The sequence below is a fragment of the Pseudoalteromonas sp. THAF3 genome (assembly GCF_009363775.1).
GTDB lineage: Bacteria > Pseudomonadota > Gammaproteobacteria > Enterobacterales > Alteromonadaceae > Pseudoalteromonas > Pseudoalteromonas ruthenica.
In genome coordinates this window covers 230001-287671 of sequence record NZ_CP045418.1, presented here as the reverse complement: position 1 = coordinate 287671, position 57671 = coordinate 230001, and the positions used below count along the sequence as shown (strand labels likewise).

The window sequence follows — 57671 nt, the reverse complement described above, 5'->3', positions numbered from 1 at the left end:
AAGGCTTGGTAGTGTTGATGGACATACGTCATCCCCTAAAAGATCTCGACCGTCAACTTATCGAGTGGGCCAGCTCCAGCGACATTCCTGTGTTGGCGCTACTGACTAAGGCTGATAAGTTCAAGCAAGGCAAACGTAAGTCTGAGGTGCTAAAGGTGCGCCGCGAGCTTGCTGAGGTAGCAGAAAACATCACTGTACACGCATTCTCGTCGCTTAAAGGTACCGGCTTGAATGAGTTAAGAAAGCAGCTAGATGAGTGGTTTTTAGGGCCGGTTGTCACTCAGCCGCCGAGTGAAAACGACTCTCCTGCCGAATAGATTATAAACTCCTCACCCTGGGGCTGAGCGAGCTGCTCGGCCCACGCATAATACACCGTACGCGCTAATTTCGCTTGCACCCCATAAGGCAGCTGCAGATAAGGCAGCTTCTGCCCTTGCGGATCGGCATGTATAAGCAGCGGATGCTGTGCGCCGAGCACAAATTCACGGCCAATATTATCGATACAAATAACCGCTGGATGCGCTGCGTTTTGCGCTGTAGCTAGACGCCAATCAACAATTAATAGCGGCGCATCGTCCACCCTGATAGCCATCTGTTCAACAGGGGTTTTTAGGTAATACTGCCCTTGCTCACGCCACAACACCGAAGCAAACAACTTAACTAAACGAGCACGTTTAATTTCGGTGCCGTGATGGAACCAACGACCATCTGCAGTAATATGAATGTCGATGGTGCCGCATTGCTGCGGCGACCATTGATCTAAAGGCGCAATTTGCCCCTCAAGTTGCTGCGACAGAGCCGCTAGCGCTTGCTCATTACTGCTCATTTAAGGTCAGTACAAAAGAGACAGGAACGGCGCGAGTTATAGAGTCTAACCCGGCTAATGACTTCAACTTGTCGATCCCCGATTGCAACGCAAAGTCAGCAGGACTTACTAATACAGGCATCATAGAACTAACCACCAGGTCACCGGCACGACTTGCCACCACGCTCACAGCTATTTGCTGAGCTTTAGTTTTACCGTGTAACGCGAGCTGTGCTTGAACAGTTCCTTGAGCCACGCCGGTATCTTTCGCTTGTGCGATTAACTCACTGACATTCGCAGTAACTTCCATCGCGGGGAACTCGACGGTGTTAAAGAGAAATTTCTGCATGCGCTCGTTACGAATCGGGATCTGCGTCTCAACACTGTTGAGATCGATCGCTAGCTTAAACATGCCGCTCTCATCAACGCTGCCTGAAACGTCTTTGAAGAAGTGGTTCTCCGCAATAGCGTTATTCTTTACTGAGACAAAATTTACGCGGCTGTGATTATTATCTACCTGCCACGCAGCTAATGCACTGGTACTGCCAACAAGCAGCGCACCACACATTAAAGTACGAACAAAACTATTAAACATTACGCTTTCCTTCGATAAGAATGATTATCACCATGCTAGCAATAAAGTATCTACAGGTGAACTAACTACTCAGGGATACTTAAAAAAATGAGTAAGGGATCAGCCAGTGGAATGCTAGGAAAGAGAATAAAAAACATAACAGAGAAGGAGTAGAAAAAGCCGGCCTACCAAAACGGTAAGCCGGTATAGCAATCTGGGGAGAAGCTATCAATACGCTGTACCATCGCAAAGCGAGTGGCACATCATCAACAGGATGTCCTACAGGATGAGGACGCGCGGACTGTAGCAAATCAATATCGAGAAATAAACGCAAAGCGCGCGCAACAGCGCTTATTTAATCCTATATAAACCAAATAAAACTATTTCTTATACTCTTTTACAGGGTTTTAACTAAGTGCTGCTTGATGCTAGTGTGCCTGCTGCCAATTATCTCCGCTATCCGCCTCGGCGATTAACGGCACATCTAAACTAGCGGCTTTGGCCATAAGATTGCAGATTTCTTTGGTGTAGGCATCAACATGTTGCTCAGCAATTTCAAACACCAACTCATCGTGTACCTGCATCAATAGTTTGACCGTGCCTTGTGGTTGTTGTTGCACCCATTGGTGTACGGTGATCATCGCTTTTTTGATAATATCCGCAGCAGTTCCCTGCATCGGTGCATTAATTGCGGCCCGCTCTGCGGCCTTACGCCGTGCTCCATTGCGAGCATTGATCTCCGGTAAATGTAAACGGCGACCAAATAGCGTTTCGACATAGCCTTTATCTGCGGCTCCTTCGCGAGTGCGTTCCATATATTCTAAAACGCCAGGGAAGCGTTCAAAGTATTTATCCATATAATGCTGGGCCTCATGGCGCGGAATATCGAGTTGCCGCGAGAGGCCAAATGCCGACATACCATAGATCAAACCAAAGTTAACGGCTTTGGCTTTACGGCGCATATCACTGGTCACTTCCTCCAATGGCACAGAGAAAACCTCGCTGGCAGTGGCACTGTGCACATCTAAGCCGTCAGCGAAGGCGCTGAGCAGGCCCTTATCCTGTGAAAGATGAGCCATGATGCGCAGCTCTATCTGACTGTAATCGGCAGCGACAATTTTATAGCCAGAAGCGGCAACAAAGGCCTCACGGATGCGGCGACCTTCTTCTGAACGAATAGGAATATTCTGCAGGTTAGGATCGGTCGAGCTTAAACGTCCGGTGGCGGTGACCGCTTGATGATAAGAGGTGTGCACACGTTGAGTTTTCTCGTTCACCATCAGCGGTAGCTTGTCGGTGTAAGTTGACTTCAGTTTAGCCAGCCCTCGGTGCTCAATAATGACTTTAGGCAGTGGATAATCATGCGCCAACTCTTGCAAGACTTCTTCTGCGGTTGAAGGAGCTCCCTTAGGAGTCTTTTTGATCACCGGCAGTTCTAGCTTCTCAAACAAAATCGCTTGTAGCTGTTTTGGCGAGCCTAGATTAAACTCCTCGCCAGCTATGTCGAAGGCTTCTTTTTCCAACTCCTGCAAACGCTCACCAAGGCGTTGCGAGTGCTTTGCCAGCATCGTTGAATCAATGGCAACGCCAGTGCGTTCAATATCAGAGAGCACATTAACCAAAGGCAGTTCTATATCGCTAAACACGGTTTTTAAACTGCTATCCGCCTCAACTTTTGGCCACAAATGCTGGTGCAAACGCAGGGTAATATCAGCATCTTCGGCAGCATAAGGAGCCGCCTTTTCTAACTCAATCTGATTGAAGGTCAGCTGCTTTTTACCCTTGCCGGCAATATCCTCAAAACTAATGGTTTTATGGCCCAGATATTTCAATGCGAGGGAATCCATGTCATGGCGAGTACCCACGCTATTAAACACATAGGACTCGAGCATGGTATCGAAGGCAATACCATTAAACTCGATACCAGCATTGGCTAACACACTTTTATCGTATTTAAGGTTTTGTCCTACTTTCGCCTTGTTAGCGTCGGCCAAAATCGGCCCAATTTTTGCCAATACAAGGTCTAGCGGCAGTTGCTCCGGTGCTCCAGGGTAGTCATGGGTAAGCGGCAGATAAGCAGCCTCACCTATGGTCACAGCAAAGCTCATACCGACTAGCTGCGCTTCCATGTAGTTCACGCTTGTGGTTTCAGTATCAAAGGCAATGAGCTCAGCTTGATTAAGCTTATCCACCCAAGTATCCAGCTGCTGCTCGGTTAAAATGGTTTCGTAATGAGCATCGCGGGTTGGCACTTCTTGAGTATCGGTGGGGGCATCAAGATGGGTGTCGGTGTTGCTGCCTTTATCCAGCACTTCGGCCAACCAACGACGGAACTCACACTCACCATAGAGCTCAATCAGGGCATCGGTATCAGGTTGCTGCAGTTTTAACTGCTCCAAATCGCTGTCGAGTTCAACATCAAGCTTGATCGTTGCTAATTCATAGCTCAGTGGCAGGTGCTCCACGGCATTGCGCAATTTGTCGCCTATTTTGCCCTTTACTTCATCGGCATGGGCAATCACTTCATCGAGAGAGCCGTACTTGTCGAGCCACTTAACTGCGGTTTTAGGACCACATCCCTCTACACCTGGGATATTGTCGACTTTATCACCCATCAAGGCTAAATAATCGATGATACGATCGGGCCCTACGCCGAACTTTTCTTTTACACTATCGGGATCGGAAATACTGCCCGTCATGGTATTGATCAAGGTCACGTGTTCGTTGACCAACTGCGCCATATCTTTATCGCCTGTGGATATCAAAACGTGACGCTGCTGCTCACTGGCAATACGTGCATAGGTGCCAATCACATCATCCGCTTCCACCCCTTCAATACTAATCAAAGGAAAACCCATGGCACGAATAATGTTATGCAACGGCTCTACCTGAGTACGTAAGTCATCCGGCATGGGTGGGCGATTAGCCTTGTACTCACTGTACATATCGTTGCGAAAGGTTTTTCCTTTGGCATCAAAAATCACCACCATGTGCGTAGGGTCATACTGCTTGACCAGGCTTTTCAGCATGTTGACTACGCCATAAATAGCCCCCGTAGCTTCCCCTTTAGAATTAGTTAGGTGTGGTGGCGCATGATATGCACGGAATAAATAAGAGGAACCATCAACGAGGATAAGCGGATTTTCTGCGATCTGCGCCATTTTTCAACACTCAAACATGTCAGTTTTTTAATAACGCAAGGATGCCATAAGGCGCTTAAGAAAACGAGTTGCAATTGCTGTTAAGCGCTGTAAATAGAGTAAAAGTAATGAACTAAAAACCTGTGGATAACTTTGTAGATAAAAACCATGACTTACCCTCCAGGTTCATTTTTCGAATCCAGATAGGTTTATAACTCATTGTTTTAGTTAGAAAAAGAAAAGACTGCGTAATTCGGTTTTCTTTTTTATTTTATTTATCCGATGTGGAAAGTGGCTTTCTAAGGGGCGCTAAGAATGCGTGTACAACGTCCTTTTCGATAACCAGCTACGCATTCTAGCATAAAGGATCAAAGATCCTAGTGATCCTTTATAACTTTTTTCTCTTAGTGGCATGAGAGCTGAGCATAAATCAGCGTTGACGGGAGCTACCTAGGATCGTTACCTTACTAGGGCAGAGAATATTATCTTTCATCTGATCAAGGAGCAAAACAATGGCGAATGTGGCGATAATTTTAAGTGGCTGTGGGGTCTTTGATGGCGCCGAAATTCATGAATCAGTACTGACTTTACTTTATCTTGAGCAAGCGGGCGCGCAGTATCAATGTTTTGCCCCCAATATAGACCAGCACCATGTGATTAATCACTTAACTGGGGAAGAGCAGCAGCAAACACGCAATGTATTGGAAGAAGCGGCGCGTATTGCCCGAGGGGAGATTCTTGATCTCAAAGAGCTTAATGTTAGCGACTACGACGCCCTTATTTTGCCTGGAGGCTTTGGCGCCGCAAAAAATTTATGCGACTTCGCTCTAAAAGGTGCCGATAGCTCATTAAATTCAGAGGTAGAGCGGGTCTGTAAAAGCTTTGCCGAACAAGGCAAGCCAGCGGCTTATTTATGTATCGCGCCAGCAATGATTGCGCACATCTACCCACAAGGCACAAAAGCGACCATAGGCAACGACAACGATACTGCCTCAGCGATGAATGCACTTGGCGCCGAGCATGTGGACTGTGCCGTTGATGACATCGTCGCTGATGAAAAAGCGAAGGTCGTTTCCACGCCTGCATACATGCTTGCGGGTTCCGTCAAAGAGGCAGCCAGCGGTATCGAAAAAGCCGTGAATAAGCTGTTGAGCTGGGTTTAACGCGATGTGCAACGGCGAGAATATTTTGCGCTAGCGCATAAAATGGCTACTTTTTAACGCATTAATGAAATCTAGGCATTTTATAAATCGCTCGCTGCGGTTATAATTTGCCGATATTTCGTCACCAGGTCGTATAGACCGTTAGCACCCGAATGAGCAAAGAAACATGAAGAAACTATCAGCTGCACTGTTACTGTTATCCACTGCTGTTTACGCGCAACCTTACGACAACTCACTCACCGAGGAAGCTATCAAAAAGCGCCTGCAACCTGTTGGTGATGTTTACCTTGCCGGTGAAACTGCTGCTGCCGATGCGGCGCCAAGCGGCCCTCGCAGTGGCGAACAAGTATATCAAGCGGCCTGTTTCGCATGTCATGGTTCAGGTGCACTCGGCGCTCCAAAAACAGCAGCTGACTGGGAACCTCGCCTAGCAAAAGGCATGGATACATTGCTTGATCACGCGATTAATGGTTTCAATGCAATGCCTCCGCGCGGTACTTGTATGGATTGTTCGGATGAGGAAATCCAAGCTGCTATCGACTTTATGGTTAAGCAGTAACAACGACTTGTTAAAGAGTTAAAAAAGGGAGGCAATAGCCTCCCTTTTTCGTTCCTAGTATAGAGGTCGATACTCCTTGACCTGAACCAAAAAAGATGGAATATTTGGCGGTTAATAAATAAACAAAAATAACAAATGGCACGTTCAGTGGATGAGTGGTCCCCGCAAGAGCTCAATAAGCTCCAGAAAAAGAATAAACGCCTGAAGGCGTTGCTGCAAAAATACAAGCAGCAACACCACCTCCAACATGCCCTTATTTTACTGTCAGAACAAGCCAGTACCATTCCTGAGCTGTGCTCTTTTTACCCTGCAATTCAACGTCTGCTAGCCGATTACGTACCGAGTAAAAATTTTTATGTGGTCCTGCGTAACCCAGATACAGGGCTACTGGAGCTTTCCTACTTCGTTGATCAGAAAGACGGAATACAAACTCCCTTAGTCACCGATCAGCATTTTGAGCAAGGTGTGACTGGCTACGTATTTCGTTCACGGGCAACCGCCTACTTCACTCGTGAAACCATGACGGCAGCGCAGCAACAAGGCAAGTTCAAAATTTTAGGGGCGCAAGCCGAACATTGGCTTGGTGTGCCTATTTATCAAGATACCGATGTGATTGGTGTCATGGTGTCGCAAAGCTATGATGCCAAACAAGGCTATAGCCAAGAGCAAATTGAGCTATTTGAGGTCATCGCGCTGTATCTAGCAACGGCCATTGAGCGGGTGAAAAAACGCGAATTACTTGAAAGCCAAGTAAAGCAACGTACTCAAGCATTAACGCTTAGCAACCAAGCGCTTAATGACGAAATTAGCCAACGTAAAAAAGCTTTAGAACGACAGCAAACGTTATTCCAAATATCGGAACTGGCGAGCCAGTCGATCAATATTGATGATGTCTACTACCATGTTCACCAGATCATGAAGTCCATCACCTATGCGGAAAACCTTTATATTGCGCTGTATGATAAAGACAATAATTGGCTTACCTTCCCTTACGCCGTCGATGAGTGCAGCGAAGACTTTGGTCCGCGACCCTTTGCAAAAGGCTTTAGTGAGTTAGTACTAACATCCAAGCAGTGCCAATTAATAGATAGGGCTCGCAGCGAGCAGTTGATTGCCGAGGGCATCATTGAGCGCCAAGGTAAATTAGACCCAAGCTGTCGCTGTACTAGCTGGCTAGGAGCTCCCCTAAAAACAGCGCAAGGAGTGATTGGACTCATTGTTTGCCAGGCATACAACAACAAGTACGACTTCGTGCAAGAGGATGTTGAGCTCATCGCTTACGTCTCCAACCAAATTGCCAACGTGCTGCAAAACCATTTATCGCAGCAAGCGCTGCGACAGAGCCACCAAGAATTAGAGTTACGTGTGGCTGAAAAAACGCGGGAGCTACGTCAAGCCAACTTACATTTACAACTACAAATTGACGAGCGCCGTAAAATAGAGCAGCAGCTTTATCATGATGCTCATCATGACTCACTAACAGGGTTACCCAATCGCAGTTTGTTCTTATCTCAGCTTGAGCGCACATTGGGGCAATATCAGCGCTTTCCTGAAAAAGACTTTGCCGTATTGTTCATCGACCTGGATAAGTTTAAAGATATCAATGATAAGCTGGGTCATCAGTGTGGCGACCAATTCCTCATTGAAGTGGCGGATAAGCTTAAGCAATGTATTCGCGATCATGATTTGATCGCCCGCCTTGGTGGCGACGAATTTGTCATTCTGCTCACCCAACTCAACGAGCGTCAACAAGCCGAAGATGTTGCCAAGCGCATTATTGCAGTGATGCAGCAACCCTTCTGCAACCAAGGGATTTGTATTCAAAGCGGTGCCAGTATTGGCATTACTTACAGTAAACGCGACTACAGCCATACCGATGAAATCATTCGTGATGCCGATGCCGCCATGTATTATGCCAAACAAACTGGCAAAGGCCGCTTTGAGTTTTATCACCCGCTGCTAGGCTATGGCAACGATCAGCAAGAGCCACATCAACGTCATCATCTAATGGATTTGCACACCCATTTTCGTGCTAGCGACATCGTAAACTTCGACCAGCAGCAGCCTCACGCGCAATTACTCGATGCTTATGGCGAGCATCCGGTGCTCGGGAGTACCAGTTTTGAACAACTTAAGCGTTTTGCCAGTGATAATTACGAGCTCGCTAAGGTAGAGCTCAAACTGCTCAAATATGGCTTTAATCAACACCAGAGCGACATTATGAGTTTACTCAATTGCTCAAGTTTGTTGCTGGATGATAAACACTTTGAGGGGCTTAGTCATTGGGTCGGTCAACTGACGAATAAAGATAAACTTTGCCTGTTATTCAGTGAAGCCGAGCTGCGCTTTTGTAGCGCTAACCAAATGAAAAATTTAGACAAGCTCTACCAGCAGGGATTGCATATTGGGCTCAATGAGTTTGGTAAAGATCGCTGCGAGTTAAGCTTACTGACCCAGCTGCCTTACTTCTGTGTATTACTCAATGCCACCTTTAGCCGTCGAGTATTACAGGACCCACGTTACGATCATATGCTGCAAGGCGTGTTGGCAGTCACACAACTAAATGACTGCATGGTGATCGCTAAAGGGCCCTGTATTCTTAATTATCGCTCGCTGCTTGAGCATCACGGTGTACACCACTTTATTGGTCAGCAACACGCTATTGCCGAGCAACAACCTCTGCACGCTATTCCTTCTTAAGCATGGCCCTTAAATTAGCCACTCGGGCCTGCCCTTGCTCCATGCGTTGTTGCTGATTTTGTGGGGCTTTTCGTGCTTCGAAAGCCAAATCTTGCTGCGGGAGTTCTTCCACAAAACGGCTAATTTCTGGGGTTATGGTTTCACCAAATTGACGACGGCTCTTGGCATACGTCATCACTAACTCTTGTTGCGCTCGGGTGATCCCCACATAGGCCAAGCGACGCTCCTCTTCAACATTGTCCTCATCAATACTGGTTTGGTGTGGCAACAGCCCCTCTTCCATACCTACCATAAATACATAAGGGTACTCCAAGCCCTTAGAGGCATGCAGTGTCAGTAGTTGCACTGCATCACTGTCATCTTCCTCTTCATTACGCTCCATCATATCGCGCAGGGTGAGCTTCATCACCACCTCAGGTAGGGTGAGGGCTGGATTGTCAGCATCACCAGTGAGCATGTCAGTGATCCAACGATATAACTCAGAGACATTCTTCATGCGCATCTCAGCGGCTTTAGCGCTAGTCGAAGTCTCATATAAATAGGCTTCATAATTAATTTGTCGCACTAAATCTTTCACCGCCTCAAGGGTGTCACTACGTTGGCAGTTATCGGCTAACTCCACGACCCACCGAGCAAACCCCATTAACGCGTTAAAACCTCGCCCTTGTAAACGCTGTGCAAGCTCGGGCTCAAAACATGCAGCAAATAAGCTAATGTGCTTGTCATTCGCCAACGAACCCAGCTTCTCCAAGGTCATAGGACCAATTTCACGCTTGGGAGTGTTTACGATGCGCAAAAACGCATTATCGTCATCTTGGTTTACCAGCAATCGCAGGTAAGCCATCATGTCCTTGATCTCAGCACGCGCAAAGAAGGACATCCCACCACTGATTTTATAGGGTATACGGTTACTCATCAGCGCCTTTTCAAACACTCGCGCTTGGTGATTACCGCGATATAAAATAGCGTAGTCGCGGTAGCTGGTGCGCTTGGTAAACTTATGAGAAATAATCTCTGCTACCACACGTTCGGCTTCGTGCTCCTCATCGCGAGTACCAATGACTTTAATCTGATCACCAAAGCCCAGCTCACTAAACAGTTTTTTATCAAAAACATGCGGATTATTGGCAATGAGAATATTAGCCGCTTTAAGAATGCGTCCAGCACTACGGTAATTTTGCTCTAGCTTGATAAGACGCAGATGCGGGTAGTCTTTACTCAATTGTACGAGGTTTTGTGGCTTTGCCCCGCGCCACGAATAAATAGATTGGTCATCATCACCTACAACAGTAAAGCGCGCCCGCTGCCCGACCAATAGCTTAACCAATTGGTATTGGCTGGTATTGGTATCTTGATATTCATCCACCAGCATATAACGAAAGCGATTTTGCCAACGCTCACGCACCTCGGCATGACTATTAAGCAATAACGTCGGGATCATAATCAGATCGTCAAAGTCGAGCGCATTGTAAGCACGCAACTGGGTTTGATAGCGGGCATAAAGTTGTGCAAAAAGGGCTTTTTGCTGCTCTCGAGCAGCCGCAATAGCCTGTTGTGGCAAGATCAGCTCGTTTTTCCAGTCGCTGATTTGCATTTTCAACAACTTAAGTAAGTCTTTGTCACCATCGAGCTCGTCTGCGGTCAGCTCATTGAGAAGCTGATTCGTATCTTGGTCGTCAAAGAGTGAAAAGCCTGCTTTGAAACCTAAGGTTTTCAACTCTTTTTTAATTATCTCTAAGCCGAGGGTATGAAAGGTGGATACCCACAGCCCTTTGGCCTCTTGCTTACCTAAAGTTTGCGCAACGCGCTCACGCATTTCCTTGGCAGCCTTGTTGGTGAAGGTAACCGCCGCGATGTTACGGGCCCGATACTCACACTGCTGAACCAAATAAGCTATCTTATTAGTGATCACGCGGGTTTTACCAGAGCCCGCACCAGCGAGGACGAGACAAGGCCCGCTAATGTATTTCACTGCTTCGTTTTGTTGAGGGTTGAGCTTCATAAAACCTAATCTGAGTATCCGTGGGCTACGTATTTTATCTTATTAGCGCAAGTGATACAGCCGCGATATTAGGGCCGTGAGAAATAAATAAGTATGCACTAACGCAAACTGTATTGTGACTTGGGTTAGATACAGCGTATATAAACGCTGCCCTAAGGCAAACAAGTTGTTATTTGTGCTTGAGGTTAGTTACACTTAAGTATGTGAGAAAAGGAGCTGTGCAATGATAAACCCTGCAAAAATTGAAGAAATTGCTCGCCAGATTGGCAGTAACATGCCTAAAGGCATGCGCGATATGGCCGAAAACTTTGAAAGTAAGACTAAACAAGTACTGCAAAATAAACTCTCAGAGATGGACTTCGTGAGCCGCGAAGAGTTCGATATTCAAAGCCAAGTGCTAGTAAGAACACGTGAAAAGCTGACGGCACTAGAGCAAAAAGTGGCGCTTTTAGAAGCGCAAATTCAGGGTAACCAAGAAAACCAAGACGAAGGTTAATTCGAGGCTAGATTGGCTGCCCAACTATTCGTCATTGCGCATTAGCTCTCACGCGCAATGCAACGTTGTGCAGCGCCTCTCTGTAGCTGCTGTGTAGCTCTTGATGACAGCGAACCACGGCATCGAGGTCATGTAAACGGCCGTTTTCAAGCCCATACACCCAACCATGCACCGTCAACGGCTGCTCTCTAGCCCATGCATCTTGTACTATGTTGGTACGGCAAACATTACGTACTTGTTCAATCACATTAAGCTCAATTAAGCGAGCCAGACGCTGAGCCTCAGGTGCGCTATTTAACAGTGATAAATGCTGGGCTTTAACGTCATCAACATGGCGTAACCAATTATCAATTAACCCCAGCTTGGCCTCATCGAGCACTGCCTTAACGCCGCCACAGCCATAATGACCCACCACCATAATATGCTGAACTTTCAAAACTTCTACTGCATATTGCATCACCGACAAACAGTTATGATCAGTGTGCACCACAACGTTCGCGACGTTGCGATGAACAAATAACTCGCCGGGCATAAGATCTACTATTTGGTTTGCAGGGACGCGAGAATCTGAACAACCAATCCACAAATATTTAGGGCTTTGCTGCTGCGATAACTTTTGAAAAAATTCCGGGTCATGGTCCGTAGTTCGTTCAGCCCATTGCCTATTACTTTCAAAAAGGTGACCTAGATTCTTCATTGCATCTCACTGTTTATGCTGGCTTCAATTAAGATATTACGAGGTGTGATTTCAGTTTCGCAAAACTCACTGAGGTCCACCTGATAATTGTGTTGCTGCAAATATAAAGCACGATCTAAAACCAGCCAAACTTCTATTGCCCTTCTAAAGAGATGTCTTACCAGTTCGATTCGCTCCGTCATGCGCTTCCTTTGCTCTGCGAGCTTCAAATAGCGAGTAAAATCGCACTTTTCTGGCAGAGTTAAGCCCTTTTCTCGTGCCGCCCACAAGCAAAAATCTGAGAATTCACCGCTGAATATTTGCTTACCAACCGAAGGCACGGGCGTGTACTGTGAGCGCTTAAATTGCTCACGCACCAACTGATCAAACCCGAGTCGCCATAACACCTCTTTTTGCCGCACACGCCGCACTCGCTGTGGTGCTGTCACAGTTTGTTGCAGCGCAAGTTTTAGATCACTGCTGGTCAACCGCAATGAGCTTGCCTGTGCAGCTGCGCTCATTGGTTGGTAATAGTCGCCATCGATAAACAGATGATAGCAACAGGGAGAAATTGAAATACGAGGTGTTTGCTGCTGACAGGCCTGACGTAACAAGGATTGATGCAAGCCTCCGCAAGCATGCAGAGCAACAGCGTGATCACACTGCTCAATTAGGGCACTAAAATCATCTGTCAGTACATTGCCTTGGTGAAAGTGAATCGGTAAGTTTAGCTTATCCGCTAGCTGTTCACCTTGCTCACATAGGTGCTGCTGAATTTCCACACTGTGCACGGGCACCTGATGTTGGTGCGCGAGGAGGCGCCCGAGATGACCTTTACCCGCACACCACTCTAAGACAGTACTGCCTTCCTGCGCAGGAGCAAGTCCATCAACAAAGCACTGTAGCTGGGTCAATTTACGGCCTTTAATACCATTACTTAGCCAAAATGGTAGCGCTTGAGGCTGTGCTTGTGTGCTGGTAGGCAAATCGGTTAATTCTGGCAACTGCGAAAGCTGGTCAATATGAGCACTGAAGTAGTCTATTAACTGTGATGGCTGAGCATCAAGCTCAGCCACTTGCTCATCGCTGAGATTCTCCAGCACCGTTGTCAGTTCAGGCCAAGGGTAGTGCTCGCATGAAAATGCCACACATTGCCAGTAATCTCGAGTGTCATTAAGCAATTGGTCTAGGCGTTGAAAGTGCGATGTTAACGATGGCATGAGAAAGACTAACGGACTGCAATTGTTAGATTATATCAAATCGCTTGGCTCAAGCGCAGAAAACTTTATCTCGCCACTATACTATTTAGATTTTCGCGCTTGCACCACGAGTCGAACATAAGTCGGGACGGCAACTAAGATGATGGCAATAGCCAAAATGAACATCCACGACATGCGCATACCACTTTGTTGCATTGGCTGATACATAAAACCGCGAAAGTGCTCCTGCATAGGCTTATCATCCAGTGCATAAAGCTCTGCAATCAGTCGCCATCGCGCATCAGACATTGCACCTAGCGTACTGCCAGTTCGCATCATCAAAGGTTTGAGTTGGTCTGCTTCAAAAGCCAGCTCTTGTAGGCTTTTATCAACGGCATAATGACGCTTAGTGAGGGCAATACTGTGCTGTAGGTTGAGTAACGCGTAACGCCAACCGCGCATGCTCGCTTGATAAAAACGCGCTACCACTTCAGGCTGAGCATCAAGGAAGGTCTGTGATGTAAACAACACGTCACCATATACATTGAAGCCATGTTGCTTTGGGCATACGAGACGATAATCAATACCTTGCTGCGCCAAGGTATAGGGCTCGTTGGTAATGTACACCTGAATAGCATCGAGGCGCCCTTCAATCCATGCAGCTAATGGCTCCTGAGCACCAATATCAACAACCTTTGGCTGTATGCCTTCATTGGCAAGCATAGTGATAAGCTCAGCATTCTCACTAGCGCTAAGCGAGCTGATTTTCTTACTATCGAAATCTTGCGGAGCGAATATTGGTGAGTGTTTCTTTACTAGCCAGCAATAGGGGGAGGATTGCATCAGTGCGGCCATTGCGACTACAGGCTGACCCTGCAGACGATGCTTAAGCAAACCGGAGTGACTGATACCAAACTGAGCATGATTATCGAGCACCTTGGCCACGCTGTCAGTGTCGTTACCAACAGCCTCGACAATGTCGACCTCTAAGCCCAGATCACTGTAATAACCCAGCTCTTTGGCAACATAATAACCTGCAAATTGAAATTGATGTCGCCATTTTAACTGTAAGGTCACTTTAGTAGGGCTGGCCATTACTAAAAAAGGGCCACAAAGCAAAAATAAACTCAGTAGGCCCTTTTTCCATTCCATGCGCTGCTTCACTGTACTTCCTTGTGCTAATGCTGTTAATACTATATTAAAGCTTAGGCTTAAATACCAGCTTGTTGGGCAATTTTACCCTCCTCTTCGCGGCCGTTGTGTGCGAGAAACTGCTGATAACATGAGTTACCTGTTTCTTCTACAAACCCATATCCAAGGCGTTTCAAGTGCTCATCAAAGGCATTGTAATCTTGCCTGGGTACTTCAAATGCCGCCAACACATTACCCAGCGCAGCCCCATGATTACGATAGTGGAATAAGCTAATATTCCATTTGCTCCCCAAAGTATCGAGAAACCGCGCTAGCGCACCAGGGTATTCGGGAAATTCAAAGCGCAGTACCCGCTCTTGTAGCTGCTGTGTTGGCTTGCCGCCAACCATATAACGCACATGTAATTTAGCAAGCTCGTTGTCAGACATATCAACATAGTGATAGCCCTGATGTTCAAGCTCACCGAGTAGTTCTTCAAGCTCACTAACACCTTGACGCAACCCGATACCGACAAAGATTTGTGCTTCACCTGGGCCGGCATAACGGTAATTAAACTCAGTGATCGCACGCCCGCCTAAACATTGGCAAAAGCGCTTAAAGCTGCCTTTCTCTTCTTTAATGGTCACCGCCAATAACGCCTCGTTCTTCTCACCGAGCGCTGTTCTCTCGGCGATGTGACGAAGACGGTCAAAATTTAAGTTCGCCCCGGAGAGCACCGCCGCTAAATTAGCTCCTTGCTGAGCCTGTGTTGTCGCCCATTTTTTTAGCCCTGCCAAAGACAGCGCGCCAGAGGGCTCCGCTACAGCCCGCGTGCTGACAAAAATATCTTGTACCGCAGCACAAATTTCATCACCACTGACGGTCACGACTTCGTCGCAAAACTGCTGCGCCAGACGAAAGGTTTCACTGCCGATGGTCTTCACCGCGACGCCATCGGCAAAACTGCCCACCCGCTCTAACTCCACAGGTTTGCCGGCTGCCATAGCTGCTTGCAAACAGGCGCTTTCCTCGGCCTCTACAGCAATGATGCGGATATCAGGGCGCAGCGATTTAATATACACCGCCATACCGGCTAACAAACCGCCGCCGCCAACCGGGACAAACACCGCATCCAATTGCGGTAGTTGTTGCATGAGCTCACGGGCAATCGTGCCTTGGCCAATGATCACATCGGGATCGTCGAATGGCGGCACAAATACCGCCTGCAGTTGCTCGGCCAGTTTTAAGGCATGGGCTTTTGCAGCATCAAAGTGATGGCCGTGTAAAATCACCTCACCGCCGAAGCCACGTACTGCATTGACCTTGATCTGCGGTGTGGTAAGGGGCATCACGATAATTGCCTGATGCCCTAGCTCGGTGGCACTTAACGCCACTCCTTGCGCGTGATTACCGGCTGACGCGGTGATCACCTTGCTGCCTTTTTCCAGCTGCCTTAACTTGTTATAAGCGCCCCGCAACTTAAAGGAGTAAACGGGTTGTTGGTCCTCACGCTTAAGCCACACCTTGCACCCTAGTTTTTGCTCTAACGCAGTCAGTTCACTGACCTCTGTGAACTTAACCAAAGGCTCCATATTGGCTTGGATAATTGCGCGAAAATAGTCAAGCTCGGAGGCGGCCATCAGCTTAGCTCCTCAAGCTTTTCAAGGTCGCGAACAGCGCCTTTATCCGCACTGGTTGCCAACAGCGCATACGCCTTGAGCGCGGCTGTTACAGGACGATTACGGTTGAGTGGCTTATATGCATCTTTGCCACGTTGCTGCTGTTTTTGCGCCCGCGCCTCAAGCTGCTGCTGCGATAAACTCAGATTGATACCCCGATTGGGGATATCGAGTACCACTTCATCCCCATCTTCGACTAAAGCAATCGCACCGCCACTGGCAGCCTCAGGAGAAACATGACCCACAGAAAAGCCCGATGTACCACCGGAAAAGCGGCCATCGGTAATAAGCGCACAGTCCTTGTCTAAAGCCATGGATTTTAGATAACTAGTCGGGTACAGCATTTCCTGCATGCCTGGGCCGCCCTTGGGACCCTCATAGCGGATCACCACCACATCGCCTTTTTGTACTTGGCCGCCTAAAATGCCTTCCACTGCATCGTCTTGTGATTCAAACACTCTAGCAGTGCCTTTAAACACTAACATGTCATCACTGACCCCCGCGCTTTTCACAATACAGCCGTTGGGAGCCAAGTTGCCATAAAGCACCGCCAGCCCACCATCTTGGCGAAAGGCATGTTCGACACTACGAATACAGCCCTGCTCACGGTCCAAGTCCATCTCTTGCCAACGGTAATCCTGACTCATAGCTTTGGTAGTGCGGATGCCAGCAGGACCAGCACGGTAAAATGTGCGCGCCGCCGTGTTCTCTTCTTTGCTGGCATCATAGCGAGCGATCACCTCGCCAAGGTTGGCCCCCCCGACGTGGCCAACGGATAAATCCAGCTTATCCGCTTTCGCCAATTCGTTGAGAATAGCCATAATCCCGCCAGCGCGATGCACATCCTCAATATGGTATTGCTGCGTCGCAGGAGCGACTTTACATAAAAATGGGGTGCTGCGTGAAAGCCTATCAATGTCATTCATATCAAAATCCACCCCTGCCTCTTGGGCGGCGGCTAATAAATGCAGCACCGTATTGGATGAACCGCCCATGGCGATATCCAACGTCATCGAGTTCATAAAGGCAGCCTGATTGGCGATATTACGCGGCAGCACCGAATCGTCTTCTTGGCCATAGTAACGCTGACATAAATCAACGATGCGTTGACCGGCTTCAACATATAGCTGCATCCGATCCTTATGCGTTGCTAAGGTGGTGCCGTTTCCTGGAAGAGCCAAGCCTAGGGCTTCCAATAAACAATTCATCGAGTTGGCGGTAAACATACCCGAGCATGAGCCGCAGGTTGGACACGCAGAGCGCTCTACTTGTTCTGAGTCTTCATCGCTGACGCTAGGGTCGGCGCCTTTGACCATGGCATCAACCAAATCTAATTTAATGTCGATATCCGCAAGGCGAGTTTTGCCCGCTTCCATCGGCCCGCCAGAAACGAAGATCACCGGAATATTTAATCGCAATGCAGCTAACATCATCCCTGGGGTGATTTTGTCACAGTTAGAGATACATACCATGGCATCGGCACAGTGAGCATTAACCATATACTCCACCGAATCGGCAATGAGGTCTCGTGACGGCAGAGAATACAGCATGCCGCCGTGACCCATGGCGATACCGTCATCAATGGCGATGGTATTAAATTCACGTGGCACCCCACCGGCATCACGAATGGTGTGTGCCATTAGCTCGCTGAGCTGGTTCAAATGCACGTGCCCCGGCACGAACTGAGTGTATGAATTAACCACCGCGATAATCGGTTTTTTAAAATCGCTGTCGTTCATGCCGGTCGCTCGCCAAAGCGCCCGAGCCCCTGCTCTTTTGCGTCCTTCGGTGGTTGTTGCGCTGCGCAGTTTTGCCATGTTTACCTCTATATATTTGCAAGCGCAGCCGTGGCTGCCTTGACTTACCTCATTCCCAAAATAGTGGTGCTAGTGGCACCTCGTCGTTAGTCGTTTACGTACTCTAGCCAGCCGCGCGGGTCTTCACTGCGCCCTTTGACCAAATCAAAATAGGCGGTTTGCAGCTCTTCGGTGATAGCGCCACGCTGACCTTCGCCAACCTGAATTTGGTCGACACTGCGCACCGGAACGACCTCGGCGGCCGTACCGGTCATAAAGAATTCGTCGGCAAGGTACAATGCCTCACGGGCTATTGACTCTTCACGCACTTCATAACCGCGCTCTTTGGCAAGCGTCATAATGGTGTCGCGGGTCAGGCCAGGTAAAATACAGGCGGTGGTCGGTGGCGTGTATAGCACACCATTTTTAATCACAAAGAGGTTTTCGCCTGCTCCTTCACTCAAACACCCATTGGTGTCTAAGGCAATGCCTTCAACATAGCCGTTACGCTTGGCTTCACCAGATATAAGCTGCGAAGACAAATAGTTGCCGCCCGCTTTTGCCGCCGTGGGCATGGTATTAGGCGCCAGGCGATTCCATGAAGAGATACATACATCAACGCCTTGAGCGAGACTGTCCTCACCGAGATAGGCGCCCCATTCCATGGCCGCTACGGTGACATCGGCTAGGTGTGATTTGGGGTTTAACCCCAAGCCAACGTGACCTAAAAAGGCAAACGGGCGCAGATAAGCATCGCTAAAGCCATTTTGTTTCACCGCTTCTTTACACGCCTGATTTAACTCTTCCAGTGAAAACGGGATTTCCATGCGGTAGATTTTTGCCGAATCAAAGAGCCGCTTCATATGGTCAGTTAAACGAAAAATAGCCGGCCCATTAGCGGTGTCATAGGCACGGATCCCCTCAAATACCGAGCTACCATAATGTAAGGCATGGCTTAATACGTGCGTGGTGGCTTGCTGGTAAGGGATCATCTCACCGTTGTGCCAGATTAATTCGGATGTTTGTGTCATGTGTTAATACCTTCTTATAAATCCGTGTTGCTGTGCGCCTTGCTGGTCGCAGCGCTAAATCGCTTGTTGTTGTAGTTGTTGCAAAGTCACGCTTTGCACATCTACCAGCTTATTCAGTTGTTGCGTTAAAAGATAGATGGGTTTGTCGCTGTCGACAGTCATATTGATAGCATAATGCTCTTCACTGCTGGCTAATTCCAACGCCGTTAACTTGAAACCACGGTGGCGAGCAACTCGTAAAAAGCGTTCAACGGCGACGGTTTGATTGGCAAGATGTAAGGTTAAGCGATGTTTCATGGTTGCCCCTGTTGGTTTGTTTGCGTCAGCATTTGATCGTTCGCGGCACCTGGCGGTACCAATGGCCAGACGTTATCGGCATCGTCAATGCACACATGCAGCAAATACGGGCCGTCACTGCTATGCAACTCGCTAAGCGCAGCCTGTACTTGCTCCTGAGAAGTGATGCAGCGCCCTGCGATGCCAAAAACGCGCGCTAAGGCGACAAAATCTGGATTGTCAGAAAGGGTCGTTTCACTGTAGCGTTCAGCGAAAAATAGCTGCTGCCATTGGCGCACCATACCCAACCTTTGGTTATCAATAACCACGATTTTGATATCTAAATTATTACGGCGGATGGTGGCCAGCTCTTGAATATTCATCATGATGGAGCCATCACCAGAGACCACCACCACGGTATCTTCGGGGCGGGCGATTTTCGCGCCAATGGCAGCAGGTAAACCAAACCCCATGGTCCCAGCGCCGCCGCTACTTAAATGGTTGCTCGGGTGGCTAAATTGCATGTGCTGCGCGACCCACATTTGGTGCTGACCAACGTCACAACATACCACTGCATCGGCACTTAGCTGCTGCGACAGTTGATTAAGTAAAGCTGGTGCATACACAGTTTCACCGGGGTAGTCGTAGCGCCACGCATGCTCTTGGTTTAGCTTCTCAACATAGTTACACCACTGCGGCTCGCTGACAAAACATTGCAATTGCGGCAGTGATATTTTTAAATCCGCCACCAGCGATGCATCTGTAGGCTTTCGCTTGCCAACTTCAGCAGCATCGATATCAAGGTGCACAACTTTCGCGTTCGCCGCGAACTTAGTTAGGTTGCCGGTCACGCGATCGTCAAAACGGGCACCAATACACAACAGCAGGTCACATTCTTGTACCGCCAAGTTAGCGGCCTTCGTGCCATGCATACCTAACATGCCCAAATTAAGTGGATAATCCGGTGTGACGCTACCTAACGCCTTAAGTGTTTGTACCGCTGGCATATTGGTCTTGTATAGAAACTGCATGAGTTGTTGCTGGGCTCCAGCACTTTGAACCCCACCACCGATATAGGCCACTGGCCGCTGAGCTTCGCTTAGCAACTGATTAGCCAATTGTACTTGTTGCTGGCAAGGTTGCGACGTCGGCTCTGATTCGGCTAGCCAAGGCTGGTAATGCGCCTCATTCATTTGAATATCTTTTGGAATATCAACAAGCACTGGGCCTGGACGACCACTTTGAGCTAAGTGGATGGCTTGTTGCAGGGTATGCGCTAAATCTTCACTGCGCTCAACCATAAAGCTATGTTTAGTGCATGAAAGAGACATTCCCAAGACGTCAACTTCTTGGAATGCATCCGAGCCGATTGCCGCTGTGGGTACCTGCCCGGTGATGGCTAATAACGGCACGGAGTCCATCATGGCATCGGCAAGGGCGGTGATCAGGTTTGTGGCTCCCGGCCCACTAGTGGCCATGCACACACCCAGTTTGCCACTACTGCGTGCATAACCCACAGCGGCGAAGCCAGCTCCTTGCTCATGGCGAGTTAAGTAATGAGTGACTGGAGATTCATAAAGGGCATCGTAAATGGGCATGATGGCCCCACCAGGGTAACCAAATACCTCGTTTATGCCCTCTTTGGCTAATATGTCGATCACTAATTCTGCGCCAGTCATTTTTCCTCATTCCTCAATGTGTTGGCCCATAAACGAAGAAGCCCCCCGAACTTTTCAGTGCGGGGGGCTTCTTTGCGAAATTACTTTTTTAACGCACTACAAAGCCCCCGTGGTAATAATAATCACCACGACGTTAATCACTAGGACTAGGCTAAGTTGCGTATTCAACATGTACTTTTCGCTTCGCTTTTTTAAGTTTGTTACCGCATTTCTGCGCTCTTTTTCTATTAGTACCTTGGCAGCCCTCCTAAGTCAACCATAAAAACAATGCGAAACAACTAAAAATGACGACACTAATCACATAAAAAAACCTCGAAAGCCAGTTAAGTGAAAAATAATTCCAACTTTTTCATTGCGACATTAAAACGTATTTAACATAGCGTGCTGTAACAGCTGAATATTTTTAGTAAAAACGGTCAGCCAATAGGCTAAATTACCGAACTCAGTTACACTGGCTAAAAACAACTACCTCTGGATACCATTATGAAAAAAACCTTCTGGTCACTGCTGTACATTTGTTTTGCATTTTTCACTCAGCTCTGCCTCGCAAACACCACTCCGGCACTGTGGCAAGTGGAGAAAAATGGCGTTACTTCCTATTTGTTTGGCACTGTGCATGTTGGTGATGAAGCAATGAAAGGCCTCCCCTCTTATGTTGAGCAAGCAATTAGCCGCAGTGATAAAGTGGTCGTTGAAGTAGATATTAGCGCGCTCTCACCTATGCAAATTCAACAACGCTCCATGCCGCTAATGATGCTGCGTAACGGCCGCACGCTAGAAACTGAACTGAGCAGTAAAAATTATCAACGCCTCAGTGACTATTTTGCACAAAAGAGTATTAATATTGCCATGTTCTCGGGCTTAAAGCCTTGGGCCGTTTTACTCACTATGGTGCAAATCGAGTATCAAAATGCAGGCTATTCAGAGCAAAACGGAATCGACAAGCAAGTGTTAGCTAAGGCAAACGCAATAGGTAAGCCGATAATGGAACTCGAGTCGCTAGAGCAGCAACTAGAAATGTTCAGCGCCTTAGATAATTACGCTGATGAAATGGTCAACGATACTTTTCGCCAACTCAAAGACCTCGACCACTATTTTGCTCGATTGATCAGCGCGTGGAAGCAAGGAGATACTGACATACTGAGGCAGTACTACCACGATGCTTTTGATGACTCTGAATTCGGCCAACTTAACGAGCATATTTTACTTATTGAGCGTAATCAAAACTGGGTCGCACAACTTAACCAGCCAATGCAGCAGCAGTCACTGTTTATCGCCGTAGGTGCGCTCCATTTACCGGAAAAAAATGGGCTCGTTAACCTACTGCGCGAACAAGGATTCACGGTTACGAAAAGGCAGCCCTCTCAATAACGTGTTTTTTCAATAACGCGCTCAACTGCTGAGTATTGACCGGCTTGTTAAGTACGGCATTGGCGCCGACAGTGATACTCTGCGCGATGCGATGCTCATCTTGACTGGCAGTCACCAAAAAAATAGGCACGCTGAGCGCTAAGCGCTCACGAATCTCAATAATGGTACTTATGCCGTCTTTGTTTGGCATATTTAAATCCATTAATACACATTGATAGTGATGTTCTAGTAATTTATTGAGTGCTTGCTCACCATCATCAACAATGGTGGTGTTAAAGCCTATTTGCTGAGCTTGTTTAGCAAGCACTAACTGATTTATTGGGTTATCTTCAACAATCAGAATATCGCCATGCTGGCTGCTTGGCTCTAACCGGGCTTTGTCGATAGTAAGTACGGGCCAAGTTAGCTTGGCCTCAGTGCCTGTTGTGGTACTACGAATCGTAAGGCTTCCACCCACCTCTTGAGCCAACGCATACACGAGGCTGAGACCTAATTTCGCGCCCTGAAAGTGCTGTACCTGCTCGGTGTTGTAATACACAGCATGTTGCTGAGCAGCCTCAATATAAGCAGTAGCAATGCCATCGCCGTTATCTTTAACGACAACACTCAGCAGCCCAGCTGGTTCATGGTATTCAAATTGCACATGCACCGCAGCGCGCGTATGTATAAAGGCGTTGCTCAATAGCTGATTAACTGCTTGGATTAAATGCAGATGATCAGTTTGTGCTTGAACAGGTAGGCTATCTTCACCCTCGACACTCAATCGCTGCAGGGTTTCAGACTTAAGCTGCCAAGGCGCCAATATTGCACTCACCGTTTGCTTTAATGACTGTTCGGTCACTAAAGTAGTAAACGCTCCCGACTTAAGCTTCTGTAATTCCAGCATTTCTTGCACTAATGCCTGCAAATGTCGGGCGCAGCCCAATGCCGTTTGCTGTTCTTCGCGACCAGCCGCAGTATGAGAGTCCAATAGGCCAATAATCCCCGTAATTGGCGTCATTAGCTCATGACTCATATTAGCTAAAAAGTCAGATTTTACCCGATGCGCATGCGCGGCTTGACGCCGTTGGTAACGAAGCCGATAAAGAATGGCTGACACTCGACGTGTCAAAGGATTAAAGATGAGCCACCACTCACATAAAATAGTAGCAATGGCTGCCAGCGTTAAAAGGGGAATAACAAGCTGTAAATGTTCTATTTTTTGCTTAGATTTTGACTCTAATACGGTGACAACAGCATCTAAGTCCTGCAATAACGACAGCAGTTTTTGACCCTGAAAAGCACTTAAAGGTGCATCGCTGCGACTCGCTAACTGCACATACTGGCGCACCCGACCATCCAAGCCCTGCTGGTGATAAAGCGCCAGCACCTGAGGGCTTTGCTGCACCAACTGTGAGCCTAATAAAAACTCATGGTTATTGTAAAAGCGCATAGTGGCACGAGCGAGTTGCTGCTGCTCAAAACTTACAGCACGGTCATTGACGGCCAATTTATGCAATGCAATCTTCTGCGAAAGCATCCGCTGCATACCTGCAATATTTATTACTTTTGCGTCATTTCGCTGCATATTGATACTTTTCATCACATAAACCGTAGAGCTAAGTATGACAACAACAAGCACACTGGCTGCCCAGAAATAACGTTTTTGTAAGTGTTTGGTAAGACGTTGCATAAGAGGGGCCTTTGCAATAACCCCTTAATACTGACACAAAATCAGCCTTTGTAAAATTTGTTCTCGCTTTAGCGTTGACAGCGTTAAGCATAAAGTGATTGAATAAAAAGGCACCCTTATTGAGTCGGCCGCATGTGCTGTGGTCGCAAGGGCTAGAAGAGGAGCGTCATTCAGGTAGTTATGGGAAGGAGAGCAAACTCCAAAGCACCATAACGAGGGGAATGTACGCCGAGAGACCAGTAAAGTTTGCTACTTACTGTCTCGGGCGCATGGGTTGAATCCCAGCGACTGTCACCATTAGCGCTTAGCGCTATGTTTTTGGTGGAGAGCTTCTGGTCTTAGTAACGCTGGGCCCATTTGGCTCTGTGTTTTAAGCCCATTCGCTCTTCGAATTTAACCAGTTCGATGCGAGGCGGGCAACCCCTTCCTAATTCAATCGAACTCGCACTAAGTTCGTGAGAGATGACTACAACTCATTCTTTAGCAGATACCATTGTCTGGACAGCATTGATCACTCCGATGCATGCTGACGGCAGTATTGATTTTAACACCTTAACCCTACTTGTGCGCGAGCAAGAGCAAGCGGGAAATGGCATTCTTATTCTTGGCTCTACTGGTGAAGCTCTGGCTCTCAGTATAGATGAGCAACAAGCCGTAGTTCGTCACGTTACGGCGCTCACCTTGCGTGTGCCACTGATGGTTGGCGTGGGGGGTTTTAATCTTAGCCAGCAACTACAATGGCTTAGTTTTTGTAACCAACACCCCATAGATGCCTACCTTCTGGGAGCGCCCCTATATGCTAAACCGGGTATTCAAGGGCAGCTACATTGGTACTCGGCACTGCTGGATGCCAGCAAAAAGCCGTGCATGTTGTACAACGTGCCCGGACGCGCCGCAGTTAGTATTCCCCCCACAGTCTTAGCTCAGCTACAACAGCACCCACTGTGCTGGGCACTTAAAGAAGCCAGCGGTGATATTGCACAATTTGAGGCTTACCGCGAAGCCGCGCCTGAGTTAGCGATTTTCAGTGGCGACGACGCGCTGATGCCTTATTTTGCTCAGGCCGGTGCAGCGGGCCTTGTATCTGTGGCCGCCAACGTCTGGCCACAGCAGACACAGCACCTGGTACAACAATGCCTTCAAGGGCAAAGCGTCAATGCCTTTGTAACCTGGCGCAGTGCAATTGATGCGCTGTTCAGTGCAGCCAATCCAGTACCCGTTAAGTGCCTTTTGCATGCTCTTGAACGCCTCAACAGCCCGGTGTTACGACCACCATTAAGCCACCTTGAGCTTAATGACACACAACCACTTCTTAATGCCCATGAACGCATTGTTGCGTGGGCACATTGATAAAATTAGTTAACAAGGTACCTCAGTTATGAGTTGGTTAGACTTACTAAATGACCTCGAAAGCGGCCACGTACGCGCCGCAACACAAGACGAACACGGCCAATGGCACGCCAATATAGACGTAAAGAAAGGCATTCTCGAAGCCTTCAAAAATGGTAATAACACCGAGTTTGCGGGCGGCTTTGTTGATAAGCACAATCTAGCTCCTCGCGGTTTTAGCGCCCAAGATAATGTTCGCATGGTGCCTGGCGGTAGTGCTGTGCGTCGAGGTGCTTACGTTGCCCCTGGCACCATCATTATGCCACCCGCATATGTCAATATTGGTGCCTTCATTGATAGTGGAACTATGGTCGACAGTCATGCCTTGGTAGGGTCATGTGCGCAAGTGGGCAAAAACGTTCACCTTAGCGCCGCCGTGCAATTAGGTGGCGTGCTCGAGCCAATTGGCGCTAACCCTGTGGTGATTGAAGATGATGCCTTTATCGGCGCGGGCTGTGTCATTGTCGAAGGGGTGGTAGTTCGCCAAGGTGCGGTACTCGCCCCTGGTGTACGTTTAAGCGCCACTATCCCAGTATATGACTGCGTTAACGAGCGACAACTCGATAAGGGCGAAGCGATTCCGGCCAACGCCATTGTTATACCTGGCTCGCGCCCAAGCTCTAGCGCTTGGGGACGCGAACAAGGGCTCAGTATGAGCTGTGCGCTTATCGTAAAGTATCGCGATCAGCACAGCGATGCATCGCTGGAGTTAGAAGAGGTATTACGCTAATGCCTGTCTCTGGCGCATTGTTAAACGCTTTTGATACCCTCACTCAGGAGCGCCACGAGCCTTGCTTTGTCTACGATCTTGACAGTCTACGTAAGCACCTTGATGAGCTGATGGCGCAAGATGTGGTGAAGTTATGGTATGCGGTAAAAGCGAATCCTTTATCTGCGGTTATCGATACTCTGGCAGCTGCTGGCTTTGACTTTGATGTCGCCAGCAGCGGTGAGCTCAACCAGGTGCTTTCACAACCTGTTGGTGCACAACGCATCCTCAACACTGGGCCGGCAAAATCGCGCCAGCAGCTAGGCGAATTTTTAGACGCTGGGGTGCGTACCTTTGTGTTGGAGAGTATCAATCAAGTTCGCTGGCTTAATGAGCTGGCGTACAACCAAGGTATTGAAGTGGATGTGTTACTCAGAGTGCAGTTGCGCTGGCCAGAGGGTGAGCGCAATCCGCTCGGTGGCAATACCCTGACTCCGTTTGGCTTAGCGCCAGAGCAGTGGCAAGGGCTCTACTTAGCCGACTACCCTGCGCTGAATTGCATTGGCCTTCATATTTTTCAGTGGGGCAACATGCTTGATGCGGCCCAACTTCTTCACCTATGGCAAAGCATGTTGGCGCCATTACAAGCACTCTGTGAACGCCTTGGTTTTGCCATGCAAGTGCTGGATTTGGGTGGCGGTTTAGGCGTTCCTTATGACAGCGAAAGCAGCCCGCTAAAGTGGCATGATGTGCTCGGCGCACTGCGCGATATTAAGCGTCAAAGCGGCGTAAAAGAGTTGTGGATGGAGCTGGGCCGTTACGCCGTCGCACAATGTGGTTACTATTTAGACCCCGTCATTGAACAAAAAACAAATTATGGCGAGCGCCAACTGATCGTCGCAGGTGGTATTAACCACCTTTTACGCCCTGCAGTGGCAGGGCAAAACTTCCCCGCGCAGTTATTACGCCGAAGTACAGCCGAACAGGTAAACTATCGTATCCATGGACCTTTGTGTACGGCGCTGGATAGCCTAGGACAACACTCGCTGCCTGAGGATATTGATGAACATGATTGGCTCGTGTTTATGCAGGCCGGAGCCTATGGCTTCACCGAGAGTATGCCGTTTTTTCTGTGTCACTCATTGGCTGGTGAATACGTGTTTGAGCACGGCACTTTGCGCGTGATTCGTGAGCCACAACCGGCCAGTTTTTATCTGAGGTAAATATGCATCCTGTCAGTCAAGAAAACATTTATGTGGGTGAGGTAGCCAATGGCCTGCCGTTAACCATTCCAGTTTACCGTTTAAAGGGGAATGGCACAGGTAAAAGTGTGTATATTCAGGCCAATATGCATGGCGCAGAGGTGCAAGGCAATGCTGTCATTTACCAACTATTGGAGCAGTTACAGACCCTAGAGCTTAACGGCGACATCACCCTTGTCCCCTATGCGAACCCCATTGGTTGCAACCAAAAATCAGGCGAGTTCACGCTGGGTCGCTTTGACCCTATTACCGGTGTTAACTGGAATCGTATGTATCATTACGATAGCCAGTTGCCAAAGACAATGGCCGAGCAATGCGCACACCTGTCTAGCGGCGAAATTCGCGATACATTTCAGCACGCGCTAATTGCAAGTATCGACGCTCAACTTGAGGCCCCTGCGCACACGCTGTCAACGGGTAAGCGCATCGCTTTGCAACTTCAACAGCTCGCACATCAAGCCGATATCGTTTTAGATTTACACACCGGGCCGATATCTACTCAGCATTTGTATTGTCCTGAATATGCCCGTGCTAGCGCTAAGTATTTTAATATCGCTAACGTTTTACTTATACCCAATGAGTTCGACGGTGCCCTAGATGAAGCGGCGTTTTGCCCTTGGTGGCAACTTAAGGCTCAGCTCAATGCATTGGACTGTGCTTTTGATGTGCCTGTGGAAGCATTTACCGTTGAGCTTGGCTCACAAGAGCGTATCGACCTCAGTGCCGCCAAAGACGATGCCGACAATATTTTAACTTATCTTAACTACCAAGGCGTGTTGCAAGACGCACCCTTCTACCCAAAAGAAATGACGCGCTATGGTTGTATGCTCAGCGATTATAAAACCTATTATGCCCCGATGGGGGGAATGGTGGAATATTTAGCCCCACTGGGGGAGCCGATTGCAGCGGGAACTCCAATCGCCAACATATTGCGTATGGAGCGATATTTAAGTGAAACGCCGCTGCACACTTTATGTGCTGACAGCGATGCGATTGCCATTCTTCATTTTGCCTCTGCGAGTGTAAATCAGGGCACCGAACTCTATAAATTCTTTACCAACACCTTCGAGTTGTAAACCATTGCGTGAGAGTCAGTGAGTAAACTCACTGCCAGTGGGCGACTTTGTCGCCCACTTTTTCAGCCTAAATTCACCCGCTTGTTGCTAAAAAGGTGTACTATTGATTTCATCTTCTGTCCCTTTTATTCAGCACACGGATTTTTATGAATTGGCGATACACTTTATTGGCTTTGACCCTGAGCGGCCATGCGTGGGCGGATGAGCCTGCAACAAATGCAAATAACGAACAAGACAATGAGCTAAGTATTGTCAAACAGTGCATTCTTAATGAAGCGATTGCCGGTGACGGTGAACAAACCTTGGATGAGCTTCGTAAAAAGTGCTCTGATTTAGAAGAAAGTAAACAGCTTACAGCCATCGATAAGCGCAAGGCTCGTGAAGAGGTGACGGAGAAAAACCGCAACGTGATCACGCCGCACAAGCGCAACTATATTTTGCCCGTGACCTACATGAAGCACCCTAATGAAGAACCCTTTGGGGATATCAGTGCTTTAGGCGACACCAATACCGGCGAAAACTTAGATAATGTTGAGATTAAGTATCAGCTGTCGCTAAAAGTTCCGCTTTACGACAACTTCAGTGACGAGGACCAAGCCGTCTATTTCGGCTTTACCTTGCAATCTTATTGGCAGTATTACAACAAAGATATTTCTGCGCCATTTAGAGAAACCAATTATGAGCCGGAAATTTTTTGGATTAATTATCTAGACCCTGAAAACGTGCTTTGGGGCGACGAAATGGCCATTGCAGTGGGTGCTGTGCATCAATCCAACGGCCGTAGCCAACCTTACTCGCGTTCCTGGAACCGCTTATACGTCGACTTTATTTGGGAAAAAGACGGCTATGTATTTAGCTTTAAGCCGTGGTACCGCATCCCTGAAGATGAAAAAGAAGATCCTATGGTTGCCGATGGTGATGACAATCCAGATATTTATAAATACATGGGTTACTTTGAGCTCAAAGGCGTACGCCGTTTCGAAGAGCATGAGTTTAGCTTTATGCTGCGCAACAATCTAAACTCGGATAATCGCGGTGCCATTCAACTAGATTGGTCTTTCCCTGTGTGGGGCCGTCTTCGTGGCTATGCTCAGTACTTTAATGGTTATGGTGAAAGCTTGATTGACTACAACCAAGATACCGAGCGCTTTGGTGTCGGTATTCTACTCACCGACCTTCTATAGTATAAAAGAAAGCCCCGTCAGGGGCTTTTTTAATCTTACTCACTTTTAACGATAACAAAGCGGCCGGTAAACTCCCCGACCAAAATATCGCCATCATAAATGTGTACTGGCACCTGATAACGTGCTTTCCCTTGGGTTGTTAAATCGCCAACATTCCCCTCACACTGGGTTAAATCAACCTGGGCTCTAGGCTCTTTGTTGATAGGTTTAAGGTACTTTATCTGCGCATCAGCAAGCACAATGTCCCCCATAAGTTGGGACTCTTGAAGTGCCAAATAAGTTGCCCCCCACCCTGCCAGCGTTGCCATAGAATAAACAGAGCCAGCAAACATGGTGTTGTGCACATTAACATTAGCATCCAGATCAGCACTGACACTAAACTGCCAGTCAGTATACGTTTCTACTTTAATTCCCATCTTATCGCTGATAGGAATCGATTCGCGCCAAGTGTCTTGCAAGACCTGAGTCCAATCTGGATGACGAAACCAACCTGGCTCGCTAGGGCGTTGCTTTACCATTTTCCAATGCTGCACATCACCAAAGGCAAGATGCGCTTTTTCTTTAAGCTCGTAGCCATGGCGTTGATAAAACTTCAAAGCTCGCTCGCGAGCAAACAAAACCAGTTCACTCGCATCCTGATTCCAAGCTATTTTCTCCAGCTCATGTAATAGCCGGCTACCCAGATGTTGGCCTCGATGAGCGTCATCCACAGCCATATAACGCACTTGGGCTTGTTGCGAGTTATTAAAGTGCAAACGTGCCACGGCGATCACCTCACCGTCCTTATTCTTAATAAACCGATGCTCCGACTCTTGTTCTAAATCATCCTGCTCACTGCCTCTAGGCTGCTCCCAAGGTGCACGCAAAACTTGCCAACGTAAATGATAATAGGCCTGCCAATCATCGCTACTTTGCGGAATAGTTACTTCGAACATGCCAACTCCAGATAAAAAGTGATGCCTCACCTTACAAGATTTACCAACGGGATAAAATAAGACCAAAGCACTGCGGTTTCTCGCACCGTAAAATTTAGTGCACAATTAGGTAAAATGTCACAAGGTGTCTATGCTGTTGTTATGGAAACAGTAATCGAACATAGCGGAGCCGTCTCCGAGCACTTTGTTGCTGATTGTGCAAATATCGGCCAACTTTTGTATTGGCACAAATTCGGCTGCACAAGTATTCAGGTACGCCAACATAAACAGTTTCGCTGGTTGCTGATAAACCAAACACTGCAATCCATTATTGAGCGCAGTCGCCCTAACCACCTACTTTTTCCGCACCTACAAATTTTTGCTCAGTATTGGCACACCTTGCCCACCCCGGACAGAGTTCTGGAATTGGGGCTAGGAGGAGGGGCGATACGCAACTATGTACACCACAGCTACCCTGATACCGAGCTTATTTCCGTGGAGCAAAACCCCGATATTATTCATTGCTATAAACGCTACTTCGGTGGTCGCCATGACACCACTTTACGCTGTGCCGATGCCGAGCAAGTACTGAGTGAGCCAGGGTGTTACGACTGGATAATCATTGATTTATTCAGTGAGCTCGATGCTCCAATGTTCCTCTACAAACATCGGTTTTACGACAAAATACGCGCTGCGTTGAACCATGATGGGCACCTATTTATCAACTTCTTGGCCCACCATGAGTCACAGTTGCAGCAACTTAAACATTTGTTGATCACTTGTTTTGGCAAGCCACCCGATATGGTTAAAGTAAAAGGTTACTCCAATCATTTAGTGTTTTTGTCCCGTTAAACGGCTAAATTGAACGTCACCGGGCCATCATTGACTAATGATACTTGCATATCTGCAGCAAATTGTCCGGTCGCCACAGTGATGCCTAATGCTTTAGCTTTATCAACAAACAGGTCATATAGCTGTCTAGCTTGTTGTGGCGTTGCCGCACTGGAAAAGCTAGGACGCATTCCTTTGCGAGTATCGGCGGCAAGCGTGAACTGCGACACCACCAAAAGCTCACCACCGATGTCTTTTAGGCTTAAATTCATCTTACCTTGCTCATCGGTAAAAATACGATAGTTACTCACTTTATGGAGTAGTTTATCGACCTGTTGTTCACTATCGGCCTTTTCTACTCCCAATAACAGCACAATCCCTTGGTCTATTTTCCCTACTACATGCCCTTCAACTGTGACTTCGGCGCGACTAACGCGCTGTATTAATCCTTGCACTGCTGCCTCTTTAACTTCAAATACATATGGTCGGTTGCCCGACATTGGGCTTGGCAATATACCTCATCAGCCAAGCTGTGACCAAGGCCTTCAAAAATATCTAAATGTGCTTGTGCGGCCGTGGCAAATGCTTGGGCTCGCGCGTATGAACACACCAAGTCGTGGCGCCCGTGAACCATCCATACCGGCAGGCCTGCGAATTCCTTGGCATGGTCCATGAGCATATCGTCACGTAGAAAAAACTGGTGTTTGAAGTAGTGCAGCTGTAGCTGTGCTCGGTTGATAAGAGCAGCGGGTTCTAGCAGTTTAATACTTGGTGCCGTGCCGCAACACAAGGTTTCCTCCCAGGCCACCCATGCTTTGGCGGCTTTGAGCTGTGTGGGCTCGCTGTCACTAAAAAGTTGCTGATGGAAACCTTCGATCAATGCTGACGTTGGCTGGTTTTGCGGGTTAAATTGGCGATAATATTCAGGGTAAAATTGTGCTCCCGCGCCACTTTTCCCCAAACACCAGTCGTAATCCTGTTGGCTTGCAAAAAAGCTGGCCCAAAGCATCAAGGCGCTTACGTGCTCACGGTGTTGCAAAGCATACACCATCGCTAGGGTAGCCCCGAAAGACTCACCACACACAACCCAGCGGCCAACTCCCAAATGACGGCGAATGCATTCGAGGTCGCCAATCAAGTGTTCCAGGGTATTATGCTCGCAACTATGAGGGGTGGAATTACCACACCCTCGTTGACTGAAAAGTAAAATTCGGTAGTGCTCGGGATTAAAGTGTGCGCATTCAAAGCGACTGAGCCCTCCACCAGGTCCCCCGTGACAGACAATCACCGGCAAGCCATCCCCGCTGCCATGTTCCTCAATTTCTAGTTGGTGCCCTTGTCCGACCAAGACATGGTGGGTTTTCCGTGGCGCACTAACGGGGTAGCTCAATGCCATTGTTACTCCTTAAGTGCGCGTTTCTCCTCGGCGACAATATCATCGATAGGAGGCTTGCTCACACTGATACACACAGTGAACTCTGCACCGAGTAGTACCACAGCCCACGACAGATACACCCACACAAATAAAATAGGTACTGTCGCTAGCGCCCCATAAATCACTTCATATGAGGGGAAATGGCTGATGTACATAGCAAACCCCTTTTTTGTCAGCTCAAATAACAGTGCTGCAAAAATAGCCCCGGGAACCGCTGCTCTAAATGGAACTCGTGTATTTGGTACTAGAGTATAGAGCATCACAAAGCCAACAGTAGAAATAACGTAAGGAAGCGACTTTAAAACAAAACCACTAAAACCAGGAATGCCACCATCAGCAAAAGACACCAAAGACACAATGTAAGACGTGGCACCAATACTTAATCCAAGCAATACCGGCCCTAAACTCAGCACCATCCAATAAATAGCGAAAGAAATAACCGCAGGGCGTTTCTTTTTGATGCGCCAAATCCGGTTTAAGGTGAGATCGATGTTGCGTATTAAAAATAACGCCACAACAGCCAAGAAAGAGACCCCCACGGCGGTCATTTTATTCGCATTCCCTGTAAATGCGCCGATATGCTCTTTAATTACATCCGTTGAGGTGGGCACCATGTTATTAAAAATAAAGCTTTCGATAGCAATACGGGTATCTTCAAAGCCGGGGAAAGCAGAGAAAATGGCCACACCTACAGCAATTAAAGGCACTAAGGAAAGCAGGGTTACATAGGCTAGATAGCCTGCGTTAACAGTGATTTGATCTTCCATACACCGAGTAAAAAAATACCGCCACCAGCGCGGCTGTGCTTTTACCCAGATGGAGAGTTGCGCTTTGATTTTCTCACCGTTGAACTGCATGAGTTACCTAAAATATGAAAAACCTTTTGCTTATCATAGCAATCGACCACATAATTTACAGTATCAAGTATCCATACAAGGGTTGAAAATGATTAAAAAAATCGCGCTAGCCACTGCATTTATGACGCTCACAGCGTGTCAGTCCGCTTACTATTCGGCAATGGAATCAGTCGGCGTACATAAACGAGATATCCTTGTTGATCGCGTTGAGGAAACTAAAGAGTCACAGCAGGATTCACAACAGGAATTTCAGTCAGCATTGGAGCGTTTAAGTACGTTAATTAACTTCGATGGCGGTGATTTACAAGACGCTTATGAGCAGCTCAATGATGACTATGAGTCAAGTCTCGCGGCGGCTGATGAGGTCTCAACTAACATTGATAAAGTAGAAGATGTGGCAGAAGCTCTATTTGACGAATGGGCCGATGAACTAGAAGAGTACCAAAGCGCCGCTCTAAAACGCGAAAGCAGTAAAAAGCTGCGTGCCACTGAGCGCCAATTTGAGCAGCTCCTGCGCTCTATGCGCGCCAGCGAGGCGAAGATGCAACCCGTGTTAGAGTCTTTACAAGACAACGTGCTCTACCTTAAGCACAACCTCAACGCGCAAGCAATCGCCGCGATAAAAGGTGAATTCACGAATCTTAAGCGCGATATTCAAGTACTTATTGATGATATGAATCGTTCAATCGAAGACTCTAACCGCTTTATTGAGCAAATGAATCAAAGCTAACTCTCTTTGATAACCCACTGCCCGCTTGATAGCGGGCACGTTTTATTTGTTGTACTACAGTAAATTGCCCCACCCCACTATCTAACTTTTCAATAGTCATGGTGAATGGCCATGCCCCTTGGCCATCGACATGTGTTCACCGCATATCCAACACTAAATGTTCTTGCCTATCTAGAAAAAGAGTGAAATGAGCAAGACTTTATTCCAACGATTTCGCACAGGTAACAACACCCAGAGCATTTGCTTTAGGCATAAAAAAACCCGCAACACAGTGCGGGTTTTTCAAATTAAGGGCTAATTAGCTCTTCTTTGACTCACGAGATGCGCGCTTACGCTCGCTCTCAGTCAATAATTTCTTACGGATACGGATGCTTTCCGGAGTCACTTCTACCAGCTCATCATCATCAATGAACTCAAGCGCTTGCTCAAGAGTCATCTTGATAGGTGGCACAAGTGTTTGCGCTTCATCAGTACCTGAAGCACGCACGTTGGTTAACTGTTTACCTTTTAGGGCATTAACCGTAAGGTCATTGTCACGGCTGTGAATACCGATAACCATACCTTCGTATACTTCAACACCATGGCCGATAAATAGCTTACCACGCTCTTGCAGGTTAAATAACGCGTTAGTCAGCGCCTTACCTTGGGCATTCGCTATCAATACACCGTTCATACGCTGGCCGATCTTACCGCCTTTGTGTGGGCCGTAATGATCAAACGTGTGGTACATCAAACCAGAACCTGAGGTTAAGGTCATGAAATCAGTCTGGAAACCAATCAAGCCACGGCTTGGGATCATAAAGTCCATACGAATACGGCCTTTACCATCTGGAGACATATCAGTCATTTCTGCTTTACGTAAACCCAGCTGCTCCATGATAGAGCCTTGGTGCTCGTCTTCACAGTCGATAGTCACTGTTTCGTAAGGTTCTTGGATTTCACCATCAACTTCACGCAAGATAACTTCTGGACGAGACACGGCAAGTTCATAGCCTTCACGACGCATGTTTTCGATAAGTACGCCCAAGTGTAGTTCACCACGGCCTGATACACGGAAGCTATCAGGGTTATCGGTCTCTTCTACGCGTAATGCCACATTATGAACTAGCTCGGCTTGCAAACGTTCAAGGATATTACGTGAGGTGACGTATTTACCTTCTTGGCCAGCAAAAGGTGAGGTATTTACAGAGAACGTCATGGTAACAGTAGGCTCATCAACACTCAGTGCTGGTAACGCTTCAACCGTGTTGACATCACAAATGGTATCGGAGATTTTCAACTCGCCAAGGCCACTCACCGCGATGATGTCGCCGGCAGTTGCCTCTGTCGCATCATGACGGTCAAGACCTAAGTAAGTAAGCACTTGGCCCACTTTGCCGTTACGTTTACTGCCATCAGCACCGACAATAGTAACCTGCTGATTTACTTTCACAGTACCACGCTTAATACGGCCTACGCCGATAACGCCAACGTACGAGTTGTAATCAAGCTGTGAGATTTGCATTTGTAGCGGCCCTTCTGGATCCGCATCTGGTGCTTCAACTTCTTTCACGATGGCTTCAAACATTGGTTCCATGTTGTCAGAAGGCTCATCTAAATCGAGCGTTGCCCAACCATTAATCGCTGATGCATAAATAACTTTAAAGTCTAACTGTTCGTCAGTTGCACCTAAGTTATCGAACAAGTCAAATACTTGGTCCATAACCCAATCAGGGCGTGCACCCGGCTTATCAACCTTGTTAATAACAACGATTGGCTTCAACCCTTGCGCGAACGCTTTTTGCGTTACAAAGCGCGTCTGCGGCATTGGCCCTTCTTGTGCGTCAACAAGTAATAGTACGGAGTCAGCCATCGAAAGTACGCGCTCTACCTCGCCACCAAAGTCGGCGTGCCCAGGGGTATCGACGATATTGATATGGTAGTCTTTCCAGTTGATTGCCGTGTTTTTAGCTAGGATGGTAATACCACGTTCTTTTTCAAGATCGTTCGAGTCCATCACTCGCTCTTCGTTGCCACCACGGGTTTGTAGTGTGCCCGATTGCTCAAGCAATTTATCAACCAAAGTCGTTTTACCATGGTCAACGTGTGCGATAATCGCGATATTTCTTAACTTTTCGATGCTCATATATTTACTTAGAGGCTAACCCCATATTTCCTAAATGATCCACACCCAGCGGCGCGGGCCACCTGTGTCGAGTTTAAAAGGTCGCGTATTATCCCTTATAACGCCACTAGATGAAAGTTTATCCAGCTAATTAATTTACTTCCGTGCCTAACATAGCCTAGTCGCTTGACATAAAAATGACACCGAGACTGTGCTATCAGTGTTTTTTGGTGCGCTCACATCCTTATTTGAGTCATCCCTTGATACATGACAATGCAGCCTGAAAAATTTGCACTACAATGTAGCAAGTTCGCACCCTATTGGTGCAAAAAATAAGTTTGAGATTACCAAATAGAAAGTAACCCCCTACTAAACAGACACTTATACTTTTGGCATGGTTTAAGCTTACCCATGCACAAATGCAGTAAGTTGCAGCAAATAATAATCCATAGTTGGAGGACACATGTCACAATCGGTATTAGATTTTATTAAAGAGCACGACGTAAAATTCGTTGACCTTCGTTTCACCGACACCAAAGGTAAAGAGCAGCATGTCTCTATCCCTCATCACCAGGCTGATGAAGATTTCTTTGAAGACGGTAAAATGTTTGACGGCTCTTCAATTGCAGGCTGGAAAGGCATTAACGAGTCAGACATGGTGCTGATGCCTGATGCTGAAAGCGCTAAGCTTGATCCCTTCGCCGAAGAAACCACACTTATCGTACGTTGTGACGTTGTTGAACCTTCAACTCTTCAAGGCTATGAGCGCGATCCTCGCTCTGTGGCCAAGCGTGCTGAAGAATATATGCGCTCAACAGGTATTGCCGATACGATTCTGTTTGGCCCTGAACCAGAATTTTTCCTTTTTGACGATGTTAAGTACAAAACAGATATGTCTGGGTCAATGTATAAAATCGACGCTGAAGAAGCATGCTGGAATTCAGATAAAGATTACGAAGGCGGTAACACCGGTCACCGTCCTGGCGTCAAAGGTGGTTACTTCCCTGTTGCTCCAGTGGACTCATCACAAGATTGGCGTAGTGCCACTTGCATGGTGCTTGAAGAACTCGGCCAAGTCGTTGAAGCTCATCACCACGAAGTAGCAACAGCTGGCCAAAACGAAATCGCCACCCGCTTTAACACCATGGTTTTGAAAGCGGACGAAATTCAAGAGATGAAGTATGTTATTCACAACATGGCGCATCTATATGGTAAAACCGCTACTTTCATGCCTAAGCCTGTGGTTGGCGACAACGGTTCAGGCATGCATTGTCACCAATCTCTAGGTAAAGATGGTAAAAACATCTTTGCAGGCGACAAGTATGGTGGCCTATCAGAAGAAGCGCTTTACTACATCGGTGGTATCATCAAGCACGCCAAAGCTATTAACGCCTTTGCCAACGCTTCGACAAACTCATACAAGCGCCTTGTTCCGGGTTTCGAAGCACCTGTTATGCTTGCTTATTCTGCACGTAACCGCTCAGCGTCTATTCGTATCCCTGTAGTTCCATCAGAGAAAGCTCGCCGTATTGAGGTACGCTTCCCAGACCCTACAGCGAACCCATACCTTGCCTTCTCAGCGATGCTAATGGCGGGTCTTGATGGCATTAAGAACAAGATCCACCCTGGCGACGCCATGGATAAAGATCTATATGACTTACCTGCAGAAGAGGCAGCAGAGATTCCAACAGTGGCAGCGTCATTGCAAGAAGCCCTTGATTCACTTGATGCGGATCGTGAATTCTTGACGCAAGGCGGCGTATTCACTGACGACCTGATTGATGCATACATCGGCTTGAAATCAGCTGAAGTAGAAAAGCTCAACATGACTACACACCCTGTAGAATTTGAAATGTACTACAGCGTGTAAACCGCATAACTACCACTTAGTTATATCATGTGTGTTCTCAAAGCCTGCTTAGCAGGCTTTTTTTATGGTAAAAAAGTTGTAAATAGACTAAAGTTAGGGTTTAACCAAGTAATTGGTTAAATTTCAGCTAACTATAAGAATAATAAACGTAAAATAGGAAGTAGCGTGACAACGAAGTGGTCTATCTTATGCGTTTTCATGGTTCTGGGTTTGAGTGCCTTTAACGCCAACGCAACCAATAAAAGCATCTATGTATGGAAGGATGAGAACGGTGTATTAGTTTTTTCTGACTCTCCAAGAAAAGGAGCTGAGAAGGTAAAGTTAAACTCCCCAGCGATGAGTATGCCCTCAACTGACACGCAAATTCTTGAGCAAGATAATAGCGCTGACCAAGGAGTTAATTTCTCAGTCGCTATTACCACTCCAAATCAAGAAGAAACAATTCGTGATAACACAGGCTCTGTACATGTTACCGGCCAAGTGTCACCGCGCTTTATGCAAGGCCACCGCGTGCAACTTATGCTCGATGGAAAGCCTTACGATAAACCACAATCATCAACGGTGTTTGTTATGCGTAATGTTGATAGAGGGGCGCATCAAGTACGGTTGCGCCTAGTGGATGGCAATGGTAAACAGCTGGCCACTTCTGAACCTGTGACATTTTATCTGCATCGCCGTTCAGTGATCACAGGCCCTTAAACTGCATACCACTCCGGGTTGCGCACCGATTGGGCAACCCGGCTAAATACTGCTAAGATAATTCGCACCAAATTGGTGCAACACCGAAATTGATAATGAAGCTTCCTCGTGATTTTTTCCAACAAATGTGGGAAAACCTACATACCGCTATTTTAGTCTTAGACCAAGATTTCAATCTGGTGTATGCCAATACCAGCTGTACCGAACTCCTTGGGCTAGGCTTAAAGCGCATCGTGGGCCAGCCTTTCAAAGCATTATTTAATTACCACTCGGTAGAATTAGAGCGCATCGCTGACTATACCCTTAAACAAGGGGTAGATTGCCACCAACACAGAGCTGACGTGGTATTCGTAGACTCTCGCCATGCCAATTTGGCGCTCAACTGTCGGCGTTTAAGCCACCAAGATCAGTATTTTCTGCTGTTTGAAATTCGCCAAACCGACGAAGAAATTCGCCTTGATCAGGCGTCTAACCAAATGCATCAACACCAAGCGGCGCGTACCTTAATTCGTAACCTTGCTCATGAAATTAAAAATCCTTTAGGAGGAATACGCGGAGCGGCGCAATTATTGCAATATGAGGTTGATCAGCAGGAGCGGGATGAATGTGCACAGCTTATTATTGATGAGGCTGACCGTTTACGCCATTTAGTAGACAAGTTACTCGGCCCGAATCAGCGTTTACAAAAACAGGCTATTAATATTCACCAAACACTGGAGAATGTTTTACGCCTTTGCACTTTGGATAGCAGCAAGGCAATTACCTTGCACAAAGATTATGATCCGAGCATTCCAGATGTAAAAGCTGATGGTGATAAGTTGCAACAAGTGCTTCTCAATATCGTGCGCAATGCTATGCAAGCACTCAGTGAAGGGGGTCATATTAATGTTAAAACCCGAGTGCGATACCATGTACGCCGACACGATACGACACTAAAGAAAGCCCTGCAGATCAAAATAACTGATAACGGCCCGGGCATTGCTCCCGAGGTTAGAGAGACCTTGTTCTACCCCATGGTGACCAATAAAGAGGGGGGCTCAGGGTTAGGGTTATCTATCGCCCAAACTCTCATAGACCAACACCAAGGGTTTATCGAATGCGATAGCTGGCCGGGCCATACCGAGTTTACACTATACTTGCCACTGTAATTGGGCCACGAGGTATACGATGAAATCTGTTTGGCTAGTCGATGATGATGCGTCAATTCGCTTTGTATTACAAAAAGCACTCTCCCGTGCAGGCTATGAGGTAGAAAGTTTCGCCAACGCTCATGATGTACTCAGTGCCTTGGAGTTTTCAAAACCGGCCGTATTGCTCTCGGATGTGCGCATGCCGGGTATGGATGGCATGCGCTTGTTGGAGCAGATCAGCGAAGATAACCCCAACCTGCCGGTGATCATTATGACAGCCCACTCAGATTTAGACTCTGCAGTGCAGGCATTCCAAAAAGGCGCCTTTGAATACCTAGCTAAGCCCTTCGACCTAGAAGAAGCTGTTAGTGTTGTTGAGCGAGCCATGCGTGCGCATTCGCAGAAAAAAGCGAAAAAGGCCAATAGTGAACAAAAGCGTTCAGTTATTATCGGGGAAGCCCCCGCCATGCAAGAGGTGTTTCGCGCCATTGGCAAGTTGAGCGCATCAAGCATGAGCGTACTTATCAATGGCGAGTCTGGCACCGGTAAAGAGCTGGTTGCCAGTGCCTTACACCAGCACAGCCCACGTAAAGACAATCCGTTTATCGCCTTAAATATGGCGGCCATCCCTAAGGATTTGGTGGAGTCAGAGTTATTTGGTCACGAGAAAGGCGCGTTTACTGGGGCTGACAGCGTTCGTAAAGGGCGCTTTGAACAAGCAAATGGCGGAACGCTCTTCCTTGATGAAATTGGCGATATGCCACTTGATGTGCAAACTCGCCTACTGCGTGTACTCGCCGATGGCGAATTCTACCGTGTGGGCGGCCATCAAAGTATAAAAGTTGATGTGCGCATCATCGCTGCCACTCACCAGGATTTAGAGCGTTTAGCTCAACAAGGTAAGTTTCGAGAAGACTTGTTCCACCGCTTAAATGTGGTTCGCTTAAAGCTGCCAGCTTTGCGAGAACGTCCAGAGGACATAGAGCAACTGGCAGAGTACTTCCTCAATAAAAGCGCACAAGAGTTAAAAATTGATAGCAAGACGCTAAGCCCTCAAGCATGCGATCAAATGCGCTTGTTCAATTGGCCTGGAAATGTGCGGCAACTTGAAAACACCTGTCGCTGGCTAACGGTAATGGCTCCCGGTGAGTACGTAACCGCAGAAGACTTGCCGCCAGAAATACTCAATGCGCAAACGTCTCAAGTTGATGCCGATTGGTTGGACTTATTCCAACAATGGCTAAACAATGAGTTTAAGCAAGGCAAAGACAATGTCTGGCCAGAAATTCAGGCACAGCTGGAAACAAGGCTGATTAAATCGGCCCTTGCAAGCTGTGGAGGGCATAAACAGGATGCTGCTCAACGCATCGGTTGGGGCCGCAACACGTTGACGCGTAAGCTAAAAGAGCGCAATATAAACGCCAATTAACGCACCGACGAAGAGGATAGGCATGAAGCTGATTGAACATATAGCCATGTATAAACGCATGGAGATTATCAATCGCGTGCCTTTCTTCCGTAGCTTTGAGTTAGCCGAGCGGCAAATGCTCTTAGAGTCATTCTCGCAGCTGTATTTATGCCAACAAGGGCGCTACGTATTCAAGTTGCACGAACAAAGCCAGCAGTTATATATCGTGTTAAGCGGCGAGCTGGTAGTGTTCCGCCAATCTGACCATAAAGAACTGGGCCATATTCGACCTGGCGACTTTGTCGGTGAAGGTGCATTTATTGCCCACCGCGAGCGCAGCACCAATGCCAAAGCGCTCACCGACACCATAGTGTTAGCCATTGAGCCACTGGCTTTAACTAAATTACCTGTGGTGGTGCGTGAGAAAATAAAAGATCAATTGATACTCGGTATGAGCGAGCGCATCGCCCGCCTCAGTAGCCTGTTAGAGCGCCATACTCCTTAGCGAAAATGCCGCCACGCACTCGCTAACGCACGTAAATCCTCGACTCCGCACCATGCTTGCAGCTCCGATTCATCAAGTGCGAGGTCATCCCCACTATAAAGCGCCAATGTCTGCTCGTCGTCATGAAATAAGCCATGACTTTGAAAACACGCCTCACCATCACCGAGTAGCAACCTCATTTCTCGTCCCTGCACGAGCTGCTCTGCAGTGCTATCAAGAGCGGTAAAAAACGCTTCAATGAGCTCATCGTTTTCATAGAGCTCGTCATTGAACCAACGGGCAATAAGCCGGTGTTCGTCAGATATTTTTACCCGCTTACCCCATGTTGGGTCTGAGTAGAGTTGGTATTCCATAATAGTGCTGCCAAAAAGATGCGGCGCGCATAATAGCAATATCGATACGCTAAATCGAGCTGCTCATTGTACTGCGATATCAGCACTAACGGCATCATGTTAGTATACGCCTACCCTGTCGGCTTCCTATATCGATTATGTTCAACACCCTAGCAATAATTTTCCCACTCATTTTCGTGGCGACAGCCGGTTACATTAGTGCAGCACGCTCGTTTTTAACAGCCGAGCATCTTAGTGGTATAAGCCGCTTTGTATTTTACATCAGCATTCCGGCTTTTTTGTTTGTTAATATGTCCCAAGCTGAGCTCAGCAAAGCAGTCAGCCTCGATGTCATGCTTAGCTTCTATCTTCCCGTTATCGGCCTGTATCTACTGGTACTGGGGTTTTATCGGTGCCGCTGTGGGCAGTGGAGTATAAGCGCCATTCGCGCGCTTGGGGCGTGTTATTCCAATACTGTACTTATCGGTTTACCTATCGCGATGCAAGCACTCGGTAAGCACGTAGCCGCAACGGTTTTCGTCATCATTACCTTTCATAGTGCGTTATTGTTTTTGCTAACTTACAGCTTCGCCGGTAAAGAGCAGCGCGTTACTTGGCCAAACATCATCCGGCAATTAGTTATCAACCCGGTAATACTGGCAATTGCCCTAGGGCTGTTAGCGAATGCAGTCAATTTAGCGCTACCCAAGGTAATCAATGAAGGACTGACATTATTGGCAGAGCCAGCCATCGCCGGCGCCTTATTTGTGCTTGGGGCAAACCTGCACCATTATCAGATCAAGCCAGGCATCAAATCGGCTCTTACGTTAACCTTGTTAAAGCTCGCAGTATTGCCGACGCTTGTGTACCTAACCGCGACCTACGGATTTGCTTTAGCCCAAGAGCAAATCTTGCTTTTGGTGCTACTTAGCGCCTCTCCTTTAGGGGTTAATGCGTATTTGGTGAGCAAACAATTGCAACGAGAGTCAGCCACCTTAGCCAGTGCGGTTGTGCTCAGCACGCTATTAAGTGTGGTGAGCTTTGTTTTATGGCTGGCTGTATTAAGCTCATAAAAAAGCCCCTCTGCGAGGGGCTTAATAATGCACTTTAACAGTAATAATTAGAACTTAGCTCTAATACCAACATAGAAGCGCTGACCGATAGGGTCATAAGTACCCGCATCAGTTTCTGTGCCAGTGTCATTACCTGATATACCCGTTAAGATACGTGGTGCTTCGTTATCAAGTAAGTTATCAACACCACCATATAGCTCGTATTGCTCAGTGATGTAGTAAGATAGCTGAATATCGTGATACACCTCACTGCCAATACCGATATAACCTGCAGGTAAACCATCTGGCGCACTGTCGCTTACAAGGCCAGCTAAGAATTGATCATCAAAGTCAGCTGCGCCAATATAGGTCATTGACCAGTTGAAACTGAAATCATCGACATCATAGCCAAACGTCCAGTTTGCTTTGTGCTCAGAGTAACCAATTTCTCCCGCCCAGTTGTCCTTATCAGCACCTGGTAATGGAATATCGTAACCATCAATTAGGTAAGTATAAGCTAGACGCGACTTGAACATACCTGGACCTAGGTCAGTTGAGTAAGTTGCAGTTAAGTCGACACCCTCAGTTGCGGTACCACCACTGTTTGATTGGCCTGAATCGATAAACTCAATAGAGCCCGCACTGTTATTACCAGCATTCGTTGGACGACGTGTTATGAAATCACAGAAGCTTGTATCACCACCGCCATAACATTGATCAAGAATGAATTGACGAGGAGTTGATACGATTGCATCTTCGATTTCAATATCGAAATAATCGATAGTGATATCTAGGCCTGAGATAATGTTCTCAGGAGTTAACACGATACCGACCGTGAAAGAGTCACCCACTTCCTCGGTAAGCTCAGTGTTACCACGGTCGAAACCACTGATACCTTGAATATCAGATTGATTCAGTGTGAACTCACCGTTTTCAGCGATGTTCGCAGCTACGCCAGCATCAGCACGACATGCATCTGCTGCAGCGCCGCTTGAAGAAGCAGTGACACCATTACAAGGGTCGATAAGATCACTTGGGAAAGTCTGGCTAGGTGGTGAGTACAACTCGTCGATGTTAGGAGCACGAGTTGAACGAGCGCGCGTTGCACGAACACGCACACCATCAACGACTGTCCAATCTAAGCCCACGTTCCAGCTTTCAGTATTGCCTACTGTAGAATAGTCAGAAAGGCGCACTGCTGCTTTGAGTGACAAGCTATCTAATACAGGGACGTTCGCTTCAACATAATATTCGGTAACGTCAAACTCACCCTCTGTAGCAGGAATAGCATTACCTGCGTTCAAGCCAGCTTGCTGCAGGGCATCAAACTCACTGCGTGAGAACTCTTCACGGTACTCTGCACCGAACGCCACACCAACATAACCAGCAGGCAGTTCAAATAGCTCACCAGTGAAGTTAGCACCAATAATTTCCTGCTCTACTCGCGTTGACAACATACTTGGCGCTTTAACATAGTCGAATGCGTCGCTAGTGATTGAGTTAAAACCAAATACATTAATTGGTGTACACCCGAAACCACGTGCTGTCTCATCAAGACAGATTGCTTCGTCTGTAATGCCATCGCCATCCAGATCTTGGGTATCTGTAACCGCTTCTAATGCATAGCGGAAGTTCTGCACGTTAACTAGGCCATTAGAAACTTGGTTTTCTTTCGTTTTGCCGTAGATGTAATAAGCATCATAATACCAGTTATCACTGATTTGGCCTTCAAAACCAGTGGTAAAGCGGAAGGTATCACGATCAGCCTGATAGCCTCGGTTACCAATGTCAGCTAGACGCTTAGCGAAGAAAATATCCCTCATACCATCGCCATCAGTGTCTGTAGCGCTGTTATAAATGGCATCTGGAACATATGGGTTACGCAGAAGCTCACCGTTTCGCATAAACTCAATAGGTACCCGACCATTGCTGTAAATATCATCTGATGCGAACGGGAAAGGCTCGAGTTCAGTTACCGATGTTGTCGCTGCATAGGTCGCTTCGTAAAAGAACTTATGGTTATCATCAAGCTCATAACTACCATTGGATGCGAAAAGGTAACGTTCGGTTGGGATCGCAATAGTACGACGTCCAGAACGGTTAAAGCCATCGGCAGGACCGTTATCACCGTTGGTGTCAAAACCTTCTTTTAAGTTGTTGTTTTCATCAAAAGTGAAACGTGTATCGCCAGCATCAAAGCGACCCTGAGGTGAGAAGCTTGAGTAGTAAGGGCGGACATATTCAAAAATTGAACCTGGGTTTTCATACGGGTCGTTGAAATAGATAGCCGAAATTTGGTCAACAGCTGAGATATCACGGTCACGTGAATATACTGCACCCTGGTCAGAATAGCCGAGGTGGAACATAACTTGACCTGCACCATCAGAGGTTGTTGTTCCGGTTGTTACAGAAAACTGCTTCTCAGTGTTGTCACCCTCTGCAGATTCCCCATACTAACCTTCAAACTCTATACCTTCAAAATCATCTTTGAGCACAAAGTTAACAACACCAGCCACAGCATCTGAACCATATACCGAAGACGCACCACCGGTCATAATTTCTACGCGTTCAACAAATTGCGCTGGGATAGTATTTAAATCGACAGCCGAGCTGCCAGGAACACCTGAAACGTAGCGACGACCATTAACTAGCACTAGGGTACGCGCTGTACCCAAGTTACGTAGATCGACAGTAGCAACACCGCCACTGGATGTAGAGAAGTTAGAGTTAGTTCGACTTATTGCTGGAGTACCAAAGGTTGGATTTTCCATTAATAAGTCTTGTAGGTTTAGAGTACCAGACTTATCAATACTGGCACCGTCAAGTACTTGAATCGGTGAAGCTGACATTGCTTCGGCTGAACGAATCCGCGATCCGGTAACCTGAATACGCTCTACTTCTTCAACACCTTCCTCAGCCGCATGGGATAAACCGGAGTATGCACCTAAGCTAGCCGCACAGAGCGCCAACTTTATACCTGTTGATAATTTGCTATAGTTTTTCATTTTGTCTTTCCCTGTAAGGTTTCCATTATAGATATATAATAAAAACAAACCTAATATTATGTTCACCTTGAGATAACAAGGTGAACATAATATTAATCACAAAGAATAAAAACTCAACATTCACATGGCGTTACGAGCCATATCAAAGTACCAAAAGCAGAACAATAAAAGCCAAAAATGTTAAATTAATGAGAATAGAACTTATATTTTCGATATTTATTTACAAATAAAAGGAGTTTATAAGTAGAACGCGTGAATAGGTGTTTTTTAAGCAACAATAAAATTTTTAACCTTACCATGTTGCTAAATTGATAACAAAATAAACACCCCTCATTATTGAGGGGTATATTATCGCGGCTATTCTAATAATCTCGGCGATACTTCGCAGCGTCGATAATGGCCCACACATAAGCAATTGCGGCGATGATACCCGGTACAATCAACCACCACAGTGCCGCACCACCGAAAACAAAAATCGCAAAAAGCAGCGCGGCTAAGATGCGACCTTGAACAAGTTGTCCTAACCCAGGGAAAAACACGTTACATAGCGCCGCAATGACATTACCACCAGAGCCTTGTCCTGACATAATTACCTCAATATATAGTTAGTTTCTCTTTTACTTATCAAGTTTCAGGCCAAGTAAAAATAGCCTTATTTTCAATAGGTTAAAAATAAACGCTTGGATAACAAAAGCATAATTTAGTTGTTCATGCTAAAAGTTAGCCTTTTTTGCTGACCATGAAATATGTTAATACAGGTTCATACAGAATAAAAATACATCATCAGGCTATGTTAACAACATTATCTCGCCCACTCGCAGCGCTAGTAGAAAAGTACTTACCCGACCCTCTTGTTATAGTAATCTTGCTTACATTCTTAGCGATGTTCAGTGCTTTGTTGTCTACACCTCACTCGCCAACTGCCATATTGACTATGTGGGGAAGTGGCTTAAGCAACCTACTGAGCTTTGCAATGCAGATGTTATTGGTGTTAGTCAGCGGCTACCTATTGGCCACAACGCCCGTTGTATCACGGTACTTACATGCCGTGGCGCGGCGATTAAAATCACCTGCTTTAGCAGTCATAGTAACAACCTTTGTAGCTATGCTAGCAAGTTGGATTAACTGGGGCTTTGGCTTGGTCGCTGGTGCATTATTTGCCAAAGCCGTGGCACAATACTGCCGTATCGACTATCGCGTCTTAGTGGCCAGCGCTTACTCAGGGTTTATTGTTTGGCATGGTGGGCTCTCTGGTTCTGTGCCATTGACTATAGCGACACCGGGACACTTCAGCGAAAGTGAAATTGGTCTTCTACCCACGAGTGATACGCTATTTTCAATCCTGAACCTGTCTTTATTGCTAGGGTTATCTATCTTACTACCTACTATCAATTATTTATTATTACCTAAGCCTCAGCACAGCGTTTATGTAGACCGTACACGTTTACAATCCAAGGATACAACTGTAAAGCCGCCAGCTAAAGGAATAGACCACGCTCGTTGGCCGTGTGTTGTAGTTGGCTTACTGGGTCTCAGCTACCTAGCTCATTTCTTTGTGCAACAGCAGGGCGGGCTTAATCTTAACGTCGTTATTGCGCTGTTTTTATTTTGCGCTTTTTTACTACATCACAGCACACACTCTCTGCTTGAGCATCTGTATGAGGCTGTTCGCAGTGGCAGTGGCATTGTTATCCAGTTTCCTTTCTATGCAGGGCTGATGGCCATAATGAGTGAGAGCGGACTTGCTGAGAATATATCGGCCGCACTGATGTCTTTAGCGAATAGTCAAACGTTGCCTCTTTTAAGTTTCTTGAGCGCTGGATTGGTCAACATATTTGTCCCCTCAGGAGGAGGCCAGTGGGCGCTTCAAGCACCTCTTGTTATTCCTGCCGCACAAGCGTTGGAAGTCCCTATCGCTTCGGTTGCTATGGCTGTCGCTTGGGGAGACGCTTGGACTAACCTTATTCAACCTTTTTGGGCTATCCCTGTACTGGCGATTGCTGGGTTAAAAGCAAAAGACATTATGGGCTTTTGTATCATTCAATTACTAATCACTGGTGGCTACATCAGTGTTATTTTGCTAACAGTGGCATAAAGCAATACAAAAGGATGGGTTTTTAGATAATTACCAATAATTCTCGTGTCATTTAGTTGCAGGGCTTAGCAACCACTTCTACATTACAATAAGGGATTAGAGGGAGAATGGATGAAAACCTACACGCAAGCCAATCTGCAACATAAATACCGTGTTGCCATCGTCGACGACTCACCAGCCATTTTAGTGGTGCTGCGGGCGGTGTTTAATGAGCTAGGTATTGAGGAAGTGTCTACATTCGATGACGCTGAGTCGGCCTATGCGGCGATCGAAAAAGCACCTAGTCTTTACGATATTGTGTTAACAGATCTGAACATGCCCGGCATGGACGGTATGGCTTTTATGCGTAAACTCGGAGAGCTCAAATACGGAGGAGCTGTTGTCATTGTATCCGAGATGCATCCAGAGATCATAGCCCTTGCAGCACGCGTAGCTAGGCAGCACCAAGTGCATTTGTTGGGAAATATAGAAAAACCCGTGCACTTGCATTATGTTGAGCACCTAATTCAGAAACTTGAATGTTTACATGCTTCTTCTAGAGACCCTTTGCGCACCGTTTCTGAAATCGCTCTTTTAGACGCCATTAGTCACAGCCGTGTCCTTCCTCTTTACCAGCCCAAGCGACACATTAGTAACGGTAAAGTGGTGAGCCTAGAAGTGATGTCACGCATACTTCCCCGCTATCAAGATAGTGATTCCATGCCTGAGTGCTTCGTTGACGTTGCTCGTGACAATGAGTTACTTAACTTATTGACCTTTCAGCTAATTGAGAAGGCTGCCAAAGATTTAAGTTCTTTTCGGCACGCTTATGGCTCGCACCTAAAATTGGCAATTAACCTCCACCCTTGCCAGCTCGCAGACCTTAGTTGTCCTGACAAGTTAGCGTTAATATTATCACTTAATCAGCTTGCTCCAGCAGACATCTTAATTGAAATGACAGAGCATCAGCCACTTAATGATAAGCATATTCTAGAGACCATTAGCCGCTTGAAGATGCGTGGATTTGAGCTTTCTTTAGACGACTTCGGCAGTGGTTTTACTGAGGAGGAGCAACTGAGGAGTTTGCCACTTGATGAAATCAAAGTGGGACAACCTCTCATTTCTCATATTGAACGCGACAATTTTGCGCAACAGATAGTCTATCGCTTGGATGATTTGGCCACTGACCGCAAGTTACGCTTATGTGCCGTTGGATTAAGCAGCACGCAGGAGTTAGACTACTTAGCTCAACGCTTTCCACATATGTATGTTCAGGGGCCACTGGTGTGCAAGCCGCTTTCTCGAGAGGATTTACTCGTCTGGCTTGAACAACAAACAACACAAGCTAGCAACTGAGTGAACCCACCTTTGAAACAGTTGTTAACAATCTAAGCGTGCCAACTACTGTTTATTGAACCAACATTCAGATATTCTTCTTTCCTAGGCTGCCCCCATGCAGCCAGAGAATAATGCAAAAACTTCAACTTTATCGTAAAGTATGGTTGAAATTTGTTCCCATTGAGCAAGCTGATAATATTGAATGCAGTCGCTGCTGTCTGTTTGATTCTAGGTGTATTTGAATGTCGATTAATGTATTACTTGTTGAAGATGATGAGTTGCTGGTAAAGCGCATAGAGAATCACTTCACGGGCACTGAGTTTACTATCCACGTAGATACTACGGGTAGTAATGCTTTGCCTATGGTTCAAGCCTCACAAGCAACTGGCCAGCAGCCGATTCAACTGGCCATTGTCGATATTGTACTACCAGAGCAGGACGGCCTGATGTTGGCTAGAGAGCTGACTACCTTGACAGAAATCGGCGTTATCGTGCTCTCAAGCCGAGACTCACAATCCGATCGTATTGCCGGACTTGCACAAGGCGCAGACGACTATATTTGTAAGCCTGTCGATTTGTTAGAGCTCGAGTTAAGAATGCGTGCGGTTTATAAGCGCTTAAACGGCTCGGCAAGTCAAGAAGACTCTACCGAGTACATTGAATATGCAGATTTCAAGCTTCATCCAGATAATCGCACTCTCGTTACCGCAACAGGTGAGGAGATGCGCCTAACCGAAGCCGAGCACAAGGTGCTTATTTGCCTAATTGCCAATGCTGGCAAGGCCACATCACGGGAAAAAGTATCGGAAGAAATAGGCCAGCCAGATTGGAGCCCAACCGATAGAACGGTAGATGTTCTTATCGGCAGGTTACGCAAAAAGCTAGGGGATGAAAAAGAGCAAAAACGTATTGTCACTGTTCGTGGCAAGGGTTATATGCTCTCTTCTAGCTAAAAAATGAGCTGCCCTTTTTGATAAGCCGCTAGAGTTTGCTCAAAAGGCTGTTGCGCATAAGACTGATCTTCTGCTTCACTCAAAGCCTGTTCTTGGTAGTCGATCGCCTCATCAAAATTACCTAACTTCGCGTGGGCGGCCGCTAAATAGGCGTACGCTAAAGGATGGTCGGTCTCATCACTGACCTGCTCCGCAAGGGCAATAGCATTTTTGAGCTGTGCGCCATTATCCGAGTAACGAACATACCACCCCGCTAACTCTCGCATTGCGATTAACTCACCCTGCTTAGCGGCCTCATTAAGCCAGTAGCGAGCTAGCTCTAATTGCTCTCGTTGCCCTGATGCTTGCGTAAGTAAACAGCGACCAAGCTGGAGCTGGGCACGACTATGCTGGCGCTCGGCGGCTTCGAGTAGCAATCGTTGGTTACAGTTAATTCCGAGCTGATAAAGCATATCGCTATGCCCAGCTGCCGCTGCTTTGAGCTGCCAATAGCGCCATTGCTGCTCCTTCTCTTTATTAACCAAAGGTTTTACATCAGCGTAAGCTACTACGCTGTGGTTCTCATAGCTCGCCTGTTGTTCTTGGTTGTTGTAAAAAAACCGTGCTAAATACCAGTTACTATCACCCAACAATCCCTGCTCTGCACCCAGTGACCACTGACTCATCACTTCCCGCGCATGCTCGTCTAATTGACTGGGGATATCAATATGCTCCAAAGCCGACACTTCTTGAACACGCCCCTGATTATCAACGTTCACTAGGTAGTTGAAATTATAGTAACTGGGGTCAATCGTTTTTGTAGGAGTGAAATCAGGCTGTATAATCGAATTAAAACGAACCATTGGCGCTTGCTTTGCCACAACTTGCACGTCGCTATCCACTGGCCATAACTCAGGTTGATAATCGAGTACTCTTAGCAGTTCAGCCAACTCAGCTTGAGCATCAACATCTCCACGCCGGGCTTGCTGTAATAAGTGTTGCTGCTTTGTGCGTAACTGCTGCATCACCTCGCTATCAGGTGAGCCACTAAACACCCCTCGTATAACCGCATTATGAAATACTTCACCTGAATAACTAAATCGTGTCTCATCCAGCTTTTCGGCAATACTTTGTGCGAACTCTGGTGCAGGGTAGCTGTGCAGTAAAATATAATCCCTCGGAATACCTTGACTATCTATATCAAAAATATAGCTCGCGACACCAGGGACCCCATCGCTCTTTAGTCCGCTAGGGTATTCAGTGGGTGGATTAATGCGTTTGCTTGGTGCGGGGTTATATGTCAGTGCACGGCTTAGTTCATAGCGCACAGTGGCGCTACCTTGACGACCAATCTCGGCAATCAGCTGCTGAGCTAGGCGCTGTGCCCGTTGTAATTCATCACTGCTTAGACGCTTAATAACAGACTTTCGGGCCTGTTGCGCCATTTTGAAATCGTTGGCCATGGCCACGGAGAAATATGCATACGCTTTAACGGGGTCGGCCTTAACACCTTGACCACGTAGGTACTGTACAGCTAAGTTAAATTGGCTGCGACCATCGCCTAACTCGGCCGTCTTTTCAAAAAGAGTAAAGGCGCGTTGATAATCTTGATTTAAATACAGGTCCATCGCTTCATTGGCATTACCCCAGCTTAACATGGGGGCAAGCGCTACGGTTAAAATCCACGCTTTCATTGTTCACTCCTAGCAGTTCTAAGCGCCAATGTTAACAGCTGGTAAATAACCGCGCAATGGCTATTCCCCAAGCCGAGCCAGTAGACGTTCAAAGGCACGGTAGCTTAGCGCTTCTTTAATGTGCTCTACTTGGATATTCGTCATCGTATTCAAATCGGCAATAGTTCGGGCTACTTTTATCACACGATGGTGCGAGCGCGGAGATAACTGTAAGCGCTCACTGGCTAGCGCCAAATATTCATGACTTTTCGCATCTAACCGACAGTGTTGGCTGAGCTCTTTATTGGATAATAAGGCATTCACAACCCCTTGGCGCTGCAGCTGGAATTCATAAGCTTGCTCAACGCGCTTCCTGACCGTAGCACTTGACTCTTGTTTACTGTCTTTCAATAACTCAGTGCTGGGGATTCTAGATAACTCTATCTGTAAGTCTATGCGGTCAACAAATGGCCCAGAAATACGAGACAAATAGCGGAGCACTTGCTCAGGGTTGGCTCTTTTGTCGGTATGATGTCCTGTTGGGCTTGGGTTTAACGCTGCAATAAGTTGAAAGCGCGCAGGGAACTCAACTTGAATCGCGGCTCTAGAGATAGTGACGACACCTGTTTCCATGGGCTCACGCAGACTATCAATAACTTTGCGCTCAAACTCTGGCAACTCATCAAGAAACAACACACCGTTGTGTGCCAGTGATATTTCTCCGGGCTTTGGCTTTGATGAGCCGCCAACAAGGGCTACTGCTGAGCAGGTATGATGTGGAGAACGAAAAGGTCGCTGCCGCCAACTCGCCAAATCAATATCGTGCCCTGAAACCGAATATACGGCTGCGGTCTGTAATGCCTGCTCCGTCGTCATCCGTGGCATAATCGTTGCCATGCGCTGCGCTAACATTGATTTTCCAGTACCAGGAGGGCCTGTAAACAAGACATTGTGTCCGCCGGCAGCAGCTATCTCGAGTACACGTTTCGCCAACTCTTGGCCCTTCACCTCACTAAAATCAACTGGCAGTTCAGGGCTGGCATTAACCATCTCGGACTGTGGCAGGAGCAAAGGTAGCGACTGCTGATTATTGAGGTCTAGCCAAACTTGGTGCAGTGAACTTGCACATTTACACTGCGCATCAGCGACAAGTTCAGCTTCCCTTTCATTTTCTGAACTCAAATATGCTGTACGCTGCGCATTTTTCACCGCCATCATTGCCGGTAACACCCCACGTACAGGCCTTAACTTACCATCTAACCCAAGCTCTGCTAAAAACTCACAAGCCAAGGGTTGCGACACCGTTAGCTGCCCAGAGGCGATAAGTATGCCTATAGCGATAGCCAAGTCATAACGGCCACCCTCCTTAGGTAAGTCAGCGGGGGCTAAATTCACCGTTATTCTTTGACTGGGGAACACAAAGTGACTGTTCTCCAATGCGCTGCGTACCCGATCTTTGGCTTCTTTAACCGAAGTCTCAGGAAGCCCAACTATATTAAATGCGGGCAACCCAGAGCCAAGATAAACCTCAACCGTCACCTGTGGTGTTTCTATACCGACTTGAGCACGAGTAAATACATGAGCCAGTGACACATCCTTGTTCCTACACTAGTTAGTTCTCTATACAGTTTAGTTGTGATAGCGGAAAACATGTAAGCTTAATTGCCACCTTATAGCGGCAAGGCGCACCATCAGTGTCGTCAGCCCACCAACCCACATAGCAAGCTGTTGATTTATTTCCATACTAACTAGTTGTGCATACAAGCCAGCCCCAATAGCACAGGCAATAGCATAAAGCGGCCCTTTAAGCAGCATAGGGACTTCTCTTGCTAACACATCACGGATCATACCGCCAAAACAGCCAGTCAAGACTCCCATGATCACCGCCGTCATCACTGGCACCCCTGCTCCCAATGCCTTTTGCGCCCCCATGATTGCAAAGAAAGCTATCCCCAGCGCATCTGCCAATTGCAGTAAGAAATGAGGAAAGCTTTGGCGGATGTTTAACCACACTATAGTTATCGCCACTGTCACTAATATGGTTATAAAGTAACTGGTGTCATGCACCCAAAACACTGGCATATCGAGAATGAGATCTCGCAGTGTACCGCCGCCTATTGCTGTGACCGAAGCGAGTACAATAACACCAAAGCCATCCATTGATTTTTCGTGCGCCAACAAAGTGCCGGAAATAGCGAAGACTGCGACTCCTAGCAAGTCAAACCAATGATAGAGTTCTCCCATTTCTCAATACTCAATTGCTCTATAGTAAACAGTAAGATAGCACCCATGAGGCACTCTGCGAAGGGAGAGTGGCATATTGCCAAGTGAGCGCCTAGCCTGAGGGTGCGATGACCGGTGACACTGTGTTGTGGGTCAGGGTTTTACCCTGACTAAGATGTTGCAAGGCTGAGGCCTGGCCTACAGGCATAAAAAAACCCGCTGCACTGGTGCAACGGGTCTCTCTAATTAGGAGCCTGGTGATGACCTACTTTCACATGGGCGAACCCACACTATCATCGGCGCAGTTCCGTTTCACTTCTGAGTTCGGCATGGGGTCAGGTGGGTCCAGAACGCTATTATCACCAAGCATAAACTTGGGCTAACACGGCGTGTTAGTCATTTGGAAAGCTGTATAAGTAACTCTACTTTAGTCTCTTAACTTCTGTGCTTAAACAGTCACATACAAACCACTTTGGCGTTGTATGGTTAAGCCTCACGGGTAATTAGTACAGGTTAGCTTAACGCCTTGCAGCGCTTCCACATCCTGCCTATCAACGTTGTCGTCTTCAACGGCCCTTTAGTGGCGTTAAACGCCAAGTGAGAACTCATCTCGAGGCTCGCTTCCCGCTTAGATGCTTTCAGCGGTTATCGATTCCGAACGTAGCTACCGGGCAATGCCTTTGGCAAAACAACCCGAACACCAGCGGTTCGTCCACTCCGGTCCTCTCGTACTAGGAGCAGCCCCTCTCAATTCTCAAACGCCCACGGCAGATAGGGACCGAACTGTCTCACGACGTTCTAAACCCAGCTCGCGTACCACTTTAAATGGCGAACAGCCATACCCTTGGGACCGACTTCAGCCCCAGGATGTGATGAGCCGACATCGAGGTGCCAAACACCGCCGTCGATATGAACTCTTGGGCGGTATCAGCCTGTTATCCCCGGAGTACCTTTTATCCGTTGAGCGATGGCCCTTCCATTCAGAACCACCGGATCACTATGACCTACTTTCGTACCTGCTCGACGTGTCTGTCTCGCAGTTAAGCTGGCTTCTACCATTACACTAACCGTACGATGTCCGACCGTACTTAGCCAACCTTCGTGCTCCTCCGTTACTCTTTGGGAGGAGACCGCCCCAGTCAAACTACCCACCAGGCACTGTCCGCAACCCCGATTCAGGGGCCAACGTTAGAACATCAAACATACAAGGGTGGTATTTCAAGGATGGCTCCATGATTACTGGCGTAACCACTTCAAAGCCTCCCACCTATCCTACACATGTAGGCTCAATGTTCAGTGCCAAGCTGTAGTAAAGGTTCACGGGGTCTTTCCGTCTAGCCGCGGGTACACAGCATCTTCACTGCGATTTCAATTTCACTGAGTCTCGGGTGGAGACAGCGTGGCCATGGTTACACCATTCGTGCAGGTCGGAACTTACCCGACAAGGAATTTCGCTACCTTAGGACCGTTATAGTTACGGCCGCCGTTTACCGGGGCTTCGATCAAGAGCTTCGACAAAGTCTAACCCCATCAATTAACCTTCCGGCACCGGGCAGGTGTCACACCGTATACGTCATCTCACGATTTAGCACAGTGCTGTGTTTTTAATAAACAGTCCCAGCCACCTGGTCACTGCGACCCACTTCAGCTCCAGACGCAGGTCCTTCACCTAATGTGGGCGTACCTTCTCCCGAAGTTACGGTACTATTTTGCCTAGTTCCTTCACCCGAGTTCTCTCAAGCGCCTTAGTATTCTCTACCTGACCACCTGTGTCGGTTTAGGGTACGATTCGATATAGACTGAAGCTTAGAGGCTTTTCCTGGAAGTATGGCACCAACAGCTTCCACTCCGTAGAGTGTCGTCTCGACTCTCAGCCTTAAAGAATCCCGGATTTACCTAAGATTCAAGCCTACTGCCTTTCACACGGACAACCAACGCCGTGCCTGCCTAGCCTTCTCCGTCCCCCCATCGCATCTATACCAAGTACGGGAATATTAACCCGTTTCCCATCGACTACGCCTTTCGGCCTCGCCTTAGGGGTCGACTCACCCTACCCTGATTAACATGGGATAGGAACCCTTGGTCTTCCGGCGTGCGGGTTTTTCACCCGCATTATCGTTACTCATGTCAGCATTCGCACTTGTGATATGTCCAGCATGCCTCCCGGCACACCTTCAGCCACTTACACAACGCTCCCCTACCCCGCAACATAAAGTTGCAGCCGCAGCTTCGGTGGTATGTTTAGCCCCGTTACATCTTCCGCGCAGGCCGACTCGACTAGTGAGCTATTACGCTTTCTTTAAAGGGTGGCTGCTTCTAAGCCAACCTCCTAGCTGTTTTAGCCTTCCCACATCGTTTCCCACTTAACATACACTTTGGGACCTTAGCTGGCGGTCTGGGTTGTTTCCCTCTCCACGATGGACGTTAGCACCCACCGTGTGTCTCCCGGATAGTACTCATTGGTATTCGGAGTTTGCATGGGGTTGGTAAGTCGGGATGACCCCCTAGCCCAAACAGTGCTCTACCCCCAATGGTATTCGTCCGAGGCTCTACCTAAATAGATTTCGGGGAGAACCAGCTATCTCCCGGTTTGATTAGCCTTTCACTCCAAGCCACAGGTCATCCCCTAACTTTTCAACGTTAGTGGGTTCGGTCCTCCAATTGATGTTACTCAATCTTCAACCTGCCCATGGCTAGATCACCGGGTTTCGGGTCTATACCTTGCAACTCAACGCGCAGTTAACGCTCGCTTTCACTACGGCTACCCTATTCGGTTAACCTCGCTACAAAATATAAGTCGCTGACCCATTATACAAAAGGTACGCAGTCACCCTCGAAGGGCTCCTACTGCTTGTACGTACACGGTTTCAGGTTCTATTTCACTCCCCTCACAGGGGTTCTTTTCGCCTTTCCCTCACGGTACTGGTTCACTATCGGTCAGTTGGGAGTATTTAGCCTTGGAGGATGGTCCCCCCATATTCAGTCAAAGT

At 47.4% G+C, this 57671-nt stretch carries 47 protein-coding genes, 2 rRNA genes and 1 riboswitch (2 of these 50 cut by a window edge); of the genes, 22 read left to right on the top strand and 27 right to left on the bottom strand.

Annotation, left to right across the window (positions count from 1 at the left end; genetic code table 11):
* Positions 1-317 carry the final stretch of a ribosome biogenesis GTP-binding protein YihA/YsxC gene (gene yihA / locus FIU82_RS01350; RefSeq protein ID WP_152440140.1) on the top strand. It extends 331 nt beyond the left edge of the window, so the window shows 317 of its 648 coding nt (coding positions 332-648); the start codon falls outside the window, past its left edge; its stop codon occupies positions 315-317.
* Here yihA and FIU82_RS01345 read toward each other — a convergent pair.
* The 3 genes from FIU82_RS01345 to polA all read right to left on the bottom strand — a co-directional run bounded on the left by FIU82_RS01345 (position 281) and on the right by polA (position 4540).
* On the bottom strand, positions 281-826 hold the full coding sequence (locus FIU82_RS01345; protein ID WP_138508887.1) for a DUF1285 domain-containing protein: 546 nt from the start codon (positions 824-826) through the stop codon (positions 281-283). The genes yihA and FIU82_RS01345 overlap by 37 nt on opposite strands.
* Positions 816-1400 carry a YceI family protein gene (locus FIU82_RS01340; protein WP_253946332.1) on the bottom strand — a complete coding sequence of 195 codons (585 nt, stop codon included), beginning with the start codon at positions 1398-1400 and terminating at the stop codon, positions 816-818. The genes FIU82_RS01345 and FIU82_RS01340 overlap by 11 nt, the downstream gene beginning before the upstream one ends.
* A gap of 407 nt (positions 1401-1807) precedes the next feature.
* Positions 1808-4540: a DNA polymerase I gene (gene polA / locus FIU82_RS01335; RefSeq protein WP_152440139.1), complete on the bottom strand. Its 2733-nt coding sequence runs from the start codon at positions 4538-4540 to the stop codon at positions 1808-1810.
* A 491-nt stretch (positions 4541-5031) separates the two neighbouring features.
* On the opposite strand from polA, the gene elbB reads away from it, so the two are divergent.
* From elbB to FIU82_RS01320, 3 genes are all read left to right on the top strand, one after another.
* Entirely contained in the window at positions 5032-5682 is a 651-nt protein-coding gene (gene elbB / locus FIU82_RS01330) for an isoprenoid biosynthesis glyoxalase ElbB (protein ID WP_022946627.1), read from the top strand.
* Between the two features lie 166 nt (positions 5683-5848).
* Entirely contained in the window at positions 5849-6241 is a 393-nt protein-coding gene (locus FIU82_RS01325) for a cytochrome c5 family protein (protein ID WP_022946626.1), read from the top strand.
* Between the two features lie 135 nt (positions 6242-6376).
* Positions 6377-8941 (top strand): diguanylate cyclase, encoded by a 2565-nt coding sequence (locus tag FIU82_RS01320; protein ID WP_022946625.1) that lies wholly within the window; start codon positions 6377-6379, stop codon positions 8939-8941.
* Here the strand turns inward: FIU82_RS01320 and rep are convergent.
* Positions 8928-10943 carry a DNA helicase Rep gene (gene rep / locus FIU82_RS01315; RefSeq protein ID WP_022946624.1) on the bottom strand — a complete coding sequence of 672 codons (2016 nt, stop codon included), beginning with the start codon at positions 10941-10943 and terminating at the stop codon, positions 8928-8930. The genes FIU82_RS01320 and rep overlap by 14 nt on opposite strands.
* Before the next feature lie 223 nt (positions 10944-11166).
* Here rep and FIU82_RS01310 point away from each other — a divergent pair, with 223 nt between their 5' ends.
* Entirely contained in the window at positions 11167-11439 is a 273-nt protein-coding gene (locus FIU82_RS01310) for an accessory factor UbiK family protein (RefSeq protein ID WP_022946623.1), read from the top strand.
* Positions 11440-11470: 31 nt separating this feature from the next.
* On the opposite strand, the gene can is transcribed toward FIU82_RS01310, so the two are convergent.
* The 8 genes from can to ilvG all read right to left on the bottom strand — a co-directional run bounded on the left by can (position 11471) and on the right by ilvG (position 20906).
* The gene (gene can, locus FIU82_RS01305) at positions 11471-12136 is read right to left on the bottom strand and encodes a carbonate dehydratase (protein WP_138508885.1); all 666 of its coding nucleotides are present in this window, start codon (positions 12134-12136) and stop codon (positions 11471-11473) included.
* A complete protein-coding gene (locus FIU82_RS01300; protein WP_045980451.1) occupies positions 12133-13335 on the bottom strand; it encodes a methyltransferase in 1203 nt (400 codons plus the stop codon). The genes can and FIU82_RS01300 overlap by 4 nt, the downstream gene beginning before the upstream one ends.
* A gap of 81 nt (positions 13336-13416) precedes the next feature.
* The gene (locus FIU82_RS01295; protein WP_152440138.1) at positions 13417-14478 is read right to left on the bottom strand and encodes an ABC transporter substrate-binding protein; all 1062 of its coding nucleotides are present in this window, start codon (positions 14476-14478) and stop codon (positions 13417-13419) included.
* 47 nt (positions 14479-14525) lie between these two features.
* A complete protein-coding gene (gene ilvA, locus FIU82_RS01290; RefSeq protein ID WP_152440137.1) occupies positions 14526-16085 on the bottom strand; it encodes a threonine ammonia-lyase, biosynthetic in 1560 nt (519 codons plus the stop codon).
* A complete protein-coding gene (gene ilvD / locus FIU82_RS01285; protein WP_053910195.1) occupies positions 16085-17941 on the bottom strand; it encodes a dihydroxy-acid dehydratase in 1857 nt (618 codons plus the stop codon). Before ilvD ends, ilvA begins: the two co-directional genes overlap by 1 nt.
* Before the next feature lie 86 nt (positions 17942-18027).
* On the bottom strand, positions 18028-18951 hold the full coding sequence (locus FIU82_RS01280; RefSeq protein ID WP_053910196.1) for a branched-chain amino acid transaminase: 924 nt from the start codon (positions 18949-18951) through the stop codon (positions 18028-18030).
* A 54-nt stretch (positions 18952-19005) separates the two neighbouring features.
* Positions 19006-19248, bottom strand: a complete 243-nt coding sequence (gene ilvM / locus FIU82_RS01275; RefSeq protein WP_022943892.1) for an acetolactate synthase 2 small subunit — start codon at positions 19246-19248, stop codon at positions 19006-19008.
* Positions 19245-20906 carry an acetolactate synthase 2 catalytic subunit gene (gene ilvG, locus FIU82_RS01270; protein WP_138508881.1) on the bottom strand — a complete coding sequence of 554 codons (1662 nt, stop codon included), beginning with the start codon at positions 20904-20906 and terminating at the stop codon, positions 19245-19247. Before ilvG ends, ilvM begins: the two co-directional genes overlap by 4 nt.
* A 483-nt stretch (positions 20907-21389) precedes the next feature.
* On the opposite strand from ilvG, the gene FIU82_RS01265 reads away from it, so the two are divergent.
* A complete protein-coding gene (locus FIU82_RS01265; RefSeq protein ID WP_052698293.1) occupies positions 21390-22277 on the top strand; it encodes a TraB/GumN family protein in 888 nt (295 codons plus the stop codon).
* Here FIU82_RS01265 and FIU82_RS01260 read toward each other — a convergent pair.
* A complete protein-coding gene (locus FIU82_RS01260) occupies positions 22252-23949 on the bottom strand; it encodes a response regulator (RefSeq protein ID WP_152440136.1) in 1698 nt (565 codons plus the stop codon). The two genes, FIU82_RS01265 and FIU82_RS01260, sit on opposite strands and share 26 nt — an antisense overlap.
* A 148-nt stretch (positions 23950-24097) precedes the next feature.
* Positions 24098-24289: riboswitch (Lysine riboswitch) on the top strand.
* 122 nt (positions 24290-24411) lie between these two features.
* On the opposite strand from FIU82_RS01260, the gene dapA reads away from it, so the two are divergent.
* From dapA to FIU82_RS01235, 5 genes are all read left to right on the top strand, one after another.
* Positions 24412-25299: a 4-hydroxy-tetrahydrodipicolinate synthase gene (gene dapA / locus FIU82_RS01255; protein ID WP_152440135.1), complete on the top strand. Its 888-nt coding sequence runs from the start codon at positions 24412-24414 to the stop codon at positions 25297-25299.
* 28 nt (positions 25300-25327) lie between these two features.
* Positions 25328-26068: a 2,3,4,5-tetrahydropyridine-2,6-dicarboxylate N-succinyltransferase gene (locus tag FIU82_RS01250; RefSeq protein ID WP_138508877.1), complete on the top strand. Its 741-nt coding sequence runs from the start codon at positions 25328-25330 to the stop codon at positions 26066-26068.
* Complete coding sequence (locus FIU82_RS01245; protein WP_152440134.1) at positions 26068-27270, top strand: PLP-dependent decarboxylase; 1203 nt, start codon at positions 26068-26070, stop codon at positions 27268-27270. Before FIU82_RS01250 ends, FIU82_RS01245 begins: the two co-directional genes overlap by 1 nt.
* Before the next feature lie 2 nt (positions 27271-27272).
* The gene (locus tag FIU82_RS01240) at positions 27273-28385 is read left to right on the top strand and encodes a succinylglutamate desuccinylase/aspartoacylase family protein (RefSeq protein WP_152440133.1); all 1113 of its coding nucleotides are present in this window, start codon (positions 27273-27275) and stop codon (positions 28383-28385) included.
* Positions 28386-28531: 146 nt separating this feature from the next.
* Entirely contained in the window at positions 28532-29569 is a 1038-nt protein-coding gene (locus tag FIU82_RS01235; protein ID WP_152440132.1) for a phospholipase A, read from the top strand.
* Between the two features lie 35 nt (positions 29570-29604).
* Here the strand turns inward: FIU82_RS01235 and FIU82_RS01230 are convergent, their stop codons facing one another.
* The gene (locus FIU82_RS01230) at positions 29605-30504 is read right to left on the bottom strand and encodes a bifunctional GNAT family N-acetyltransferase/hotdog fold thioesterase (RefSeq protein WP_022946677.1); all 900 of its coding nucleotides are present in this window, start codon (positions 30502-30504) and stop codon (positions 29605-29607) included.
* 141 nt (positions 30505-30645) lie between these two features.
* Between FIU82_RS01230 and FIU82_RS01225 the strand changes: the two genes are divergently transcribed.
* Positions 30646-31335: a spermidine synthase gene (locus tag FIU82_RS01225; RefSeq protein WP_152440131.1), complete on the top strand. Its 690-nt coding sequence runs from the start codon at positions 30646-30648 to the stop codon at positions 31333-31335.
* Here the strand turns inward: FIU82_RS01225 and dtd are convergent.
* The 3 genes from dtd to FIU82_RS01210 are packed head-to-tail and all read right to left on the bottom strand — an operon-like array spanning position 31332 to position 33606.
* Positions 31332-31769 (bottom strand): D-aminoacyl-tRNA deacylase, encoded by a 438-nt coding sequence (dtd, locus tag FIU82_RS01220; RefSeq protein ID WP_152440130.1) that lies wholly within the window; start codon positions 31767-31769, stop codon positions 31332-31334. The genes FIU82_RS01225 and dtd overlap by 4 nt on opposite strands.
* A complete protein-coding gene (locus tag FIU82_RS01215) occupies positions 31757-32710 on the bottom strand; it encodes an alpha/beta fold hydrolase (RefSeq protein WP_152440129.1) in 954 nt (317 codons plus the stop codon). Before FIU82_RS01215 ends, dtd begins: the two co-directional genes overlap by 13 nt.
* A 2-nt stretch (positions 32711-32712) precedes the next feature.
* A complete protein-coding gene (locus tag FIU82_RS01210; RefSeq protein WP_130148017.1) occupies positions 32713-33606 on the bottom strand; it encodes a virulence factor BrkB family protein in 894 nt (297 codons plus the stop codon).
* A gap of 88 nt (positions 33607-33694) precedes the next feature.
* Between FIU82_RS01210 and FIU82_RS01205 the strand changes: the two genes are divergently transcribed.
* Positions 33695-34336: a DUF2959 domain-containing protein gene (locus FIU82_RS01205; RefSeq protein WP_026111368.1), complete on the top strand. Its 642-nt coding sequence runs from the start codon at positions 33695-33697 to the stop codon at positions 34334-34336.
* A gap of 298 nt (positions 34337-34634) precedes the next feature.
* On the opposite strand, the gene typA is transcribed toward FIU82_RS01205, so the two are convergent.
* Positions 34635-36461 (bottom strand): translational GTPase TypA, encoded by a 1827-nt coding sequence (typA, locus tag FIU82_RS01200; RefSeq protein ID WP_022946684.1) that lies wholly within the window; start codon positions 36459-36461, stop codon positions 34635-34637.
* A gap of 442 nt (positions 36462-36903) precedes the next feature.
* Between typA and glnA the strand changes: the two genes are divergently transcribed.
* The 5 genes from glnA (at position 36904) to FIU82_RS01175 (ending at position 42052) form a co-directional block, all read left to right on the top strand.
* Positions 36904-38310, top strand: coding sequence for a glutamate--ammonia ligase (glnA, locus tag FIU82_RS01195; protein WP_022946685.1), 1407 nt, complete (start codon positions 36904-36906; stop codon positions 38308-38310).
* A 165-nt stretch (positions 38311-38475) separates the two neighbouring features.
* A complete protein-coding gene (locus FIU82_RS01190; protein WP_026111369.1) occupies positions 38476-39009 on the top strand; it encodes a DUF4124 domain-containing protein in 534 nt (177 codons plus the stop codon).
* A 95-nt stretch (positions 39010-39104) separates the two neighbouring features.
* Positions 39105-40157, top strand: a complete 1053-nt coding sequence (glnL, locus tag FIU82_RS01185; protein WP_045980463.1) for a nitrogen regulation protein NR(II) — start codon at positions 39105-39107, stop codon at positions 40155-40157.
* Between the two features lie 19 nt (positions 40158-40176).
* Positions 40177-41568: a nitrogen regulation protein NR(I) gene (ntrC, locus tag FIU82_RS01180; protein WP_022946688.1), complete on the top strand. Its 1392-nt coding sequence runs from the start codon at positions 40177-40179 to the stop codon at positions 41566-41568.
* Positions 41569-41590: 22 nt separating this feature from the next.
* The gene (locus tag FIU82_RS01175) at positions 41591-42052 is read left to right on the top strand and encodes a cyclic nucleotide-binding domain-containing protein (protein WP_045980464.1); all 462 of its coding nucleotides are present in this window, start codon (positions 41591-41593) and stop codon (positions 42050-42052) included.
* Here the strand turns inward: FIU82_RS01175 and FIU82_RS01170 are convergent.
* A complete protein-coding gene (locus FIU82_RS01170) occupies positions 42049-42405 on the bottom strand; it encodes a YacL family protein (protein ID WP_022946690.1) in 357 nt (118 codons plus the stop codon). The two genes, FIU82_RS01175 and FIU82_RS01170, sit on opposite strands and share 4 nt — an antisense overlap.
* Before the next feature lie 137 nt (positions 42406-42542).
* Between FIU82_RS01170 and FIU82_RS01165 the strand changes: the two genes are divergently transcribed.
* The gene (locus tag FIU82_RS01165) at positions 42543-43457 is read left to right on the top strand and encodes an AEC family transporter (RefSeq protein WP_022946691.1); all 915 of its coding nucleotides are present in this window, start codon (positions 42543-42545) and stop codon (positions 43455-43457) included.
* Positions 43458-43504: 47 nt separating this feature from the next.
* On the opposite strand, the gene FIU82_RS01160 is transcribed toward FIU82_RS01165, so the two are convergent.
* The 3 genes from FIU82_RS01160 to FIU82_RS01155 form a co-directional block, all read right to left on the bottom strand.
* Entirely contained in the window at positions 43505-45802 is a 2298-nt protein-coding gene (locus FIU82_RS01160; protein WP_253946331.1) for a TonB-dependent receptor, read from the bottom strand.
* An 87-nt stretch (positions 45803-45889) separates the two neighbouring features.
* On the bottom strand, positions 45890-46441 hold the full coding sequence (locus FIU82_RS18710; protein ID WP_253946330.1) for a TonB-dependent siderophore receptor: 552 nt from the start codon (positions 46439-46441) through the stop codon (positions 45890-45892).
* A gap of 362 nt (positions 46442-46803) precedes the next feature.
* A complete protein-coding gene (locus FIU82_RS01155; RefSeq protein ID WP_022946693.1) occupies positions 46804-47028 on the bottom strand; it encodes a hypothetical protein in 225 nt (74 codons plus the stop codon).
* Between the two features lie 203 nt (positions 47029-47231).
* Between FIU82_RS01155 and FIU82_RS01150 the strand changes: the two genes are divergently transcribed.
* From FIU82_RS01150 to FIU82_RS01140, 3 genes are all read left to right on the top strand, one after another.
* Positions 47232-48536, top strand: a complete 1305-nt coding sequence (locus FIU82_RS01150; protein ID WP_152440128.1) for a short-chain fatty acid transporter — start codon at positions 47232-47234, stop codon at positions 48534-48536.
* 111 nt (positions 48537-48647) lie between these two features.
* Entirely contained in the window at positions 48648-49871 is a 1224-nt protein-coding gene (locus FIU82_RS01145; RefSeq protein WP_022946695.1) for an EAL domain-containing protein, read from the top strand.
* 224 nt (positions 49872-50095) lie between these two features.
* Positions 50096-50806 carry a response regulator transcription factor gene (locus FIU82_RS01140; protein ID WP_045980468.1) on the top strand — a complete coding sequence of 237 codons (711 nt, stop codon included), beginning with the start codon at positions 50096-50098 and terminating at the stop codon, positions 50804-50806.
* Here the strand turns inward: FIU82_RS01140 and FIU82_RS01135 are convergent.
* The 5 genes from FIU82_RS01135 to FIU82_RS01115 form a co-directional block, all read right to left on the bottom strand.
* On the bottom strand, positions 50803-52479 hold the full coding sequence (locus tag FIU82_RS01135) for an SEL1-like repeat protein (protein ID WP_152440127.1): 1677 nt from the start codon (positions 52477-52479) through the stop codon (positions 50803-50805). The two genes, FIU82_RS01140 and FIU82_RS01135, sit on opposite strands and share 4 nt — an antisense overlap.
* Positions 52480-52539: 60 nt before the next feature.
* On the bottom strand, positions 52540-54051 hold the full coding sequence (locus FIU82_RS01130; protein WP_152440126.1) for a YifB family Mg chelatase-like AAA ATPase: 1512 nt from the start codon (positions 54049-54051) through the stop codon (positions 52540-52542).
* Between the two features lie 36 nt (positions 54052-54087).
* On the bottom strand, positions 54088-54702 hold the full coding sequence (locus tag FIU82_RS01125) for a trimeric intracellular cation channel family protein (RefSeq protein ID WP_022946699.1): 615 nt from the start codon (positions 54700-54702) through the stop codon (positions 54088-54090).
* Between the two features lie 231 nt (positions 54703-54933).
* Positions 54934-55048, bottom strand: a 5S ribosomal RNA gene (gene rrf / locus FIU82_RS01120).
* Between the two features lie 115 nt (positions 55049-55163).
* Positions 55164-57671: ribosomal RNA gene (locus FIU82_RS01115) — 23S ribosomal RNA — on the bottom strand; it runs 377 nt beyond the window's last position.

What these genes read in the sequence shown, in the direction of transcription:
- FIU82_RS01345 (WP_138508887.1), bottom strand. Translation starts at nt 826, where the DNA reads ATGAGCAGTAATGAGCAAGCGCTAGCGGCTCTGTCGCAGCAACTTGAG.
- FIU82_RS01340 (WP_253946332.1), bottom strand. Translation starts at nt 1,400, where the DNA reads ATGTTTAATAGTTTTGTTCGTACTTTAATGTGTGGTGCGCTGCTTGTT.
- polA (WP_152440139.1), bottom strand. Translation starts at nt 4,540, where the DNA reads ATGGCGCAGATCGCAGAAAATCCGCTTATCCTCGTTGATGGTTCCTCT.
- elbB (WP_022946627.1), top strand. Translation starts at nt 5,032, where the DNA reads ATGGCGAATGTGGCGATAATTTTAAGTGGCTGTGGGGTCTTTGATGGC.
- FIU82_RS01325 (WP_022946626.1), top strand. Translation starts at nt 5,849, where the DNA reads ATGAAGAAACTATCAGCTGCACTGTTACTGTTATCCACTGCTGTTTAC.
- FIU82_RS01320 (WP_022946625.1), top strand. Translation starts at nt 6,377, where the DNA reads ATGGCACGTTCAGTGGATGAGTGGTCCCCGCAAGAGCTCAATAAGCTC.
- rep (WP_022946624.1), bottom strand. Translation starts at nt 10,943, where the DNA reads ATGAAGCTCAACCCTCAACAAAACGAAGCAGTGAAATACATTAGCGGG.
- FIU82_RS01310 (WP_022946623.1), top strand. Translation starts at nt 11,167, where the DNA reads ATGATAAACCCTGCAAAAATTGAAGAAATTGCTCGCCAGATTGGCAGT.
- can (WP_138508885.1), bottom strand. Translation starts at nt 12,136, where the DNA reads ATGAAGAATCTAGGTCACCTTTTTGAAAGTAATAGGCAATGGGCTGAA.
- FIU82_RS01300 (WP_045980451.1), bottom strand. Translation starts at nt 13,335, where the DNA reads ATGCCATCGTTAACATCGCACTTTCAACGCCTAGACCAATTGCTTAAT.
- ilvA (WP_152440137.1), bottom strand. Translation starts at nt 16,085, where the DNA reads ATGGCCGCCTCCGAGCTTGACTATTTTCGCGCAATTATCCAAGCCAAT.
- ilvD (WP_053910195.1), bottom strand. Translation starts at nt 17,941, where the DNA reads ATGGCAAAACTGCGCAGCGCAACAACCACCGAAGGACGCAAAAGAGCA.
- FIU82_RS01280 (WP_053910196.1), bottom strand. Translation starts at nt 18,951, where the DNA reads ATGACACAAACATCCGAATTAATCTGGCACAACGGTGAGATGATCCCT.
- ilvM (WP_022943892.1), bottom strand. Translation starts at nt 19,248, where the DNA reads ATGAAACATCGCTTAACCTTACATCTTGCCAATCAAACCGTCGCCGTT.
- ilvG (WP_138508881.1), bottom strand. Translation starts at nt 20,906, where the DNA reads ATGACTGGCGCAGAATTAGTGATCGACATATTAGCCAAAGAGGGCATA.
- FIU82_RS01265 (WP_052698293.1), top strand. Translation starts at nt 21,390, where the DNA reads ATGAAAAAAACCTTCTGGTCACTGCTGTACATTTGTTTTGCATTTTTC.
- FIU82_RS01260 (WP_152440136.1), bottom strand. Translation starts at nt 23,949, where the DNA reads ATGCAACGTCTTACCAAACACTTACAAAAACGTTATTTCTGGGCAGCC.
- dapA (WP_152440135.1), top strand. Translation starts at nt 24,412, where the DNA reads ATGACTACAACTCATTCTTTAGCAGATACCATTGTCTGGACAGCATTG.
- FIU82_RS01250 (WP_138508877.1), top strand. Translation starts at nt 25,328, where the DNA reads ATGAGTTGGTTAGACTTACTAAATGACCTCGAAAGCGGCCACGTACGC.
- FIU82_RS01245 (WP_152440134.1), top strand. Translation starts at nt 26,068, where the DNA reads ATGCCTGTCTCTGGCGCATTGTTAAACGCTTTTGATACCCTCACTCAG.
- FIU82_RS01240 (WP_152440133.1), top strand. Translation starts at nt 27,273, where the DNA reads ATGCATCCTGTCAGTCAAGAAAACATTTATGTGGGTGAGGTAGCCAAT.
- FIU82_RS01235 (WP_152440132.1), top strand. Translation starts at nt 28,532, where the DNA reads ATGAATTGGCGATACACTTTATTGGCTTTGACCCTGAGCGGCCATGCG.
- FIU82_RS01230 (WP_022946677.1), bottom strand. Translation starts at nt 30,504, where the DNA reads ATGTTCGAAGTAACTATTCCGCAAAGTAGCGATGATTGGCAGGCCTAT.
- FIU82_RS01225 (WP_152440131.1), top strand. Translation starts at nt 30,646, where the DNA reads ATGGAAACAGTAATCGAACATAGCGGAGCCGTCTCCGAGCACTTTGTT.
- FIU82_RS01215 (WP_152440129.1), bottom strand. Translation starts at nt 32,710, where the DNA reads ATGGCATTGAGCTACCCCGTTAGTGCGCCACGGAAAACCCACCATGTC.
- FIU82_RS01210 (WP_130148017.1), bottom strand. Translation starts at nt 33,606, where the DNA reads ATGCAGTTCAACGGTGAGAAAATCAAAGCGCAACTCTCCATCTGGGTA.
- FIU82_RS01205 (WP_026111368.1), top strand. Translation starts at nt 33,695, where the DNA reads ATGATTAAAAAAATCGCGCTAGCCACTGCATTTATGACGCTCACAGCG.
- typA (WP_022946684.1), bottom strand. Translation starts at nt 36,461, where the DNA reads ATGAGCATCGAAAAGTTAAGAAATATCGCGATTATCGCACACGTTGAC.
- glnA (WP_022946685.1), top strand. Translation starts at nt 36,904, where the DNA reads ATGTCACAATCGGTATTAGATTTTATTAAAGAGCACGACGTAAAATTC.
- glnL (WP_045980463.1), top strand. Translation starts at nt 39,105, where the DNA reads ATGAAGCTTCCTCGTGATTTTTTCCAACAAATGTGGGAAAACCTACAT.
- ntrC (WP_022946688.1), top strand. Translation starts at nt 40,177, where the DNA reads ATGAAATCTGTTTGGCTAGTCGATGATGATGCGTCAATTCGCTTTGTA.
- FIU82_RS01175 (WP_045980464.1), top strand. Translation starts at nt 41,591, where the DNA reads ATGAAGCTGATTGAACATATAGCCATGTATAAACGCATGGAGATTATC.
- FIU82_RS01170 (WP_022946690.1), bottom strand. Translation starts at nt 42,405, where the DNA reads ATGGAATACCAACTCTACTCAGACCCAACATGGGGTAAGCGGGTAAAA.
- FIU82_RS01165 (WP_022946691.1), top strand. Translation starts at nt 42,543, where the DNA reads ATGTTCAACACCCTAGCAATAATTTTCCCACTCATTTTCGTGGCGACA.
- FIU82_RS01160 (WP_253946331.1), bottom strand. Translation starts at nt 45,802, where the DNA reads ATGTTCCACCTCGGCTATTCTGACCAGGGTGCAGTATATTCACGTGAC.
- FIU82_RS18710 (WP_253946330.1), bottom strand. Translation starts at nt 46,441, where the DNA reads ATGAAAAACTATAGCAAATTATCAACAGGTATAAAGTTGGCGCTCTGT.
- FIU82_RS01155 (WP_022946693.1), bottom strand. Translation starts at nt 47,028, where the DNA reads ATGTCAGGACAAGGCTCTGGTGGTAATGTCATTGCGGCGCTATGTAAC.
- FIU82_RS01150 (WP_152440128.1), top strand. Translation starts at nt 47,232, where the DNA reads ATGTTAACAACATTATCTCGCCCACTCGCAGCGCTAGTAGAAAAGTAC.
- FIU82_RS01145 (WP_022946695.1), top strand. Translation starts at nt 48,648, where the DNA reads ATGAAAACCTACACGCAAGCCAATCTGCAACATAAATACCGTGTTGCC.
- FIU82_RS01140 (WP_045980468.1), top strand. Translation starts at nt 50,096, where the DNA reads ATGTCGATTAATGTATTACTTGTTGAAGATGATGAGTTGCTGGTAAAG.
- FIU82_RS01135 (WP_152440127.1), bottom strand. Translation starts at nt 52,479, where the DNA reads ATGAAAGCGTGGATTTTAACCGTAGCGCTTGCCCCCATGTTAAGCTGG.
- FIU82_RS01125 (WP_022946699.1), bottom strand. Translation starts at nt 54,702, where the DNA reads ATGGGAGAACTCTATCATTGGTTTGACTTGCTAGGAGTCGCAGTCTTC.